This is a genomic window from Pannonibacter phragmitetus, from assembly GCF_050510895.1.
Lineage (GTDB): Bacteria > Pseudomonadota > Alphaproteobacteria > Rhizobiales > Stappiaceae > Pannonibacter > Pannonibacter phragmitetus_B.
In genome coordinates this window covers 4217192-4272653 of sequence record NZ_JBNINT010000001.1, presented here as the reverse complement: position 1 = coordinate 4272653, position 55462 = coordinate 4217192, and the positions used below count along the sequence as shown (strand labels likewise).

Here is a 55462-nt window from a genome sequence, read left to right as displayed (position 1 = left end):
GCAAAGGCATGGCGCAGCACATGCGGCGAGACCTTCTGCACATCAAGGCCGATGGCGGCAGCCAGCGCCTTCAGATCACGGGCAAAGGCCTGGCGGGTGAAATGGCCGCTCTCGCCATAGGATGGAAAAAGCCAGGGGCTGGCAGTGAAGGCGCCCGCTGCTGTGCGCAGGGCCACATAGTCCTTCATCGCCCCCTGCGCCCTTGAGCTCAGTGGAACAAGCCGTTCCTTGCCGCCCTTGCCCTTGATCTCGATGAGCCGGGCATCGCGCAGCGCCGCCTTCACCGGCAGGGCCACCAGTTCGGACACGCGCAAGCCGGTGGCATAGAGCACTTCCAGAAGCGTGTAGAGCCGTGCCGCCCTGAGGCGCCGCCCGGCAAGGGTCTGCGCATCCTCATCATCCCCGGCCTGCACCCCATCAACAGAGCTGCGCGCTGCCTCGATCAGCCGGTCCACCTCGTCTTCGGAAAGAACCTTTGGCAGGGATTGGCGGCGCTTCGGCGCACCTTGCGTGCGTGTCGGATCATCCCCTCGCATGCCTTCGGCATAAAGAAACTTGAAATACTGGCGCAGGGCCGAAAGACGCCGTGCCTGAGAGGATGCTGCAAAGCCGCGCCCCGCCAGATCGCCCAGATAGGCGGAGATATCCTCCTGCATCGCCGACTGCGGCGCGGTGGACCCAAGAAATCCGGCGAAGTCTTCCAGATCACGCCGGTAACTTTCCAGCGTGTTGAGCGCAGCCCCCGCTCGGCGGCGATCATTTCCAGAAAAGCCTCGATGCTGGCATCCATGCTGGTGCATCCTCCTGCCGGCCGTCAGCGGGCAAATCCGTCTTTTTGCACCCGCACGGTGATCTCCCGCTCGCCCGGATGGACAAAATTCGCCAGCGAGTAGACGATGCCATAGCCAGCTGCCCCCAAAAGGGCCAGAACCAGGATCAGTCGGGTCAAGGTCGGCACGGCAAAAACCTCAGAGAACCGGCAAGGAGAATCGGCAGCGGCTCGCCTTTCTTTTTGCGGCAGGCAGGCTCCCCTAGCAAGCCGCTTGTTTTTTGCCGGAATATGTTAAAAGGCGCTTCATGAACCGTTCAGGGAGGGCCAAGGTGAACGCAGCCGCATCAGGCATACAGGCGAAGGACGCACGTGCGGCCCGGATCATCGCCGCCCTTGGAAACCGCTCCATCGTGCTTGTCGGCATCATGGGCTGCGGTAAATCCAGCGTCGGGCGCCGCCTGGCCCAGCGCCTGGGCCTTGATTTCGTCGATGCCGATACCGAAATCGAGACGGCAGCCAACATGACGATCTCCGAAATTTTCGCCCTCCATGGTGAGCCCGAATTCCGGCGCGGCGAGGAAAAGGTGATCGCCCGCTTGCTGCAGCAGGGCCCGCAGGTTCTGGCCACCGGTGGCGGCGCCTTCATGAGCGAGGCGACGCGCAATGCCATCAAGGCAAACGGTGTTTCAGTCTGGCTGAGAGCCGACCTTGCCACCGTGATGGTGAGGGTCCGCAAGCGCCCGACCCGGCCGCTTCTGCAAAATGCCGATCCGGAAGGCACCATGCGGCAACTGCTGGAAAAGCGCGAACCGGTCTATGCCCTGGCCGACGCCACGGTCTGGTCCCGTGAAGTGCCGCATGAAGTGGTGATGGAAGACGTGATATCGGCTGTTGAAAGCCATCTGGACCTGCGCACAGGCGGGACGAACAGCAAAGAGGGCCAAAATGGCTGACAGACTTGAGACCACGGCAGAGCCAGTGACTGTGCCGGTGGATCTGGGCGAGCGCTCCTACGGCATTGTCATCGGCCGCGATGTGCTGGCCAGCGCCGGTGCGCGCATTGCCGCTCTCATGCCGGGTGCAAGGCTCGCCGTTATCACCGACGAAAACGTCGCCCGCACCCATCTGTCAGCCCTCTCGGCAAGCCTGAAAGCAGCCGGGCTGGAGCACACGGTCATCACCGTGCCGCCGGGCGAACAGACCAAATGCTACGCCCAGTTCGAGCGTCTGTGCGACGAGGTTCTGGCCGCACGGCTGGAACGCGGCGACGCGGTTCTCGCATTTGGCGGCGGCGTTGTGGGTGATCTGGCTGGTTTCGTTTCGGCTTCCGTGCGCCGGGGCATGACGTTCATCCAGATGCCGACCACGCTGCTGTCCCAGGTGGATTCCTCCGTCGGCGGCAAAACGGGTATCAATTCGCGCCATGGCAAGAACCTGATCGGAGCTTTCCATCAGCCCGCCCTCGTTCTGGCGGATACAGCCATTCTCGACACCCTTTCAGACCGTGAGTTCCGCGCAGGCTACGCCGAGGTCGTGAAATACGGCCTTCTGGGCGATGCTGACTTCTTCGAGTGGCTCGACCTTAACTGGAAGGGCATCTTCGACGGCACCTCCGCCCGCGAGGAAGCGGTGGCGCGCTCCTGCGCCGCCAAGGCAGCCGTTGTCGGCGCCGATGAACGGGAAAGCGGCCAGCGGGCGCTTCTGAACCTTGGCCACACCTTCGGCCATGCACTGGAATCGGCGGTGGATTATGACGGCACCCGCCTCGTTCACGGCGAAGGCGTGTCCATCGGCATGATGCTGGCGCATGAGTTCTCCGCGCGCCTCGGCCTGCTGCCGCAGGCGGATGTGGAACGGGTGGAAGCCCATCTCGTCAAGGTGGGCCTGCCCATCCGCATGCAGCAGATCCCCGGCCAGCTTCCGCCGGCAGAAACCCTGCTCGACATTATCGCACAGGACAAGAAGGTCAGCCGAGGCGCCCTGACTTTCATCCTGACACGGGGCATAGGGCAGGCCTTCGTCGAAAAGGGTGTGGACCCGGCCGCCGTACTTGAGTTCCTGAAGGAGAAACTTCAGCGATGAACGAAACGACCCTCTGGTTCACCGGCGGCTCCATCTTGTTCCTGCTCGTTCTGTCGGGGTTTTTCTCCGGCTCCGAGACAGCCCTGACGGCAGCTTCCCGCGCACGCATGCACCAGATGGAAAAGGCCGGTGACAGCCGCGCCGGGATCGTCGGCAAGCTGATTGCGGCCCGCGAGCGCCTCATCGGGGCGCTGCTGCTGGGCAACAACATCGTCAACATTCTGGCGTCCTCGCTGGCCACCAGCCTGTTCCTCAACCTATTCGGAGAGGCGGGGGTCGCGCTGGCGACGCTGGTGATGACCGTGCTCGTCGTCGTTCTTTCGGAGGTGATGCCCAAGACCTGGGCCATTTCCAACCCGGACCGTTTCGCCCTGGCTGTTTCCCGGCCGGTGCGGATCATCGTGGCCATATTTGGCCCGGTCGTGATGGGCATCGAAGTCATCGTGCGGCTGTTGATGCGGGCCATCGGCATCCGGGTGGATGACAATGCCTCGATCCTGTCTCCGCACGAGGAACTGCGCGGCGCCGTAGACCTGCAGCATCTGGAAGGCGGGCTGGTCAAGGCCGACCGCGACCGGTTGGGCGGGCTGCTGGACCTTGCCGAGCTGGAAGTCTCCGACGTTATGGTCCATCGCACCAGCATGATGGCCCTCAATGTCGACGAGGATGTCTCGAAGATCGTCGATGCAGCACTTGCTGCGCCCTACACCCGCATGCCGCTGTGGCGCGGAGAGAGCGACAACTTCGTCGGCGTGCTGCATGCCAAGGATCTGCTGCGCGCCCTGAAAGCCGCCGACGGCGACTTCGGCAAGCTGGACGTGATGAAAATCGCCACCCCGCCCTGGTTCGTGCCGGACACCACAAGCCTGCAGGACCAGCTCAACGCTTTCCTGAAGCGGAAATCCCACTTCGCCTTTGTCATCGACGAGTATGGCGAGGTGATGGGTATCGTCACGCTGGAGGACATCATCGAGGAAATCGTCGGCGAGATTGCCGATGAGCACGATGTTGAGCTGAGCGGCGTGCGCCCGCAGGCGGATGGATCCGTGATTGTGGATGGCTCGGTGCCGATCCGGGACCTCAACCGCGCCAATGACTGGGCACTGCCCGATGACGAGGCGACAACCATCGCCGGACTTGTCATCCATGAGGCGCGGATGATCCCTGAAGAACGCCAGATCTTCACCTTCCACGGCTTCCGCTTCACCGTGCTGCGGCGGGAAAAGAACCGCATCACCCGCCTGAGGGTCATGCCGCTATCGGCCAAGGACCAGCGCCCGGCGCCGCAGAAGCGCGAGACACAGACAGCCTCCGGCGGCGCGGCGAACTGAGCGCAGGTCAGCCGGCCGGCTGGCTGACCTGACGGGCGCGCGGGTCCGGTTCATCCGGCGTGCGAGCCTCGATGGCCAGCGCATGCAGCCCTTCGGCAAAGAACTCCGCAGCTGCCTCATTGATGGCGCGGTGGCGGGCCACACGGCTCATTCCGGAGAAGGCCTCGGCCACAATGCGGACGCGGAAATGGGTCTCGCCGCCCTCACGCCAGCCGCCGTGTCCCTTGTGCCGGTCTGATTCGTCCAGAACGTCCAGCGCAGAAGGAGAAAAAATCGAAGTCAGCCTTTCGGCCATGCGGGTCTTGATACTCATGGCATCCCGTGTGAGTTATGGAGTTCTGGCCCTGTGGCTCCGGCGCCTCGCCTCAGCACACAAAGCCGTTCCGATACTCATTCTTCCCCTTTAGTGTCCGGGTCAACCTTGTTCCGGGCACAAGCCCTGTCCATAATCGCTGCATGAAACTGGATTCCAAAATCTTCGACCGCATACGCGTGAAGCCGGACAGGGACCGGCTCGAAGAGGATACCTATCCCACCTGCCAGTTTCCGGGGTGCGACCGCCCCGGAACTCACCGCGCGCCGCAAGGCCGCGACCGCGAAGGCATGTTCTTCAATTTCTGCGTTGACCATGTGCGCGAGTACAACAAGTCCTACAATTATTTCACCGGCATGAGCGACGACGCGGTGCGCGCCTATCAGAAGGATTCGCTCACCGGCCACCGTCCCACGTGGAAAATGGGCGTCAACCGGCAGGCTGCGGACGGGCCGGACGGGTTCGATCCGAGGGCCACGGGCCGCCAGCGCGCCCATGCGCGGCAAAATGCCGGACATACGTCGCGCGCAAGAAAGCTACTTGCCCTTGAAAAACGGTCCTTTGATGTGCTCAATCTTCCGGGAGAGGCACGCGGAGACGAAATCAAGGCGCGCTACAAGGAATTGGTAAAGTTGCATCATCCGGATGCCAATGGCGGTGACCGGTCTTCCGAGGACCGCCTGCGGGAAATCATTCAGGCCTACAACGTCCTGAAGAAAGCCGGTTTCTGTTAGCCCGCTGTTCTGCGGGCATCCCCCAACGACCCTGACCCCGGCCCGGCCGTGGCAGCGGAGGACCGATGACTGATACGAAGACCGTGGCTGAAAACACGCCTGACACCGAAATCTCCGTCGAGGAAGTCTTCGGCTTCCAGAGCACCTTGCGCGTGCCCGCCTACAAGACGGCCAACGAATATGTGCCGGAAGCCGACCCGGACTACCTGTTCGACCGCGTGACGACGCTTGCCATTCTGGCCGGTTTTGCGCGTAACCGCCGCGTGATGGTGACCGGCTATCACGGCACCGGCAAGTCCACCCACATCGAGCAGGTCGCCGCCCGCCTCAACTGGCCTTGCGTGCGCGTCAACCTCGACAGCCACATCAGCCGTATCGACCTGATCGGCAAGGACGCCATCGTGCTGCGCGATGGCAAGCAGGTGACCGAGTTCCGCGATGGCATCCTGCCCTGGGCTTATCAGAACAACGTCGCGCTCGTGTTCGACGAGTATGACGCTGGCCGCCCGGACGTGATGTTCGTGATCCAGCGCGTGCTGGAATCCTCCGGCCGCCTGACGCTGCTCGACCAGAACCGTGTCCTGCGCCCGCACCCCTATTTCCGCCTGTTCGCCACCGCCAACACCATCGGTCTTGGCGACACGTCCGGCCTCTACCACGGCACGCAGCAGCTCAATCAGGCGCAGATGGACCGCTGGTCCATCGTCACGACCCTGAACTATCTGCCGCATGACAACGAGGTGGAAATCGTTCTGGCCAAGGCCAAGCACTTCCAGGGCGCGGAAGGCCGCAACATCGTGTCGCGCATGGTGCGCCTTGCTGACATGACCCGCAGCGCCTTCGTCAACGGCGACCTGTCCACCGTGATGAGCCCGCGTACGGTCATCACCTGGGCCGAGAACTGTGAGATTTTCGGTGATGTTGGCTTCTCCTTCCGCCTGACCTTCCTCAACAAGTGCGACGAGACCGAGCGCACACTGGTGAGCGAGTTCTATCAGCGCTGCTTCGGTGAAGAGCTGCCGGAATCTTCCGTCAACATGGTCATGAGCTGAGCCAATGGCAGGTCCGGGCAGCAACAGCGGAGCCGGGGGCAAGGGGCAGTCGCCCACCGAGCCCTTCAAGCAGGCTCTCACAGGCACCATGCGTGCCATTGCAGGCAATGCGGAGCTGGAGGTCATCTTCTCCGGTGACCGCCCGGGCCTTGCCCCCAATGCGGCGCGCCTGCCTGAGCCGGCGCGCAAGCCCGGCCTGCGGGAGCTGACGATCACCCGCGGCCTGGGTGATTCCATGGCCCTGCGCATGGCCTGCCATGACGTGAAGGTGCATCAGCGCCATGCGCCGAAAGCTCCCGATGCGCGGCAGATCTACGATGCGGTGGAGCAGGCCCGTTGCGAGGCGGTGGGTGCTGCCCGCATGCCCGGCGTTGCCAGCAATCTTGCCGCCATGCTGGATGACAAATACGTCCGCCTGGGCTCTGCCGATGTCACCAGCCGCGAGGAAGCGCCGCTGGTGGATGCCCTGTCGCTGATGATCCGCGAGCGCCTGACCGGCGCCCCGCCGCCGGCAAGCGCGGCCAAGCTTGTCGACATGTGGCGCGGCTGGATCGAGCAGAAGGCTGGCAACGATCTCGACCGTCTCGTCACACGCCTTGAAGATCAGGCTGCCTTTGCCGGACAGATGCGCAACGTGCTGAAGGCGCTCGACATGGCCGATGAGGCCGGAAACGAGAACGACGAGCACGACGACCCGGAAGAAAGCGACGACCAGGGCAACAGCGACAACGCCGAGACCGGCGGCGATGCGGAGGAAGACACCGGCGGCGAAGAGAGCCTGCCGCAGGAAACGGAGATGACCGGCGAGGAGATGGAGGCCGGAGATACCGAAGCCTCCGAATCCGATTCCATGGAAATGGATCAGGAAGACCTCGACGCGGATGCGGAAGAGCCCGGCGAGAACCAGCGCCGCGAAGCGCCTCTCAGCAACCGTCCCGTCTCCGACTACCGTGTCTATACGCCCCGCTTCGACGAGGTGGTGACGGCGGAAGACCTGTGCGATGCGGCTGAACTCGACCGCCTGCGCGCCTTCCTCGACAAGCAGCTCGTCAACCTGCAGAGCGCCGTGGCCCGGCTTGCCAACCGCTTGCAGCGCAAGCTGATGGCACAGCAAAACCGGTCCTGGGATTTCGATCTAGAGGAAGGCATCCTCGACACCGCGCGCCTGACCCGCGCGGTGACCGACCCCATGCAGCCGCTGGCTTTCAAGCAGGAGCGCGACACCAATTTCCGCGACACGGTGGTGACGCTGCTTCTGGACAATTCCGGCTCCATGCGCGGCCGTCCGATCACCGTGGCTGCTGCCTGCGCCGATATTCTGGCCCGCACGCTGGAGCGCTGCGGCGTGAAGGTGGAAATCCTCGGTTTCACCACCAAGGCCTGGAAGGGCGGCCAGTCCCGCGAGGCCTGGCTTGCCGCCGGAAAGCCCGCGCAACCCGGCCGCCTCAACGATCTGCGCCACATCATCTACAAGGCCGCAGATGCTCCCTGGCGGCGGGCCCGGCGCAACCTTGGCCTGATGATGCGCGAAGGCCTGCTGAAGGAGAACATCGACGGTGAGGCTCTGGACTGGGCACACCGCCGCCTGCTGGCGCGGACGGAAAACCGCCGCATCCTGATGATGATCTCCGATGGCGCGCCGGTGGACGATTGCACCCTGTCGGTCAATCCGGGCAACTATCTGGAGCGGCACCTGCGTTTCGTCATTGATGAGATCGAAAACCGGTCGCCCGTGGAACTGATCGCCATCGGCATCGGCCATGACGTGACGCGCTATTACTCACGCGCGGTGACCATCGTCGATGCGGAGGAACTGGCGGGCGCCATGACCAACCAGCTCGCCGACCTGTTCCAGGACACCAATGTGGGCGCTGTGCCGCAGCGCGGACGGCGCAAGCGCGCATGAAGAAGAGCTGGCTGGCGGCCTCAGCCGCCATCCTGCTGGCGCTGACGCCTGCTTCAGGCATTGGCGTGGCTTGTGCTGCACCGCTGTTGCAGGACGGGGACAGCCTGTCCATCCGCACGCGGCCCATCACACAGTTCCAGCGCGGCAGCGATGTGAACCGTTTCGGAAAGCTCACCTTTCTGGGCGGACTGGACTTATCGCTGCCTGCCAAAAAATACGGCGGCATCTCTGCCCTGATCGCACTTGAGGGTGGCAGCTCTTATCTTGCGGCCACCGACGATGCGCGCTGGATCGCCTTTGAACTTCAGCAGGACGCGAATGGCCGTCCGCTGGCCATAACGTCAGCCCGGACGGCTCAGGCACTCGACCCCAAGGGCGCGATCCTGCAGAAGACGAAGGCCTGGGACACCGAGGGCATGACCCTAGGCATCAACGGCAAGCGCACCGAACTTTTCGTCAGCGTCGAACGGGTCAACCGCATCTACCGCTTTGCCTGGCCGCTCACCTCCGGCAAGGCAAAGGCCCTGTCACAGGTGGAGACACCGGCAGGCTTCCGCAATCTGCGCGGCAACAAGGGGCCAGAGGCGCTGGCAGGCTCGGCCCTTTCCAGCCCGCTGAAGGGCGGCCTTGTGGCCGTTGGCGAGCGCAATCCGGATGCAGCGCGGGGAACCCTGCCCGGCTTCATCATCGGCGGGCCGCTGGCCGGCAGTTTCGAGATCGAGCAATCGTCCGGTTTCGACGCAACCGACGCGGAATTTCTGCCAAATGGCGATCTTCTGCTGCTGGAGCGACGCTTCAACATGAAGGACTGGATCGGCATGCGCCTGCGCCGGTTCAAGGGCAGCGAAATCCGCCCCGGCACGAAGCTGAAGGGGAAATCCTGCTGGAGTCAGGGCCATCACACGATATCGACAATATGGAAGCGCTCGCCGTCCACAAGGATGCGGGCGGCCATACGGTGCTGACACTCATGTCAGACAACAACCGCTCACTGCTTCAGCGCACGCTGCTGCTGCGGTTCAGGCTGGAAAACTGAAAATCAGCGCACGAGCGGCGCAGTACCGGTCTCTGGAGCCGCGTCCGGCATAGGCCGGATGAAGGCGAAGAGCATGCGGTAAGGCGCCAGCAGGAAGAGCGCCACGGCCAGCTTCACCGTCAGATCACCCAGCGCCCAGGAAATCCAGCGCGGCAGTTCTGCGGCAAAGATGCCAAAGAGCGGCGCGTTTTCGACAGCGAAGTCATCGTGATAGCCGAGAAGCCCGGAAAACAGCGGCGAAAACGCGATCGAGAAGAAGATCAGCGTATCAACCAGAGAACCGATGACCGACGACACGATCGGCGCCTTCCACCAGACCGCACGGCGCAGGCGGTTGAACAGCGTCACATCGAGAAGCTGGGCCACCAGAAAGGCAGATCCCGAAGCTACGGCAAGGCGGGGGTGGCAAGGATTACCGAGAGGGCAACTGCCAGCACGAAACCGGCATAGACCACCCGGCGCGCAGCCGCAGGGCCGAAGCGCCGGTTGGTGAGATCGGTAACAAGGAAAGCAGCCGGATAGGTGAAGGCACCCCAGGTCAGCAGGTCGGCCAGCTGAAGGCCGCCCACCGTTCCCTCAACAGGGAACTGGACCAGGAAATTGGAGGCCACAACGACAATCGCCATCGCAAGCACTGCGATGGCGATATCACCATTGGAAATGGCGTTTGTCTTGCTCATCCGGCAAGAGCCAAATCAGGCCGCAGCAGCGGCAGTCTGACGGCGCTTGACTTCGGCCTTGATCAGGCGTGCCTTGTTGGACAGCTCGCAGTCGGCGGCCTTCAGAAGGAAGGCATCCAGGCCACCGCGGTGCTCGACCGAGCGCAGGGCATGGGCGCTGATGCGCAGCTTGAACGTCTCACCCAGCGTGTCGCTGATGAGGGAAACGTTGCACAGGTTCGGCAGGAACCGGCGACGGGTCTTGTTGTTGGCGTGGGAAACATTGTTCCCGGACATGACGTCCTTGCCGGAAAGCTCGCAACGGCGTGCCATTGGATCACCCTTTTTACTGGCCGGGGCCGCTGGGACCCGGTACGGTTACAGCCGGTATGGAGCGGACCGCGAGGTCCGGCAACATCAAAACCGGCTCATTTCGGAAAAATCTGGCTCCCTATACTGGCCTTGGCGGTCAGCGTCAAGGCTTCACCGCCTCAGGAAAGCGAAAGCTGCAAAATCCGATGCAGGATGCCGGAAATTAACCAAGCAGTTACCATACCGCCGAACAATTGGCATCATGATGCCGTGTGCTGCGCGCCAACCGCGCCGGGGCCGCATGAGAAAGTATTCGCCAGGCAGGCAGCGACGGGGCGGCAGCTCCTGCTGGCAGAGGTTGTCACCGGGCACCTGACAAGGTGCCGAGGAGGTTCGACGTGTCGAGATATGTAGTGAGCAGAAAGGCCGGAACCTTGCCCGCCACCCTTCGTGCGCTTGCCCTTGCCTGCGCCGCCGCCCTGCCCCTTTCGATGGCGTCCGCTGACGCCAATGCCAAGACCGCCCGCATTGGCGGGCTCTATGATATCACTGTCGCAGGCCTCGTCATCGGCAAAGGCAGTATGTCCATCATTTTGCAGGGAAATGCCTATTCCGCCAAGGTCGGGCTTGAGCCTGCCGGGATCGGCAGCCTGTTCTCGACCGGGCGCGGCGGGGCTGAGGCCACCGGCTGGCTGGTGGGCGGCAAGGTGGTGCCCTCCAAATATTCCATGGCCTCACAAGCGGCCAACCGCGATTTCTACGTGCTGATGAGCCAGGGCTCCGGCAACATCCGCGAGGCGGAAGCCGCCCCGCCCTTCAAGCCGGTGCCCGACCGCATCGAAATCACCAAGAAGCACCAGCAGAATGCCATGGACCCGCTGAGCGCCGCCGTGATGCCGGTCGCCGCGGGCAAGGAAGCGCTTGGACCTGCCGCCTGCAAGCGCAAGCTCCCTGTGTTTGATGGCTGGACCCGCTTCGACATCCAGATGGAATACAAGGAGATCAAACAGGTTTCCGGCCGCGGCTATGACGGGCCTGTCGTGGTCTGTGGTGCACGCTGGAAGGCAATCGCCGGACACCGTCCGGGCAAGGAGTCCGTCAAGTTGATGGAAGAGGCCCAGATGGAAGCCTGGCTGGCTCCGATGGGGCGCAATGACGTGCTCATTCCCTACAAGATCGTCATGCCAACCGCGAGCGGCCAGATGGTTGTCGAAGCCACGAAGCTGAATATTGACGGTGCCGGCCAGGATCAGGCCGCACGTTGAAAGGCCGCAAATCCGCGCTTTTCAGAATGAACCCCGGCGGTTTTGCCGGGGATTGCTTGCACCATCTTTAACCTCCTGATACAGCCGCGCTTGACTCATGGGGTCTTGCTCTCCAGTGTCGCGCCACAACATTAGACCCGGGACACACGGCGCGCAGAAGGTCCAGCCTCCTCCGGTCAGGACTGCAGCGGCCATCAGGTAAACGGTTCATGCACAGCTATCTGGAATTTGAAAAACCCGTCGCCGATATCATCGGCAAGGCCCAGGAACTGCGTGCGCTGGCAGCGACCGGCGAAGCAGTGAACGTGGACGAGGAAGTTGGCCGCCTCGAAGCCAAGGCCAGCCAGACCCTCAACGAGCTCTATTCCAAGCTGACCCCCTGGCAGAAGACGCTGGTCGCCCGCCACCCGGACCGCCCGCATGCGGCGCATTACATTCAGGGCCTCATCGAGGATTTCACACCGCTGGCCGGTGACCGCAAGTTCTCTGAAGATCAGGCGATCATCGCCGGTTTCGGCCGCTTCCGGGGCCAGTCTGTTGCCATTCTGGCGCAGGAGAAGGGCTCGGATACGGAAACCCGCCTCAAGCACAATTTCGGCATGGCACGCCCCGAAGGCTACCGCAAGTCGGTGCGCATCATGGATCTTGCCGATCAGTTCGGCATTCCGGTGCTCTCCTTCGTCGATACCGCCGGTGCCTATCCCGGCCTTGGCGCGGAAGAGCGCGGACAGGCGGAAGCCATCGCCCGCTCCACCGACCGCTGCCTCAGCCTTGGCGTACCAAACATCGCCACCGTCATCGGTGAAGGCGGCTCGGGCGGCGCCATCGCCATTGCCGCCACCAGCAAGGTGCTGATGCTGGAACACGCGATCTACAGCGTGATCTCGCCGGAAGGCGCTGCCTCGATCCTGTGGCGTGACAGCGCCAGGGCGCAGGAAGCGGCAACGAACATGAAGATCACCGCGCAGGATCTCCTGAAGCTCGGCATCATCGATGGCATCATCGAGGAACCGGCAGGCGGCGCACACCGCGCCCGCGAGACGGCCATCGACCGCGCCGGAAAGGCCATCGATGAGGCGCTGAAATCCTTCGAGGGCATGTCCGCCGATCAGGTGCGCAAGCTGCGCCGCGACAAGTTCCTCGCCATCGGCCGCAGCCTCTGAGAACTGCGCACAAGTCGCCTTCTGAGACCGGTGCAGGGATGCCTGCGCCGGTTTTGTTTTGCCAGGCCCTTCCCTGCCCCCGTTTTCTCAACAGTGATTCATGATCCAGCCCGATGCTGCCATCTTGCGGAAGCATTGGCGGCACCTTACCCTTGTGCTGGTGATGGCTTTGCCTGCCCTCAATTAAGTGGGAGGGCAGATACTCTTTCAGGTGTGACGGCAGATGGGCGTGATTGCCTTTCCGAAAATTCCGGGCCGCAAGGTGATCCGCCTCGCAGGCGCCCTTGCTGTGGCTACGCTTCTTGCAGGCTGCCAGTCGGGGGACGACTATGTTGCCTTCGGCCCCAAGCATCTGCGCGAGGTGCGCCCAGCCATCAAGGCGAAGTTCACCGAACTGAAGATGGACGCCAAGTCCCCGATCCTGATCCGAATCTTCAAGGAAGAAAGTACGCTTGAGGTCTGGAAGCAGAACCGGGAAGGCCGCTTTGCCCTGCTGCAGACCTACGAGATCTGCAAATGGTCCGGCGAGCTTGGCCCCAAGATCAAGGAAGGCGACAGGCAGGCTCCCGAGGGCTTCTACGAGATCACGCCGGGGCTGATGAACCCGAACTCCAGCTATCACCTTGCCTTCAACACCGGCTTTCCCAATGCCTATGACCGGTCTCACAACCGCACCGGCACGGACCTGATGGTCCATGGCGCCTGCTCATCGCGTGGCTGCTATGCCATGACCGATCCGCAGATCGAGGATATCTATTCACTCGCCCGCGACAGCTTCAAGGGTGGGCAGAGGTCGTTTCAGGTCCAGGCCTTCCCCTTCCGCATGACGGCGGAGAACATGGCCCGGCACAATGACAGCCCGCACATGGACTTCTGGCGCATGCTGAAGGTGGGCTATGACCACTTCGAGGTGACGAAGCAGGCCCCGAAGATCGATGTCTGCGAAAAGCAATATGTGTTCAACGCAAAGCCGCTGATAGCCAACGTCCCCTTCCGCGCTACGGCCAAATGCCCGGCCTATGAAGTGCCGCAGGCCATCCGTGTTGCCGTGGAAGCCAAGCAGAAGAAGGATGCCGAGGCCTTTGAAGTGGCCATGGCCAACATCCGCGAAGAGGCGGAGCGCGAACAGCGGGCGAAGGAACGCGCCGCCCTGATCGCCTCCATCGTCAATCCGAAGTTCGGCAGTGATGACAAGCCGGAAGACGCTCCGCAAGACGCACCGGCGGAGCCCGGGACGGCTGAAGCGCCCGCTGATGCGCCTGCGGCCGCAGGCTCCACCGGCGGCGTTTTTGCCAGCCTGTTTGCGTCAAAACCGGCCCAGGCACCAGCAACGGCGGCGCCAGACGATGCGCAGGGAACGCCGCAAACGGCCACCGGCACGAACCCTGCCGCAGCCCCCTCCGCAGCATCGCAAGCGGCAACGGATGTGACCGCAACCGCCTTTGCCCCGGAGGCTCAGGCTGGAGAGCAGAAGCCTGGCTTCTTCAAACGCTGGCTCAGCTTCGGCAGCTCGGAAGAGGAAGACACGACACCGCCTCAGGTGGACCTGACGTCCGTCGCGACGGCTCCGAAGGTGAAGCCGTAGTCCGGCTGCACCTTACGCCCAGATGGCTATGCGATGGCCTTGGCTGTCGCGCAAGAAGTCTTTCGGGAAGGGCTCCGCCCGACCTGCCAGAATGTGCAGGGCCATGATTGCATTGACGCAGGCATCGAGAAGATCATCCGCCCCTGCCCCACGCGGCGGCTTCTGTGACAGGAACGCCGGCGAAAGCCCGTGAGCGGCCAGACAGGCGCGGCGCTCGTCCATGCCGTCCGGATTGATGCGGCTCTTGATCTTTTTCGGCAGGCTCATGGGCGCGCCGCCGTTGAGACGCCAGAAGGCCACTTCGGGATGCACCTCGAACACCCGCTCTTGCCGCTCACCGGCCAGCGCCTTGTCCAGTTCCCGAATCTTCGGAAAGAGATGAAAGGCCTGTTTCGACACCTTGCGCGGTGGCTCGGACGTTTCCTGCGCGATGCGGCAGGCTTCCCGGTAGTCCTCGCAATAGACCGCAGCACGGGAAGGAACGGAGAAGACGGAGGATTGCCGCGTGCCCAGAAGCGGGCGCACATGTCTCTCCGGTCCGCGTCCTTCCGGACCAATCCGGTCCGGAAGGCCAATGGGCATATCAACAGCAAGAACATCAAGCCAGGGCAGATGTACCAGAAGATCCGCAAACCGGGGCGTCACCAGCACTTGAGGAGGCGCCTGCAGGGCCTCCTCGAGAACAACAGCAATCCAGCCCGCCGGGCAGCCATCAACTCCGGCAACCAGTCTGGCCTGAGAAGAGGAACGCAGCCCGCTCATCGCGCGCTGGCGCTCTCCATCACACGGCGGGTGCTGACAAGCGCCATGGGGCGGCACAGAGCCTGCTGTTCGGCAGCATAAAGCAGCTCGTTAGCCTCCTGCTTCACCGTCCGGGCGACCAGCTCAAACACGGAAGCTGCGGCACGCACCAGCGCCTCATCCTCATCCATGCCTTCCAGCAAACGGGCCATGAACAGGGCCGAGAAGAAATCCCCGGTGCCGTGCGGCGGGTTTTCGATGGCCGCATGTTCGGCCGCAACAGCACCGCGCTTGCCAACGAGCAGGTTGGAGATCGAATTGCGCCGCAGGGCCGGGGCCGAGGTGACAACAACACGCTCAGGCCCGAGGTGGCGCGCAGCGGACAGTGCCTGCAGCTCGGTGTCCGTGGGCCGCCCGGTCAGCCAGGCCAGTTCATGGCGGTTAGGCGTTGAAATATCGGCCAGCGGCACCAGTTCGTCACGGATAGCTGCTGCGGTTGCTTCTGGCACGTAAAGCCCTTCGAGATCGCCGATCACCGGATCACAGAGATAGGTCACTTCGGGGCGCACCTTGCGCAGCGCCTTGACGAGACGGGCAACGGCAGAGGCCTGTTCGGGCGAGCCGAGATAACCGGTGATGACCGCCCCTATTTCGGGCAGAAAAGGGGACGCCGCCAGATCCGCGGTAATGGCGTCAAAATCCGTCATTGGCGCAACAATGCGCTGACCGCGGCCGACCAGCGGTTGCCAGGGCAGAAGGATGGTCGGCAGATACCAGACCGGAAAGCCCAGCCGCTCCAGCGCAAAAACCGCGCCGCGCCCGCCGACACTGCCGCGCACCACCTGTGACGTGATCACCAGAATGGCCGGCTTTGCGCCGCCGTCCTTCACCGCATTCAGCATTCCGGCAACTCCTGTTTCAGCACTGCGGCCGGCAGGGCAAACTCAGTCCTGCGCAGCGGAGGGCAACTCAAGCGGCTTGCCCGAGCCGTATTTCTGTTCGATGTAGCCGAGCACCATGGCTTTGAAGTCATCGGCAATGGAGGGCCCACGCAGGGTCATGACCTTTTCACCGTCGATGAAGACAGGCGCCGAGGGCGATTCGCCCGTACCCGGAAGAGAAATGCCGATATCGGCAAATTTGGACTCGCCCGGCCCGTTGACGATACAGCCCATTACCGCGACGTTGAGATTCTCAACCCCCGGATACTGTTCGCGCCAGACCGGCATCGACACACGGATATGCTCCTGAATGTCGCTCGCCAGCTCCTGGAAGACGGTGGACGTGGTGCGCCCGCAACCAGGGCAAGCCGCCACCACCGGCACGAAGGCGCGGAAACCCATCACCTGGAGCAACTCCTGCGCCACTTGCACTTCTTTGCTCCGGTCACCGCCCGGCTCCGGCGTCAGCGACACGCGGATGGTGTCACCAATGCCCTGCTGCAACAGGATGCCCATGGAGGCCGCCGAGGCGACAATGCCCTTGGTACCCATGCCTGCTTCGGTGAGACCCAGATGCAGCGCATAGTCACAGCGCGCCGCCAGATCCGCATAGACGGCGATGAGGTCCTGCACATTGCTGACCTTGGCGGACAGGATGATCTTGTTGCGTGCCATGCCGAGGCCTTCGGCCCGCTCCGCAGACAGAAGCCCGGACTGGATGATCGCCTCACGCATGACGGCAGATGCGGCAATCGGCGCAGCGCTGGCTGCATTTTCGTCCATCAGCTTCGTCAGAAGCTCCTGATCGAGCGAACCCCAATTGACGCCGATGCGCACCGGCTTGTCATATTTCTGGGCAATATCGATGATCTGCGAGAACTGGGTGTCGCGCTTGGCCTTGAAGCCGACGTTGCCCGGATTGATGCGGTATTTGGCCAGCGCCTCGGCACAGGCCGGATGGTCCGCCAGCAGTTTGTGGCCGATGTAATGGAAATCGCCGATCAGCGGCACGGTGATGCCAATGCGGTCCAGCCGCTCGCGGATGCGCGGCACGGCAGCAGCAGACTCGTCCCTGTCCACCGTGATGCGCACCAGTTCGGATCCGGCCCGCGCCAGCGCGGCGACCTGCGCCACGGTGGCATCGGCGTCCGCCGTATCCGTGTTGGTCATGGATTGCACGACAACGGGCGCATCGCCGCCCACCATCACGGAACCCACCTGCACGGCAACCGACCGGCGCCGGGGCAGGCGCATCGGGACATACTCGCTCATCGGATCAGCCAACCTCGTATTCACCCTCCGCCCGCACAGCGGACGGGCGCTTTTCATGGCCTGATTAAATTGGCTCTCACATAAGGGCAATCAAGAACCGCACGCAAGGCGCGATCCAGCACATCAGGGCAGCAGACTGTGATGCACAGCACTTGCGCCCCAGCTCCGGACCAGCCTATAGACCTGATGATTGCACTTGGCATTTCCTGCAAGCTTCGCGACCAGACTGGAGCCCCCATGTACTCGGATATTCTGCATCAGTCAGCAATCCTGATCCGCCAGAACATCAATATCGCCTTCCGCATCGCGGGTGCGTGGATGGTCATCATGCTGGTGGTGAGCGCGATAGAAGGCGCAACTGAAGGCATTCCGGGTCTGGGCATTTTCGTAACGCTGATCAATTTCGTGCTGGCGCTGGTCAGCGGCGCTTCCATCGCCAGCGGCTGGCACCGGTATGGCCTGCTGCAGGAACAGCCGAACCTCATTCATCTGCGTTTCGGTGTCTACGAGCAGCGTGTGCTCTGGCGCATGGTGCAGACGGCCCTGATCATGCTCGCGCCTATCGCAGCCATCATTCTTGCTACCATGCTGCTCAACCAGGTGGTGCCGCACGTCATGATGATTGCGCTGATTTCCGTGCTGACAGTGCTGACCATTGCGCTGATGTACCGCATCAGCTTCATCGTCCCGGCTTCCGCCGTTGGCCACCACCTTCCGGTGATGGAGGCCTTCCGCATCAGCAAGGGCTATGCCGGACCGATGTTCGTGGCGACGCTGCTTCTCAGCATCCCGGCGATCCTGGTGATGGGCCTTGCCATCACGGGCGGCTATCAGATCCTTATGGGCGGGTCTGTGGTTCTTGGCTTCGTTGTTCTGGCCGTGTTCGGCACGCTGCTGCAGATCATCACGACCACCATTGGTCTTGCTGTCGTGACTGTGGCCTACAAGAACGCCGCCGAGCGGCTCTGGGCGGAGAACCCCGACAATCCGATGTTCGCCCAGCACTGACGGAAACTGCCGGGCAGGGTATCGCCCTGCCAAAAGCTCAGGCTTTCATTACCGATTTGTCACGCAACCGCATCAGCGCAACTGCGTTGTTGCAGTGCAAGGCAGCTTCATGTGAAGCTGCTGCCTGAATTCGGTCAGGGAGCCTGAAAGTCATGCTGAAGAACAAAAATGCCGTCATCACCGGGTCTACCTCCGGCATTGGCCTTGCCTATGCACGGGCGCTGGCTGCCGAAGGCGCAAATGTGATGATCAACGGCTTTGGCGACAAGGACAAGATCGAGGCGGAGCGCAGTGGCATCGAAAAAGAGTTCGGCGTCCGCTGCATCTACTCTCCGGCCGACATGACCAAGGGCGACGAAATCGCCGCCATGATTGCCACTGCGGAAAAGGAACTCGGCAGCGTTGACATTCTGATCAACAACGCCGGCATCCAGCACGTGTCTCCGATCGAAGAGTTCCCGGTCGACAAGTGGAATGCGATCATCGCCATCAACCTGTCTTCCGCCTTCCACACCATCCGCGCTGCCCTGCCGGGCATGAAGGCCCGTGGCTGGGGCCGCATCATCAACACGGCCTCGGCTCATGCGCTGGTCGCTTCGCCCTTCAAGTCCGCCTATGTGGCCGCCAAGCACGGCATTGCCGGGCTGACCAAGACGGTTGCGCTGGAAGCGGCTGAAAAAGGCATCACTGTCAACGCCATCTGCCCGGGCTATGTCTGGACGCCGCTGGTCGAAGCCCAGATCCCCGATACAATGAAGGCGCGCAACATGACCGAGGATGAGGTCAAGCGCGAGGTGCTGCTGAAGGCCCAGCCGACCAAGGAATTTGTCACCGTGGAAGAAGTCGCAGCTGTCGCCGTCTTCCTGTGCTCGGATGCGGCAAAGTCCATCACAGGCACGCTTCTGCCCGTCGACGGCGGCTGGACCGCACAATAATGACCGCAACCCGCAAACGGAAAGCCCCGCCGCGCAAGTCAGCGCCGGGGCGCAAGGTCATCAATCTGGCCCTTCAGGGAGGCGGCGCTCACGGCGCTTTCACCTGGGGGTGCTGGACTACCTGCTGGAAGACGACCGCTTCGAGATTGACGGCATCAGCGGCACCTCTGCAGGCGCCATGAATGCTGTTGCTCTGGCCTGCGGGCTGCACGAGGGTGGAACCGAAGGCGCCAGGGAGCGCCTGCGGACCTTCTGGCAGAAGGTGAGCCAGCACGCCTATCTAAGCCCGATCCGCCGCTCGCCGCTGGACATGGCACTCGGGCAATGGAGCCTCGACTTCTCGCCGAGCTACATTGCCATGGATCTGATCTCGCGCTTTGCCTCGCCCTACGAGTTCAATCCGCTCAACATCAATCCACTGCATGAGGTGCTGAAGGAGATCATCAACTTTGACTCCGTTCGCGCCTGCGGACATGTGCGAGTGTTCGTGTCGGCCACCAATGTGCACACCGGAAAGATCAAGGTGTTCAGCGGCGACGAGCTGACGGCCGATGCGGTGATGGCCTCCGCCTGTCTGCCGCAAGTGTTCCAGGCAGTGGAGATCGACGGCGTGCCCTACTGGGACGGCGGCTACATGGGCAATCCGCCGCTCTATCCGCTGTTCTATGAAACCGGCACGCAGGACCTGCTTCTGGTGCAGATCAATCCGATCGAGCGCAAGGAGACGCCCCGAACAGCGCGTGAAATCCAGAACCGGATGAACGAAATCACCTTCAACTCCACGCTCCTGAGGGAAATGCGGTCAATCGAGTTCGTGCTCCGCCTTCTGAATGAAGGCAAGCTGAACGAAGAGGACTACAGGAAGGTCAACTTTCACCGCATTGACGGAGAAGCGCTAAAGCCGCTGCAGGCGTCCTCCAAGTCCAACGCAGAATGGGCCTTCATCGAGGAACTGTTCTCCATCGGCCGCAAGACGGCAGCTGATTGGGTGGAGCGCAACTATGATGCGGTCGGCGAACGCTCGACCGTCGATCTGCGCTCAGCGTTCGAATGATTAATAGAGATTAACCAGAATTTGCATTCTGCCATGCATAATAAAATCAATAACAAAGATAAATATCGTTAAACCAAATAAAACGAACAAAAATCAGTTTTACCGACAAAGAAAACCTTTTGGAAACCACTCCAATCATAATGTCGGGAAGCTGATTGTCAGGTTGTGCGTCGTCAGCGATTGCGGACGGAAGGAAGTGGCTCTGCGACCCGCTACTTCCTTCCGGCCCGCAGCACTTTTCCCTACATCTTTGAAACGCAGAGCCAGGCAAGACGTCTGGCAATGCAACTCTGTGCTTTCCGCCTGGCCCAGTGAGGGCTAAAAGAGGCGCGGGGGCGCAGGAGGTTGGACATGGCACTGCGATTGACATCAATACTTGCAGGAGCACTCATCCTGCCAGCCCTCGCATTGCTGCCGCAGGGCTCTGACGGTGCATTAGCCCAGCCTGCGGCCTCGCAACTCGATCAGATTACAGCACAGAATGGCTGCCCCGGCTGCGACCTGAGGCTGGAAAGCCTGCGCGCATTGAAGCTGGACATGCCGGATTTCACCGGCGTCAACCTGCGCGAGGCCGATCTGAAGGAAGCCATTCTCACCGGCGCAAAAATGTCTGGCGCAGATCTGCGGCGAACGGAGCTGGAGCGCGCAAAGCTGGACGGGGCGGACATGACCAGCAGTTCCATGCGCGGCGTGGATCTGGAAAAGGCAAGCCTGATCAAGGCACGGCTGTCCGGTTCAGATATGCGGAACGCGGACCTGAATGATGCCACGCTGACCAGCGCCAAGCTCGACAATGCGGATCTGCGCAATGCCATGCTGACCCGCAGCATTGCCATCGGAGCGAATTTCTCCGGCAGCAAGATGGATGGTGCAGATCTGGAGCGCGCCGACCTCAGCAGTGCCATGCTGGACAATGCCCGCCTGCCCTATGCCGATCTTGACCGGATCATCGCGGTGGATGCCAGCTTCCGCAATACCGATCTCAGTGGCACCCGCATCACTAGCGGCGACCTGACAGATGCAGATCTCACAGGCGCTGACCTGACAGGCGCCTTGCTGCGCAACACGAGACTACCAGGCGCAAAACTCAAGGACGTGCGAGGCCTTGACCCAAAGCGTATGATCAATCTGTGTGGTGACGCACGCACCGAGTTGCCCGACGGAATCCCCCGCTCAAGCCCTGTTCGTGAGCATCTGACGAACAAACGAAAGGGCCGCCCCCTTTGGACGGCCCTTTTTCAATCTCTGCCGGCGTGCTGGCTGGCTCAGAACGCGTCAAACGAGAAGCGGTAGGTCACACCGGTGCCAATGGCATACTGGTTGCGGCTGCCACGGTTGCGGACGATCGGGCTGCGGGCCGCATCGCCAATCAGCCGGTCATAACTGCCTTCCACATGCAGCTTCACCTGTTCCGTCAGATCGTAGCTTGCGCGCGATGCCACACCAATGCTCTTGAAGCCGCCACTGGCGCGGAACTGGTTGAGGCCGCTCGCCTGCGCTTCGGACTGCGATACACTGAAATAGGTGTCCATGTAGTCGGACGAAGCAAAGCCAAGGCGGGGACCGGCGCTGAGTTCAAGCTTCGGCATGGGCTTCATGATCAGGTCAGCTCCGATCTGACCTGTCTGCCCCGTATGGCCGTTGAACCCCTGCCGCAACTCGCCAAACACCCGGAAAGCTTCTCCCTGGAAGCCTGCACCCAGCCCTGCTTCCAGAGCCCAGTTCACCTTGCGGGTGCCATTCAGCTCGGCGGCGTCCGAGGGCTTGCGCTCGCCGATGAAATTGAAGGACGGGTAGAAATAAATGCCCGTACGCGCCTGCCCGTCGGCCACCTGCCCCAGAATCGGCAGATAAAAACGGCTGACAAAGATCAACGGTACCGGCGAAACCAGATAACTGTCCGCACCGTCATAACGCGGCTTGACCAGGGCTCCGACGCCAAGATCCAGCACATACTGATGGCCGGATCCTGCACCGGAAGAGCCATAGGAATAATCCTGGGCTGCAGCTGGAAGAGCGGCGCCAGCCAGGGCAGAAGTCAGGGCGATAAGTGTGAGCTTGCGCATCATGAGATGGGTCTGTCCTGAACGAATTACTGATTGGGACGGATTATAGGGCAAATTGCGATAAAGAGATTACCAAATCGGTAATTTTAACCCGCTGTTGTCATTTGGCATCGCCCGGCCTCTGCACTCTGTCCGCAGCGCGAAAATCCGCCCGCATTCCGCAGAGACCAGCCACCCCGAACAGCGAAAATTTCGCTAGTTCTATCCAGCGTTTTACAAGAGTTGAGGGTGCGACAGCCTGCTAAAAAAATTGATTCTAGGGCGCGTTTTCGTTACCACTTGTAAACAATTACGGCAAAAAGGCGACCGTCAGCTTATTGATGATTCCGGGGCTTGCAGGTTCATGAAAACGCTAAAAGACAACAATTTTACAAACGACTACTCAAGCTATTCACATCAGAACAGTAAGATAAACAAGAACAATTTGCGAAAAATCAACATGACCAGGCTTCTGCGGGCTTCTTTTCTTGGCACAGTTACCCTTGTAACACTTGCAGCTTTACCCGCTCTTGCCGATGGTGGCCGCGGTGGCGCATCAAATAATGGCCTGACGCCGGGAGGTGCGGGTGGCACTTCCGCAAATACTGGCGCAGGCGGAAATGGCGAAGGCGGCTCGAATCCAGGCAGCCTCGGAGGGAGCGGCGGCGGCGGCGGCGGATCCGGCGAGTCACAGGGTGTGGGTGGTGATGGCTTTTCTGCCGGAGGCGGTGCCGGGACGGGCCTCAGCGGAGCCAACGGCGGAAGTGGCGGCGGCGGCGGCGGTGGCGCTCATGGTTATACCGGAAGCGACATCACAGCGACCGCGACCGGCGGAAATGGCGGAAATGGCGGAAATGGTGTCTCCTCTAACGATGCCACAGGCGGTGGCGGCGGTGGCGCCGGTGGCTATGGCACCGTCTTCACAGGCACATCAGACTCGATCGGTTCACTCATCAACCTCACCGGCGGCAACGGCGGCAAAGGTGGCAATGGAGCCGCCGGTACGAATTCTTCGGGCGGCGGCGGCTCAGGTGGCGATGGCGGCATTGGCCTGGTCACGACGCAGCCCGCCGACCTGTCCATCTTGGGCTCCGTCACTGGCGGAAATGGCGGAAATGGGGGCGCAGGATCTGGCTCCGCCGCCGCTGGAGACGGAGGGGCTGGTGGCGCCGGCTTCGCAACGAATGAGGCTGTTACACTCATCATTTCCGGTTCAGTCATCGGCGGGCAGGGCGGCATCGGCGGGAACGGCGGCAACGCCGGCGCAGCAGGCAACGGAGGTGCTGGCGGCGCTGGCCTCTTGTTGGGCTCAACAGGAACGGTGACCATTTCCAGCTCCGGCATCGTCATTGGCGGCAGGGGAACCAATGCCGGAACGCAGCAGCTCGGAGGCACGGCAGGCTCTAATGGCGCTGGTGGCGTCGGCATCCAGGGCGCAGGTCTGACCGTCACGGTGCAAACCGGTGGTACTATCGATGGCGGGATAGGCGGCGACGGGGTCACACGGGCGAACGCGATCGAGTTCACTGGCGGCACCAACCGGCTCGTGGTCAACGCTGCCCCCAACATTGTTGGCAATGTCGTCGCCAACGGAACCTCGGACACATTCGAGGTTACGGGCTCGAGCAATGGTACGTTCAATGTCTCATTCATCGGGCCAAGCACTCAATTCAGGGGCTTCGAGGCATATGAAAAGACCGGGACGGGCTCCTGGACGTTAAACGGAACCACCAGCCAAGTTACCCCTGGACGGTGCTGGGTGGAACGCTATCGATCTCTAACGGTGCAACGTTGGGCGCTGATGCCGGAACGCTGACCCTGAACGGCGGCACACTGCGGGTGACCAGCTCGACGACCATCTCCAACCTGATGACAATCGGTTCGGGCAATGGCGCCATAAATGTGGGGACCGGAGCTTCCATCTTGCTGCAGAGCGTTCTGTCGGGGGCCGGAACACTGACCAAGTCTGGCGCAGGCAGCCTCATCCTGACGGCAGACAACAGCAGCTATACTGCCGCCATTTTGGCGTCTGGCGGCACCCTCGTTGTGCAAAATGCGCTTGGAACAAGCGATCTCACGATCGGCGCATCCGGTACGCTTGAACTGAATCAGACCGCCAGCCGCACCTTCTCCAACTTGATCTCTGGTGACGGCGCCTTGACAAAAACCGGTACCGGCACCTCCAGCCTCACGGGAGATGCTTCAGGCTTCTCCGGCGCGGCCACGGTGTCTGCTGGCGTGCTGCGCGTCGCAAACGCCTTCGGAGGCAATGTCACTGTTGCAACGTCCGGCACATTTGAGCTGGATCAGTCCTCCGACCGGACGTTTGCTTCTGTCTTCCAGGGCACGGGCGCACTGGCCAAGAGCGGGTCTGGTATTTCGATCCTCTCCGGCGTCAGCGGCGCATTTGCAGGCACCACCACCGTTTCAGGCGGCTCGCTTCTGGTCAACGGCACGCTCGGCAGCGGATCGTCCTTGCTCGAGGTTGCGTCGGGCGGCACGCTGGGCGGCACCGGCACGGTGGGCGGCGCGGCAACGGTGCAGTCCGGCGGCACGCTGTCGCCAGGCGCCAGCCCGGGCACCCTGACGGTGAACGGCAATCTGACGCTGGAGGCCGGCTCTACCACTCTGTTCGAACTGAACACCCCGAACGTGGCCGGCGGAGCCACCAACGACTTCATATCGGTTGGCGGCAACCTGACACTCGGCGGCGCGCTGCAGGCGCAAGTCGGCTCGGCTGGCTACTATAATCTCTTCGGTTACGGCGGCTCTCTTTCCGGCACCTTCGCCAGCACCAACGTGACAGGCGTCACGGGCGCGAACGTGACCATCGACACCAGCCTGGCCAATCAGGTGAACCTCTCGGTGACCACGGGTGGTGGCGGCGGCCAGTCCATCCAGTTCTGGGATGGCTCCAACACAACGGCGAACAACGCAGCCGATGGCGGAAGCGGAACTTGGGATGGCACCGCCACCAACTGGACGGCCAGCAACGGCGCCTCAAACGCGGCGTGGGGCAAATCTGTTGGCGTCTTCATGGGCACCGCCGGCACGGTGACCGTGTCCGGAACGCAAGACTTCGATACCCTGCAGTTCAAGACCACCGGCTATCAACTGACCGGCGGCACCCTGGCGCTGTCGCCAGCAAGCGGTCAGGCGGGCACGCTGAATGCTGACGCAGGCGTAACCGCGACGATTGCCTCCACCATCGCTGACGGGACAGGCACGCAGCTTTCCAAGCAAGGCTCCGGCACGGTGGTGCTTTCCGGCACCAACACCTACACCGGCGGGACGAGCGTCGGCGCGGGCACCCTGATAGGCAATACAGGCTCCATCCGGGGCAACATCGCCAACGCAGGCACTGTGGAGTTTGCACAGGCAGCAAACGGCACCTTCGCGGGCACCATTGGCGGGCTCGACGGCGTGAACGGCCAGATGGTGAAATCCGGGGCTGGCACGCTGCGGCTGACCGGCGCAAGCAGCCTGCCATGGTCGATCCAGGGAGGTTCAGTGGTCTCTACGACAACGCTCTTCACCGGCGATGTCATGGTTGCGGCTGGCACAAACCTGACCTTCGACCAGTCCTTCGACGGCACTTATGCTGGCGCTGTCAGCGGCGCTGGCGACGTGCTTTACACGGGTGGTGGACTTGTCCGGCTGACCGGCAACAATGCGGCCTATCAGGGCGAGGCAACTGTGCGCGACTTCACCCTGACGCTCGGCGGCAACACGATGGGCGGCGCACTGGTGCTGAGCAGTGGCGGGCGGCTCGCGGGCAACGGCACCGTGGGCGTCACGACAGTGACGCAGGGCGGCACGATTGCACCGGGCAATTCCATAGGCAAAGTGACGGTTGCCGGCAACCTGACCTTCCTGCCGGGCTCGACTTACGAAGTTGAGACCGACCCCGGCAGCAGCGCCGCTGACCTGATCCACGCCACGGGCACGGCGACGCTCGCCGGCAATGTACTGCACATTGGCTTCAACGGGGCCTATGCTCTGAGTTCGACCTACACCATCCTGACTGCGGACGGTGGCATTAATGGCACATTCAACGGCGTCTCTTCCACGCTCGCATTCCTGAATCCGTCTCTACTCTACGGAACAAATGCGGTGAGGCTGCAGCTCGCCCGTAACGACATCACCTTTGTCAGCCTGGCTCAGACGGAAAACCAGCGCGCAGCAGCCTCCGCGACGGAACGCCAGGGCGCAGGCAACGCTGTCTATGACGCCGTGGTCAAGCTCGATCAGTCGTCCATCCCACCGGCATACGATGCGTTGTCGGGCGAGATCCATGCCAGCCTGAAAACGGGTCTGATCGCGGATTCCCGTTTCGTACGCGATGCCGTGATTGACAGGGCACGCAGTGTTTCCACGGCCGCCTGCCTGATGCCTGAAGGTAGCGGCAGCGAGACTGCCGTCAACGGCTGTGCCACCGGCACATCTGGCTATGGCGTGGGTGTCTGGACACGCGCCTTCGGTTCGTTCGGCTCCTTCGACGGCGACGGCAATGCCTCCGGTCTCAACACCCGCACCGGGGGCGTGATGATCGGCTCAGATGCCGCAATCAGCGACGAAGCAATTGTGGGCCTGGTGGCGGGCTATCAGGCGTCCAGCTACAAGATCAACAGGCTGGCCTCCAAGGCGGAAACTTCAAGTGTTTTTGCCGGCGTCTACGGGGCTGCCACGCTGGACAGCATCAAGCTGACCGGCGGCGCATCCTATGCATGGTCCGGGATCGACACCGCGCGTACCGTCACATTCCCGGGTTACTCCGGCTATCTGACCAGTTCGGCCAACGCGAACACGGCGCAGGTCTTCGGTGAAATTGGCTATGAATTCGATGCTGGCATGGCCGTCGTCGAACCATTCGCCGGTCTGACCTACACCGCAGTTTCAACTGATGGCTATGCTGAAACCGGTGGCTCCTCCGCGCTTACGATTGCATCCAGCACCACCAATCTCACCTATTCGACCCTGGGTGTGCGGGCTGCGACGGCCCTGCCGTTCGGCGATGCCGTGTCCGCAAAGTTGACGGGTATGGCAGGCTGGCGCCATGTATATGGCTCAACGTCCCCGTCATCCCTCAACGCGTTTGCCGGTGGAACGCCCTTCAGCGTTAAAGGCACGCCCGTTGGCAAAGATGTCGCGCTGCTTAGCGCCGGATTGGAGTTCGACCTTGGAGCGAAGCCGGACATGAGCATCGAGAGCGCAAGCTTCTCTATCTCCTATGACGGCCAGTTCGGCTCCGGAACCGTCGAGAACTCCGCCAACGCCAGATTGAGGCTCAAGTTCTAGAGATGGACTGATTGGCGTCTGTCTACGCTCAAGGGATTGAATTGCCAGCGCGCAGGTGGAGAGCCGCCTGTGCGCTGGCCTCCCCGGCCGCGCATTGCCGGAACTGCGGCACAGAGATGCCATGCCGTCTGCATCCTCCGCACAGGTCTCTCATCTGGCTGTCCAGAATGGGATGGAGATGGGACCAGAAGCTTCCCGCCTGGAACACAGCCTTCACGCCAAGAAGAACACCGCCTCCCGCCAGTGCAAACCACGCAGCGGTTTTCAGACGCATGTTCCAGGAAGCTGCAACGCTTCCAAGCCAACCAGTCTGTTCTATCGGATTTAAGGAGAGAATGGAGCGGGCGATGGGATTCGAACCCACGACCCCAACCTTGGCAAGGTTGTGCTCTACCCCTGAGCTACGCCCGCATGGCGCCCGGCGAACCGGATGGGTATTCTTTAGAAGATCGCACCAGAATACCGGGGGCCGGAAACTGGAGCGGGCGATGGGATTCGAACCCACGACCCCAACCTTGGCAAGGTTGTGCTCTACCCCTGAGCTACGCCCGCATAAATCCGGTGAACCGGATGGGTAACCTCTATGACGCTGGACCAGAATGCCGGGGACCGGAAACTGGAGCGGGCGATGGGATTCGAACCCACGACCCCAACCTTGGCAAGGTTGTGCTCTACCCCTGAGCTACGCCCGCTTAAGCGCCGCAGAAAGCCAACTTGCGAAGGCCCGCCGCTGAGGTGGGCTGTATATGAACCAAGCCGCCAGCGAATGCAACAGGCTTTTTGACCCGGCTACGGCTTTTTCGGCCGCGTGGACAAGCTGTGGACAGAGGGATGCAGCACGCCCTGAACCCGCCCGCGGGAAACCTTGCCGCCCAAGACCCTCATCAGCTAGAAGCATGGAAAGAGAGAGATTTTGCGCGCCCGTGCGGTGGGCAGGAAGCGGGAGACGGCATGATGGCAACACGCAGCGAGCTGCTGGCTTTTCTGGACAGCCTTGGCCTTGAGACAAAGACCACAGATCACCGCCCGGTGTTTACAGTGGCTGAATCCGAGGACGTGCATGCCATGATCCCTGGCGCCCACACGCGCAACCTGTTCCTGAAGGACAAGAAAGGCCGCATCTTTCTGGTGGTGGTGCTGCATGACGCCACGGTGGATCTGAAGCAGATCCACACGCTGATCGGCGGACAGGGGCGCGTCTCCTTCGGCAATGCCGACCAGCTGATGGAATGCCTTGGCGTGGTCCCCGGCTCGGTCACGCCTTTTGGCCTCTACAACGACCGGGAGGCGCAACGCGTGACGCCAATCTTCGACGCGGCGATGATGCAGCACGAGGTGTTGAACTTTCACCCGCTGTCGAACGACGCCACCACCACCATTTCCCGCGAGGGGCTGCTGACCTTTGCCCGGGCCTGCGGACATGAGCCGCAGGTAGTGGCTGTGACGGAAGAGGCGAAGGCGCAGGGTTTGTAATTCCCCCGCTGCCACGCCATGTTAAAAACAAAGCGAACTCCTGACGGCTCACGCGCTAGGCTGATGAGCCGTCCTTGTGACGACAAGGGAAAACGACGATGAGCGGTGGAAACTTCAGCATGGGCGGTCAGGCCGGCGGCTCCTTTGGCGGCAGCTACGGCGGCTCGGGCTATGGCAGCCAGCAGGGCCAGAACCAGTCTCAGGCCCCGGCTCAAGCAGCAGGCGCAGACAATCTGATCTTCGATGTCACTACTCCAACCTTTGCCAAGGCCGTGCTGGAAGCCTCGCGCGCCCAGACGGTGCTGGTGGACTTCTGGGCTCCCTGGTGCGGCCCCTGCCGCCAGCTGACCCCTGCGCTGGAAGCGGCCGTCAAGGCCGCAAAGGGTGCCGTGCTTCTGGCCAAGATGAACATCGACGACTATCCGGAAGTGGCCGGCCAGCTCGGCATCCAGTCGATCCCGGCTGTGGTCGCCTTCAAGAACGGCCAGCCGGTCGATGCCTTCATGGGTGCCCAGACAGAGAGCCAGATCAAGGCTTTCATCGAGCGCGTGGCGGGCCCCGCTCCGGAGTCCCCTGTAGACGCCTATCTGGCGGAAGGCGAGACGCTGCTGGAGGCCAAGGACTACGGGCAGGCCGCGCAGATGTTCGGCGGCGTGCTGCAGATGGACGGCGCCAACACCCGTGCCCTTGCCGGTCTTGCCCGCTGCTATCTGGGCGCCGGCGATCTGGCCCGCGCCCGGCAGGCGCTGGAGATGATCCCGGAAGAAGCCCGCAAAGACACCGCAGTGATCGCAGCCTTTGCCGCGCTGGATCTGGCCGAACAGGCCGAACAGCTGGGCGATCTTGGCGGACTTCAGGCGAAGGTTGAGGCCAATCCGGACGACCATCAGGCCCGCTTTGATCTGGCCTTGGCGCTGAACGGGCGCGGCGACCATCAAGGTGCCGTCGATCAGCTCATCGGCATCATCCGCCGGGACCGCAGCTGGAACGAGGATGGCGCACGCAAGCAGCTTCTCCAGTTCTTCGAGGCCTGGGGCCCGAAGGAGCCGGCAACCAATTATGGCCGCCGCAAGCTGTCGTCAGTGCTGTTCTCCTGACCTATATGTCCTTTGGCGGGCATTTGTCCGCCAAGGGACAACAAGATACGAGGTGACACGATGAAGGCAGGAAACGCGAGCTACACGAGCATCAAGGACCTGCCCGCGACGCTGCCCGTCTTTCCGTTGCCCGGCGCCCTGCTGCTGCCGCGCACCCAGTTGCCGCTGAACATTTTCGAGCCTCGCTATCTGGCCATGGTGGACGCGGCCCTTGCCGGTCAGCGGCTCATCGGTATGGTGCAGCCATCCATCACCGATGCGCAAGACGGATCACAGCCCGCCCTGTCCCGCGTTGGCTGTGCTGGACGGATCACTTCGTTTCAGGAAAGCGGTGACGGCCGCTACCTGATCTCGCTGCAGGGCATTGCCCGCTTCCGCATTGCCGAGGAGCTTCCGGCGATGACGCCATTCCGGCAGGTGGCCTCTGACTTCTTGCCTTATCTGCCTGATCTGGAGACAGGCCGGGGCGAAAATGACGTTGACCGTGAGGGTCTGCTGCGTGCCTTCCGGGCCTATCTCGACGCCCATGACATGGAAGCGGACTGGGACAGTGTGGAACGCGCAGAAACGGAAGTACTCGTCAACGCCCTGTGCATGATGAGCCCCTATGGCCCGGCGGAAAAGCAGGCCATGCTGGAAGCTGCCGACCTGAAGACCCGTGCCGAAACGCTGGTCGCCATCACCGAGATTGACCTGGCGCGCAGCGCAGGTCATGAGGGTGGCCCGACCCTTCAATAAGCCTCGAGAGACCGGAACGCCCAGATGACGGAAACCGCAGCTTCACACAGTGCCAGACAGATCGACCGCAAGATGCTGGAGCTTCTCGTCTGCCCACTGACCAAGACCACGCTGGAATATGATGCGAATGCGCAGGAGCTGATCTCCCGCGCCGCCAAGCTGGCCTATCCGATCAAGGATGGCATCCCGATCATGCTGCCGGACGAAGCGCGCAAGATCGAAGACTGATCACGGCGCGGCGAAAAGAGCTCAACCACCACACACCGCCTCAAGCGCGGCCATCAGAGCGTTCGGTTCACCGGACACATGCAGCGTCTTGATGCGGGCAGTGGCGCCCGCCTGCAACGCCACAGCGGACTTCGGCAGGCCAAGGGTCTTGGCCATCAGGACCTCAAGCGCAGCATTGGCCGCGCCCTTCTCCGGCACGGCCCGCACACGCGCCGCCAGCACCTGGCGGCCATCGGACAGGGCGGACAGGCCATCCACCCGGTCGTGACCAGAGCGCGGCGTCAGGCGCACATCGACGCTGACCCCGCCCTTGACCGCACGCCAGGGCCGAACCGGCCCCGTCATCAGAAGACGACGGGGTAGATGTAGCGGATGATGACGTTCTGCAGCAGGAAGATCAGCAGCAGCAGCACGATGGCCGAAAGGTCCAGCCCGCCGACGGAAGGCACCACACGGCGGATCGGACGCAGCAGCGGCTCGGTCAGGGCATAGAGCGTCTGGCCAATGGTTGCCACGAACTGGTTGCTCATGTTCACCACGTTGAAGGCATAGAGCCACGAGAAGATCGCGCTGGCGATGATGACATAGGTATAGAGCTGCAGGATCAGCAGGACCACGTCCAGAAGTGCGCGCATGAATGAGTTCCGCTTTGTAATGACGTTCCGTTCTGCATGATGTAGCGGCGCACCGGTGCCGCCGCAAGGCATCATCTTGAACAGGCTTAAGTGATGGGCACTTGCTGTGCCGCAGTCTTGCAGTACAGAGCCGTGCCGCAAGAGCGGTGGAGGCGGCAGAAAGGCACGGGCAGCCGCAGCGGGCTCAGGCGCATGCCCACAAAGCTGCTCTTTGCATTGGAGGCAATGAGACGCCCCCTCGTCTGTTGCAGCAGCGGCCCTCAAGCAGGAGGAGCTCCGCTCCACCGGCGGAAAACAAGGCGCGAGGGCGTAGAACCACGTGCTTGACAGATCTTCGGAGCCCCTCCTAAATTCCGCCACCTGCTCAGGGGCCGTAGCTCAGATGGGAGAGCGCTGCAATCGCACTGCAGAGGTCAGGGGTTCGATTCCCCTCGGCTCCACCAGCCCTCTCATGAAGAGCATGTTCTCTGCTTTAGAGCGACTGAGGGTGACGCCCTCCCCCATCCGCGCTAGATACCGGTCTCTGATCCTTTCCACTGCGGGCCTCCCCTCATGACTGATGCATCTCCCTGCCCCTGCGGTTCCGGCCATTCTCTTGCACTGTGCTGCGGGCCGGTGCTGGCGCGCAAGGCTGTGGCGGGGACGGCGGAGGCGTTGATGCGGTCGCGCTATAGCGCCTATGTGATGCAGGACATTGCCTATCTGAAGGAAACGCTCTGGCCGAAATATCAGCCGGGCTTTGACGAGGCGGCCACGGCCCGCTGGGCGGCGGAGAGCCGGTGGACGGGGCTCAAGGTGCTGAAGACCACCGGCGGCGGACCGGATGACCGGGATGGAACGGTGCTGTTCGAGGCGCGTTATCTTTCGGCTGCGAAGCTGCACACCCACCGGGAACTCAGCCGTTTCCGCAAGAAAGCCGGCCGCTGGTACTATGTGGAGGCCATGGAGGAAATCTGATCTGAGTTGAGTTGAGTTGATCTGATCTGGCCTCCTCCACACCCTGCACCTGCGGAGGCAGAATGCCGCAGCACCAGAGGCCTTGACCGGAGGCCCCGGGCGCAGGACGTTCAGCAGTGATCTGAGGGAACAGACGAAGCCGGGACGCGGACCATTCTGATACCAGGTCTTCCTAAGCTGACGCATCACGCCATGGAAGGCTCAAGCACCGCATGGGCTAGCCCCACTCAAGACGGGTGAAGCGCATTGTGATCTGGTATGAACCTCTGGAGACACGCAATGACACGCAAGCCATCGCTCCCCCTGCTCGCCCTCTTCCTTCTCATCAGCGTTGGCGGCGGGCTGCTGATCGGCGCGACGAACCTGCCCGGCGAATGGTATGCCGGGCTCGCCAAACCCTCTTTCACCCCGCCCAACTGGCTCTTCGGCCCTGCGTGGACCGTGCTCTACATCCTCATCGGCATCGCCGGCTGGCGCAGCTTTAGCGCGGGCGCGCACTCCACCCTGTTCCGGCTGTGGGTGTTGCAGATGCTGCTGAACTTCGCCTGGAGCCCCACCGTTTTCACCTGGCACCGGCTGGATGCAGGGCTCGGCATCATCCTGGCACTGCTGGCCGCAATCCTTGCCTTCATCGCTGCCGGCTGGCGGCGTGACAGGCTGGCCGCCCTGCTCTTCGTGCCCTATGCCGCATGGGTCAGCTTTGCGACGGCGCTCAATCTTGCGCTGGTGCAGCTGAACTGACCCTACCTTTGGCCGGATGGACTGTCAGCTTTGCCAAGGTTATTGCACCGCAGCACGGAGGGGATAGGCTCCGCCTCCGGTTTGTGACGGGACAAGGCCATGCTTCAGCGGGCAGCAGATTTCGACAGCTTGCGGCGCCAGTTCACCTGGCAGCTGCCCGAGCGCTACAACATTGCATCTTCCACCTGCGAGGTATGGGCCGCCGCTGAACCAGACCGGCTGGCCATCCGTGAGATTGGCGAGGACGGCAAAGCTACGGACTGGAGCTATTCGGCGCTTGAGCGCACCTCCGCCAGGCTTGCCAACGCGCTTGCGGCCAAGGGCATCGCACGGGGCGACCGGGTGGCGCTGCTGCTGCCGCAATGTGCCTGGACCGCTATTGCCCATCTCGCTGTCTACCGCATGGGGGCGATTGCCGTTCCGCTGGCGGCGCTGTTCGGGCCAGAAGCCCTGCGCTACCGGCTGGGAGATTCCGGTGCGCGGGCGCTGATCACCAATGATCAGGGCCTTGCCAAGGTGCTGCCGCTCAGGGCGGATCTGCCCGGCCTTGAGCTGCTGATCACCACCGGCGCTCCGGAAAGCGGCAGCGAGAGCCTTTCTGCCTTGTGTGCAAAGGCGCGGGACAGCTTCGCAACCGTAGACTCAAGCCTCCATGATCCGGCGCTGATGATCTACACCTCCGGCACCACCGGCCAGCCCAAGGGCGTGCTGCATGGCCACCGGGTGCTGCTGGGCCATTTGCCGGGCATCGAGCTTTCCCAGGAGTTCCTCGGCCAGCCGGGCGATCTGTTGTGGACGCCAGCCGACTGGGCCTGGGCAGGCGGGCTGCTGAATGCCCTGTTCCCGGCCTTGCATCTGGGCGTGCCGGTGATTGCAAATGCGGCCCGCAAGTTTGACCCGGAAGCCGCCTTTGCGCTGATGGAGCGGGAGGGCGTGCGCAACGCCTTCATCCCGCCCACGGCCCTGAAAATGCTGCGGGCGGTGGAAAGCCCCGGCAAGCGCTTCCGCCTTGCCCTGCGCAGCATCGGCTCGGCTGGCGAGTCGCTGGGCCGTGAGGCCTATGAATGGGCGAAGGCAGAGCTGGACCTGCCAGTGAATGAGTTTTACGGCCAGACCGAATGCAACGCGGTGCTCGGCTCCTGCGCCGGGCTCGGCGTCAGCCGGGCGGGCGCCATCGGCGTTGCCATTCCCGGCCACGAGGTGGCGGTGATCGATGAGGCAGGCACTCCCCTGCCGCATGGCACGCTGGGGCAGATCGCCATCCGCAGACCCGACCCGGTGATGTTCCTCAGCTACTGGAACAAGCCAGAGGCAACAGCCGAAAAATTCATCGGCGACTGGATGACCACCGGCGATCAGGGCGAGATGGATGCCGATGGTTATGTCCACTTCACCGGGCGCGATGATGACCTCATCACCTCCGCCAGCTACCGGATCGGCCCCGGCGAAATCGAGGATTGCCTGTTGACCCATCCTGCGGTGGCGCTGGCCGCCGTTATCGGCAAGCCCGATGCGCTGCGCACGGAAATCGTCAAGGCCTATGTGGTGCTGGCCGACGGGCAAAAGCCATCACCGCAGCTCGAAGAGGCCATCCGCATCCACGTGCGCGACCGTCTCTCGGCGCACGAATACCCGCGTGAGATCGCCTTCATCAAAGAACTGCCGATGACCACCACCGGCAAGATCATCCGCCGCACCCTGCGGGATCTTGCAAGGGAAGAGGGCTGAGCCTCACCCCCGCCGCAGAACACGCCGCGCCAACGCTCTGGCGGCACGGAAGGCGAAGGCGTCCAGTCTCTGAAGACGGTACAGTGCCGCCCCCGCGACACCACGCAGCAGCACGGGATGAGCGTAGGCCATGCGCCCGCGCCACAGGGGCTCGATCATGGGGTGGCCGGGCACGGCCAGCGAATCGCCCCCAGCGGCAGAGCCGGATCGGCAAGCGTCTGCCGCATGGCATGCAGGGCGAGGTGCTGGCCAGGCGAAAAGCGGGCAAAGCCCTCATCAAAGGCAATCTTCCAGGCAAAGGCGCGGCCTCCAGCGCGAATGACAGCCAGCATCGCCAGCGGCCTGCCATCGAGCCGCATCCGGTCCAGCCGCAAGTCATCCTGCGCTGCGAGCCGTGCGGCAAATCCTTCCGCAAAGCGGCGCGTTGCCTCGCGGCTTGCCAGTGCCGTGGCGCCCCTTCCCTTCCAGCCTGACTGCTCCAGCGCCAGAAACTCTGCCATGGCAGCCTGTGCGTCAGCACCGCTCAGGCTGTCGAAAACAAGTTCACCGTCTTCCGAGAGGCGGCGTTTCAGCCGCTCCATCTCCTTGCGGCGTTTGGTGGTCAGGGCAGCGGCAAGCTGTGCCTCGCCCTCTGCCCCGCCATCATGAGAAGCCCGTTCTTCAACAGGCCCTTCCAGCCAGCGCCAGCCCTTTGCAGCCGTCTTCAGCCGCTGCGTCACGGCACCGCCCACAGGCAGGAACGGCAAGCGCAGAAGCGGTGTGCCCTTCGCAGCCGTCTCCAGAAGCAAAGCCAGCGCCTCACTTCCAGCTTCAGGATGCACCAGAGGAACGCCCAAAGGCCCATATTCTGCTGCCCACAACGTCCTTTCCCGGAGGAGGAAACCGCATCGCCGCCGGGCAACGGGAGCTGCAGCCAGCCAGCGGCCGCTCACCTTCTCCCGAACCACAGCAAGCCTCAGACCGGCAGGACCCAGATGCGCGGCATAGGGCACCAGAAAGGCCGGAGAAAAGAAGGGATTGGGGCTCAGCGCTTCCCGCACAAGCGCATCCCACTCCGGCGCATCGGCCACAGGCAGCAGCAGGCCTTCCAGTGGTGTCATTGTCTCAGCCATGCAGCTCCTCCCGGCGCAGTGCGAGAGAAAAGGCGAAAGGCGCAAAGGGCAGCACGCCAAGGCGGCTGCGGGCGATAAAGATCAGCGCCAGCGCCTCGCCGGTGATGGCAAGCGAGGTCGCCACAGCCGCGCCCATCAGGCCAAAGGATGGAATAAGCAACAGGTTCAGCCCCACATTGAGGATGAAGACGCCGGAATAGATGAACGCACAGGCCTTCTGCAGGCCGCACATGGTGAGAAGCACATCGGCGGGCCCGGCGCTGGCCCGCGCCAGCACACCAATCAGCAGCACCGCAATCAGCGGCGTACCTGCCTCGAATCCCGGCCCGAATAGCGCCAGCAGAAAGGGTGCGGCGGCGATGAGCACGCCAGCGGCTCCTACCGACGGCCAAAAGGTCCAGAATCCGGCGCGGCGCACATAGGCTTCAAAGGCTTCCCGCCCACCGGCATCATGGGAAGCCACGTGCAGGGCAGCAAAGCGGTGGGCGGATGCGGCACGCACGGCAAAATAGATGAAATGCACCAGCGCCAGCGTTTTTGAAGCAGCAAAATAAACCGCGACCTCGTCCGGGCTCTGCCAGAAGCTGACCATGACCACATCGGCGCTGGTGACGAGCTGCAGAAAGCCTTCCACCAGCAGCATGGGCAGGGAGACCGCCAGCCACAGGCGCGGCGCATGAGCACGCGGGCCGGCGGGAAGTTGCCGGCCGATCACCCGGTTCAGCCGCCGCAGTTGGTCCAGCGCCACGAGCGCGCTGGCAATGGCTCCGGCCAGCACGGCGGTGGCGGCATCCGGGATGGTTCCGGCCTGCATGGCCAGATAGAGCAGCAGCAGGATCAAAAGGGGCCGCCAAATGAAACTGGGCATCAGCCCCAGATCAGGCCGGTCATGCGCACGGGCAATGCCATCCTGCACGCCAGCCAGGGCAAAGAACGGCAGGGCCAGCGCCGCCAGGATCAAGGGGAACACGTAGGCCGGATCGAGAATGGGGCGCAGCAGCATCACCATGACTGCCACGCCCGCACCGATGACGCAGGCAGCGCCGAAAACAAGGACCCGGCTGGTAAAGAGATAGCCGCGCAGCAGCGCAAGCGCACCCTCGCCCCGGTAGAGCGGGATGAAGCGGCCGGACGAGGAGGAAAAGCCGAGGCAGGCGAAGACTGACAGGATCATCACCATGGTCCAGACGACCGAGTAGATGCCGTAGTCAAAGGCGCCCATCCAGCGGGCCATCAGCACCTGCGCCAGATAGGCAAGCGCGGCCCCTGCAACACGGATGGCCAGTGTCACCAGCGCGGCTTTGCGTGCGCCCTCGCCTGCAAGGCGCAGCCAGAGCCGCTGAAAACCCGCTGCCTGTTGCCCGGCCTTTCCGCCGCCGTCTCGCGCCTGCACCAGCTCCTGCCCCACAGCTCATCCATCCACGGCGCGATCCTGCCACGGCGGACTTAAGATTATGCCAAGGTCCGGACGCTCTATCCCGGCGTCACGCCTCCAGCCGCGCAATCACCGGAACGTGGTCGGAGGGCTTTTCCCAGCCTCTCGCCGCCCGCAGTACCTCGATGCTGCGGGCGTGCGGGGCAAGGCTCTGGGTCATCCAGACGTGGTCGAGCCGGCGGCCCTTGTCGGCAGCGGACCAGTCCTTTGCACGGTAGCTCCACCAGGTGTAGAGCTTTTCAGACATGGGCACGTGCTGGCGCATCACATCCACCCAATTGCCGCCGGTGCGGATGGCTTCCAGCAGCTCTGTTTCAACCGGCGTATGGCTGACGATCTTCAGCAGCGCCTTGTGCGACCACACGTCATGCTCATAGGGAGCGACGTTGAGATCACCCACGACAACGCCCGGACGGGACGCTTCGTCCCCGGCCAGCATTGCCTTCATCTCGGCCATGAAGTCGAGCTTGTGGCCGAACTTCTCGTTGATCGTCCGGTCCGGCTCATCGCCGCCCGCCGGTACGTAGAAGTTATGCAGACGGAACGAACCACCATTGAATGGCACACTGACAGCAATATGCCGGGCATCGCCCTTGCCGCAGAAATCCCGGCGCTCGACGGCCTCAAGCGGACGGCGCGAGGCGATGGCAACGCCGTGATAGCCCTTCTGACCGCTGATCTCCACGTGCTCATAGCCCAGCTTGCGGAAGGCGCCGAACGGGAAATTGGCATCCGGACACTTGGTTTCCTGCAGGCACAGCACATCCGGCGCATGCGTGAGAAGGAAGGTCTCGACAATCGGCATGCGCAGCCGGACGGAGTTGATGTTCCAGGTAGCAAGGGTCAGGCGGTCAGTCATGAAAAGGTCCGTGAATTGGAGCCGGGACAGGCTTTGCGGCGGGCGTTACAAATCTGAAAATGCACGTGACCCCGTGCAGCACCGCCCGTCAAGCCGGTTTAAGAGCGCAAAGACGGTGCATCACCGCCGGAGCAACCACAAATGCCCCATTCCCGCCACGATTTCTCTACGGTCCGTTAGGACTTTTCGCGCAATTTGACGCTAGGTGTTTGTAATTCGTTAACCCGGAGGAACACGTGTTCCGGCGCCCGCGCTTCCTTGCCATGCTTGCCCTCACCGCGCTCCTCTCCTCCTGTTCGGGGGTGGAGTACCGCGATCCCATGCCGCAGGACTTCCCCGTCCACGGCATCGACGTGTCCCGCTGGCAGGCGGACATCAACTGGCATGAGGTGAAGCGCGCCGGTGTCGAGTTTGCCTTCATCAAGGCAACCGAAGGCGGTGATTTTGTCGATCCGATGTTCGTGACCAACTGGTATGCGGCCAAGGAAGCTGGCGTGCCGCGCGGCGCCTATCACTTCTATTATTTCTGCCGCCCTGTTGAAGAACAGATCGCCTGGTTCATCCAGAATGTTCCGCGAGATCCGCAGGCACTGCCGCCGGTGCTGGACATGGAGTGGAACCACATCTCCAAGACCTGCCCGAAGCCGCCTCCGGCAGACAAGATCATTGCCGACGTCGGCGTGTTCCTCGACGCGGTCGAGGCCTATTACGGCAAGCGGCCAGTCGTTTACACCACCATCGACTTCCACCGGGACGTTCTGGTCGGAAAATACACCGCCCATGACTTCTGGCTGCGGTCGGTCGCCAGCCATCCGAGCTACAAGTACGACAAGCGCAACGATTGGGTCTTCTGGCAGTACACCGCGCAAGGCACCGTCAGGGGCATCAAGGGCCCTGTTGACCGCAATGCCTTCTACGGCACGCGGGCCCAATGGCAGCAGTGGCTGCGGGGTGAACTGCCGAACCGCTGAGGTGGATCAGCCGCTCAATCCGCCAGCAGGACGATTTCCTCGCGGCCTTCGCAGGTTGCGAGGGCCTGCGAGGCGGTGCGGCCGCCGCCGATCGGAGCATCGGGCCAGATTTCAGCGAGTGGCACCAGCACGAAGGCCCGCTCGCCCATGCGCGGATGGGGAATGGAGAGGTGCTCCTCCTCCACCTGTTCACCACCATAGATCAGCACATCGATATCGATGATGCGCGGGCCCCAGCGCACATCCCGCACGCGGCCAAGCTCCCGTTCGACCTCAAGGCACCGGTGCAGCAGGTCACGCGGGCTCAGCACCGTCTCAATGACGAGGCAAATGTTGCGGTAGTCATCCTGCGGGATCGGCCCCCAGGGCGGCGTGCGGTAGGCGGAGGAAACCGCAACAACGGAAATGCCCTCACTGGCATCAAGCCGGGCGATGGCTGCGGCCAGATTGGCCTTCGGGTCACCCATGTTGGAGCCAAGACCCAGCGCCGCGCGCACCGCGTTGTCAGCAAGGCTCATTCAAACGGCTTCCCTTTTCATGGCAGCAAAGATCTTCGCCGCCTCCACATGCGGGCGGACATCGTGAACGCGCAGGATCGCAGCGCCCCGTTCCAGCGACAGAAGATGTACCGCCAGCGATCCGTAAAGCCGCTCCTGCGGCTCCACATCCAGCACGGCGGCGATCATGCGCTTGCGCGAGGCTCCGCTCAGAAGCGGTAAGCCATGCTTATGCAAGGTATTGAAGCGGTTGAGGACCTGAAAGTTCTGATCCACCGTCTTGCCGAAGCCGAAACCGGGATCAAGGATCTGCTTTTCCCGCGCGACCCCGGCGCGGTCTGCCAGCTCCATCGAGCGTTCGAAGAAGCGGTCGATATCGGCGAGAATGTCGATATCCGGATCGGCGGCCTCGCGGTTGTGCATCATCACCACATGAACGCCCGCCTCTGCCACAACATCTGCCATGGCCGGGTCCTTCTGCAGCCCCCAGACGTCATTGACGATCACGGCCCCTGCGCAGCAGGCACGGCGAGCGGTTTCCGCCTTGTAGGTGTCGACGGAGACCGGACAGCCCAGCGCAACGACCGGCTCCAGTACCGGAGCAAGACGGGCCCACTCGTCTTCCAGAGAGACAGGCACAGCGCCGGGCCGCGTGCTTTCACCGCCAATGTCAATGATATCCGCACCTTCGGCAATCATCTGCCGGGCGTGGGCGATGGCAGCTTCCGCAGCAGCATGACGGCCGCCGTCTGAAAAGCTGTCCGGCGTGACATTGAGAATGCCCATCACATGCGGGCGGGCAGGACCGGCAAGGTCCGGCAGCTGATAGGCAGCCTGTGTCATTGAGGAAGCTCCCGCAAGATCGAAGGCGCTATGTCGCGCTTTGACGGGGAGAGGTCAAGCTGCAGGACGGTTGCGGCACAGAAAACGCCGCAAAGGCGCTGATCAGACTTCGCTCCCGCCATCCTTCGCATTGGCAAGCGGCGTCAATGCCAGATAGAGCCCCGCCGCCAGAAGCATCATGCCAGGCGCCACGACGATCAGCGCCAGCACAGGATCCCCTAGCCAGGCCGCCACGAGACTGCCGAGAATGCCGGTGCCGAATTGCAGAAACCCGGTGAGCGAGGACGCCGAGCCTGCAAGCTGCGGAAAGCCCTGCAGTGCAGCCGTGGTGGCCGCAGGCAGAAGGCAGGCCAGCGAGAAGGAGAACACGCCCACCGGCAGCATCACGCTGAGAAAGCCCGGCGCAAACAGGACGTGCGAGACGATGATCGCCGCGGCCGCCAGCGCCATTCCACACAGTGCAGGCGGCACCAGCTTGCCCGCATCATGCCGCCGCAGCACCCGGGAGGCGACAATGGTTGCGGCCATGAAGGATCCGGACTGCACGATCATGCCGAGGCCGAACTCGCTTGGCGTCAGCCCGACGTGATCAATCAGGACGAAAGGCAGGATTGTCGCCAGCGTGTAGATGGTGCCAATGCCAAAGCCCACCAGCAAGCTTGGCCGTAAAAACGAGGGCGTTTTCAGCAGGGTGAGATAGTTGATGACGAGCCGTGCAGGCTGAAGATTCGCTCTGTCGATATAGCGGTTGGTCTCCGTCATGAAGATCCACACCGCCGCAAGCAGCACCGCCCCGTAGACAATCATGAAATAGAAAATCTCACGCCAGCCGAAAAACTCCAGCGTCAACCCGCCGATAGTGGGCGAGATGGCAGGGCCGATGGCGAGCATCATGGCCACCGTGTTCATGATCCGCGCCGAGGTCTGCCCGGTGAACTGGTCACGGACGATGGCGCGGGACACCGAAACACCGATGGCCGCGCCAATGCCTTGCAGGGCGCGGGCGGCAATCATGCCTTCCACACTTGGCGCGAAGGCTGCCAGCAGGGTCGAGGCGAGATAGAGCAGCAGGAATGCGATCGTGACCGGACGGCGCCCGAAGGCATCGGTCAGCGGCCCGCAGATCAGCTGCGTCAGGGCGAAGCCGGTAAAATAGGCCGTCAGCGTCAGCTTGATCATCGAGCGCGTCGTCTCGAAAGCATCCGCCAGCACCGGCATGGCCGGGGTATAAAGCGCCATGGAGATCGGCCCGATGGCCACAAGCGCCGCGCCGATCAGGGCGGTGCGCCTTTCGCTCATGGGAGGTGTCACACTGTCCCGCATCTGATCCATCCGTTGTGCGGGCCCTCCCCGCCCAGGAAAAACCGAATTTTCCCGCCCAATTCTCTCTTGGCTGATCAAGTCTGGCTGGCGGCCTCTGCCAGATTGTCCCGCACCCTCGCCAGCACGCGCATGGCTGCTGCCGTCTCCTCCGGGCTCATCCCTCCGGAAATTTCAGCCCGGACCTGGCGCAAGGCTTCATCTATCTTGGCCAGTACGCCTTGCGCCGCATCGCCCAGAACAATGATCTTGGCGCGCCTGTCCTGCGGGTCGACCTCGCGGCAGATCAGGCCCGCTTGTTCCAGCCGGTCGAGATGGCCCACCAGCGTCATCGGCTCGATGCCGAGCATGCCGGCCAGCGCGGCCTGGCGCTGATCCGGCAATTGCCGCACCATGTTAAGGGTTCTCGCCTCTGCCGCCGTCAGACCGCAATCAACGCCGCTCAGCGCCGCTTCAAAGCGCTGACGGATCAACCGGCCGACGTCGGCAACGAGAAAACCCAGGGTCGGATCAGCCACCAAAAGCACCACGCAAATTTCATAAGACAGACATATAGTAAGGCTACCTTACAATTAGGGCGGCAGCTGATTTGCGTCAAGCTGCGCTGCCGCGTTGCACAAATGGCCGCCGCAGACTATACAGGGCGCGAATTTCCGCCCGTGAGCACCAGCGGGCGTCAGCCACAATTTGAAGACAAGCACTGCGGGCACCCTGCCCGCAGTGTCTTTGGAGCCCTTAATGAAGCTGCGCAATATCGCCATCATCGCCCACGTCGACCATGGCAAGACAACCCTAATCGACGTCCTTCTGAAGAAGTCGGGCTCCTTCCGCGAGAACCAGCGCACGGAAGAGCGCATGATGGACTCCAACGACCTGGAGCGTGAGCGCGGCATCACCATTCTGGCGAAGGTGACTTCGCTGGTGTGGGGCGACACCCGCATCAACATCGTGGACACCCCGGGCCATGCCGACTTCGGCGGTGAAGTCGAGCGTATCCTGCACATGGTGGACGGTGTGGTTCTGCTGGTGGACGCCGCCGAAGGCCCGATGCCGCAGACCAAGTTCGTGCTTGGCAAGGCCCTGAAGCTCGGCCTCAAGCCGATCGTCGCCATCAACAAGATCGACAAGCCGGAGCAGCGCGCCGAGGAAGTGCTGGACGAGGTGTTCGACCTCTTCGCCGCCCTCGATGCCAATGAAGAGCAGCTCGACTTCCCGGTCGTCTATGGCTCTGCCAAGCAGGAGTGGATGGCCAATGACCCGACCGGTCCGGCTGAATCCATGGGCCCGCTGTTCGACCTGATCATCAGCCACGTTCCGGCACCGACGGCAGAGGAAGGCTCCTTCCGCATGCTGGCGACCACCATCGAGAGCAACCCGTTCCTGGGCCGCATCCTGACGGGCCGCATCGTTGCAGGTGAAGCCATCCCGAACATGCCCATCAAGGCTCTGTCGCGTGAAGGCAAGGTGGTTGAAAGCGGACGCATCTCCAAGGTGCTCGCCTTCCGTGGCCTCGAGCGCCAGCCGATCGAAAAGGGCGAGGCCGGTGACATCGTCTCCATCGCAGGCCTGCAGGAGGCAACCGTTGCCGACACGCTCTGCTCCACGGACGTGAACACCCCGATCATGGCACAGCCGATCGATCCGCCGACCCTGTCCATGACCTTCTTCGTCAATGACAGCCCGCTGGCTGGCACCGAAGGTGACAAGGTGCAGTCGCGCGTCATCCGCAAGCGTCTGATGGACGAGGCGGAAGGCAACGTTGCGCTCAAGATCGAGGACACCCCGGAAGGCGACGCCTTCATCGTGTCTGGCCGTGGTGAACTTCAGCTCGCCATCCTGATCGAAAACATGCGCCGCGAAGGCTTCGAGATCTGCGTCGGCCGTCCGCGCGTGGTCTTCCAGTTCGACGAGAAGGGCAACCGCCTGGAGCCGATCGAGGAAGTCACCATCGACGTGGATGAGGAGCATTCCGGCGTCGTGGTGCAGAAGCTGTCCGAGCGCAAGGCCGAGCTGCGCGAAATGCGCCCCTCCGGCGGCGGCCGCACCCGTCTGCAGTTCCTCGCCCCCACTCGTGGCCTCATCGGCTATCAGGGCGAGCTTCTGTCCGACACCCGCGGCACGGCAATCTTCAACCGCGTGTTCCACGAATACGCTCCCTACAAGGGCGATATTCCGACCCGTCACACCGGCGTGCTGATCTCCAACGGCGACGGTGAGGCCGTGGCCTATGCCATGTTCAACCTGGAGGACCGTGGCCCGATGATGATCGAGCCGGGCGTCAAGGTGTATCAGGGCATGATCATCGGCGAGCACACCCGTGGCAACGACCTGGAAGTGAACGTGCTGAAGGGCAAGCAGCTGACCAACATCCGCGCCGCTGGCAAGGACGAAGCCGTCAAGCTGACCACCCCGATCCGCCTGTCCCTCGAAGCGGCGCTGTCCTACATCGCTGACGACGAGCTGGTGGAAGTGACACCGAAGAACATCCGCCTGCGCAAGGCCCTGCTGGACCCGAACGACCGCAAGCGCGCCGAGCGTGCGGCCGCCAAGAGCAGCTAAGCCTGACAACAGCGGCAAACATCAAAGGGCAGCCCTCACCGGCTGCCCTTTTCGTTTTTCATGACTGGGCAGGTGCTTTTCGCATCAACGATTATAGACCGCCGTGATCTTCGCAGAAGCAATCGAATTGGCGCGGATCATGAAGCCGGCCAGTGCGTTGCTGGCGTTCTCCGGCAGGTCAAGCCGTTCCACCGGCAGGGCATGAACGGTGAAGATGTAGCGGTGCACTTCGCCGGGAGGCGGGCAGGCTCCGCCAAATCCTGCTACACCGTAGTCATTGGCAAGCTCGGAGGCTTCCGCAGGCATCTTGCCTGCGCCACTTGCGCCAGCCTCAAGCGAGGTGACGGAAGCTGGAATGTTCACCGCAGTCCAGTGCCACCAGCCCGATCCGGTCGGTGCGTCCGGATCATAGGCGGTGATGGCGAAGCTCTTCGTGCCGGCTGGCGCACTGGTCCAGGACAGTTGCGGGGAAGTGTTGCCGCCTTCGCAGCCGAAACCGGCAAAGACATGTGCGGGCGCCAGTTGCGCACCTTCGGCAATGGACGTGCTCGTGAGCTTGAAATCCTGCGCGCTGGCGGCCGTCGCCATGGTGGCGGCCAGCATCAGGCCGGAAAGAGAAAGCTTGGCAAACATGATCCGGTGTCCTTTCTTGACGGTTGATCATGTGCGCAGGAGTAGCCCCGCAAAGCCCTGCCAGCTTCCGGTTCATGGTCAAAAACTATCGAAAAACGATCAATCCTCGCGCTGGCGGATCTGCCTAGGCTTGATTCCGAACCTTTTTCGAAAGGCGTCGGAAAAATGCGAAGGCGTCTGAAAGCCGCAGTCGAGGGCGATACGGGACACCGGAAGATCCGTTCCCTGCAGCAGGGAGAGACCTCTCTCCAGCCGCGCGTGCAGAAGCAGCTGGGCGAAACCGGGCCCAGACCTTGCCAGCCAGCGCCGGAACGTCGCCTCGCTCATGGCAAAATGCCGGGCTACATCGGCAAGGCGCCATGGGTGGCTGATATCGCTCTCGATCAGGCGCCGCACCTTGCTCCAGGGCTGCTCCTCATCCTTCACTGGAAGCTCCACGCCGTTGTGGCGCAGCCAGAGCAGCGGTTCCAGAAGCCTGTGCGCGCGCAGCGGCTCCGGCAGCTCCTCCCGGGAAAGCGTATCCTTGATCAGCGCAAGCATGTCTGACGGCCGGTGCGGAACCGCCCGCAGCACCTGAATGCCGGGCGCAGCATTGCGCGCCGGGTGCTCCCCGAAAACCGTATCCACCAGATCGCGGGCGATGCTGACGCCCTCGGCCCGGTAGTCTGCATCCGGAACCGGGCGGTTCTCCATGTTGACCACCGAACCTGCCGGAAAGATCATCACGTCCCCAGCCTGACCGGTGAGCTCCCCGTTCCGGGGACAAATGACCCGCTTCGAGCCGGTCTGAATGAAAAAAGGAATGTCAGCCTGAAATAAAGACCAGTGAAGGTCGCCCGCGTCGCCTGCGTGACGGGAAAGACCGACAGCCCGGCTTCGTCAATACCCGGCAGAGCTTGGGTCTGCTGCGGCACCGGCGCGATGTCCGTCATCACAGATCGTCGTCATCCGTGCCGAGGGCTTCGGCGAGAAGCGGATCATCGATGCTTTCCTCTTCCTCGTTGACGCGCACGTCCACGACGCGGGCACCGGGGAACTCGGACAGGAGCGCAGCGACAGTCGGATGCGAGCGGGCGTCGGAGAGAAGCTGGGCCTGCGTTGCCTCACGCTCCTCATGGATCGTCGGGCGGCCCTGCTCGCGGCTGACGGAAACGATCCAGCGCATGCCGGTCCATTCGGTCAGCTTGCGGCCGAATTCACCGGCAAGATCCGCACCTGCGTCCTTCGTCGGCTGGATCTCGATCCGCCCCGGCTCGAACTTCACCAGCCGCATCTGCCGCTCGATGGAGACCTTCAGCGGAATGTCGCGCCGCTCGGAGGCAAGCGCCGCGCAATCTGCCAGCGAGCGCAAGTGAACGGCGGGAGCCTGCTGGGCGGCAGGCTGCTGGACGGGCTGAGGAGACGGCTGAGCCATGGACTGGGCTGCGCCACCGGCAATGGCTGCAAGGCGCGGGGCGCCACCGCTCATCGTGGGGCCGGAGTAGCCACCCTGCCCTGCAGGACCATTCTGGCCGCCAGCCTGCGGCTGCATGCCGCCGCCCTGCATTCCGCTGCTCTGGCCACCACTTTGGCCAGAACCTTGCTGACCGCCCCCTGCGGCGCGCCGCCTGCCGGCAGAGCCGGGAAGCCACCGCTTTTCAGCAGCCTCAGCGCTTCTTCCGGATCCGGCAGATCAGCCGCATAGGCAAGGCGCACCAGCACCATGTCAGCGGCCGCCAGTGGCTTGGGCGCGGCCTGAACTTCGGAAATGCCCTTCAGCAGGATCTGCCAAGCCCGCGACAGGGCGCGCATCGACAGCTTTTCGGCAAACTCCCGCCCGCGCAGGCGCTCTGTCTCGGTGACGGAAACTTCCTCACCCGCCTTGGGCACGATCTTGAGCCGGGTCACCAGATGAGTGAAGTCGGCCAGATCCGTCAGCACGACCGCAGGGTCTCCGCCGATGGCGTATTGCCCGGCCAGCTCTTCCATCGCCTCGGCAATGCGTCCCGACATGAGATGACCGAAAAGGTCGATCACCCGCGCCCGGTCAGCAAGGCCCAGCATCTGCCGCACCTGATCCGCATCAATGTGACCGCCGCCATGGGCAATCGCCTGATCCAGCAAGGACAGACTGTCACGCGCCGAGCCTTCGCCCGCACGGGCGATCAGCGTCAGCGCATCATCGGAAATATCGATGGATTCCGCATTGGAAATGCGCCGCAGCAGGCCAACGAGCTTGGGCTGTTCGATGCGGCGCAGGTCGAACCGCTGACAGCGGGACAGCACCGTCACCGGAACTTTCCGGATTTCCGTGGTGGCGAAAATGAACTTCACATGCTCCGGCGGCTCTTCCAGCGTCTTAAGCAGGCCGTTGAAGGCCGCGTTGGAGAGCATGTGCACTTCGTCGATGATGTAGACCTTGTAGCGCGCCGAAGCGGGGCGGTAGCGCGCTGCGTCCGTGATCTCGCGAATATCGTTGATGCCGGTGTGCGAGGCGGCGTCCATCTCGATCACATCGACATGGCGGCCTTCCATGATGGCGCGGCAATGGGTGCCCTCGCGGGTGAGCTGCACCGTCGGGCGCTCCACCTCGCCGGGTATCTCATAGTTGAGGCCACGCGCCAGAATACGGGCGGTCGTCGTCTTGCCGACACCGCGCACACCGGTCAGCATCCAGGCCTGTGCAATACGCCCCGTTGCAAAGGCGTTTTCCAGCGTCTGGACCATCGGCTCCTGACCGACGAGATCGTCAAAGGTCTGGGGGCGGTACTTGCGCGCCAGCACCCGGTAGGCGCCGGACTGCTTCACTTCGCCAGAGGATGGGGCTGCAGGCACGGCAGGTGCAGGTTCAGCCGGAGCATCGCCAAACATGGAGATCGTCAGGTCATCCCGCTCATGCTCAGCAACCTGATCAAGGCTGTTGCCTCCGGGGCTGTCACCGTCCATGCCGCTCATCCAGCCCGCCTGTCCCCGTCTTGAATTCATGGAACCGGCGTCTTTGCGAAAGACAGCCGGAAGCCCCGCCGCGCCTGAGGCACGCGACGCGACGCCGTGGTGCATCTGCGCGGGGAAAAGGGTGGGAGGCTGGCACGGCGACCCGTGCCGGAACTCGTTGGGGCTGCTTCCTTCCGGACCTGACCCGGTTGGCGAGTGGCTCGTCCACCACCAACCTCCCGAGCCCCTTATATCAGAAGCACACGCCCCTTTGGCAAGGCCTCATATGCCAAAGGGGCAAACTTCATGACCGGAAAGAAATATATCCTTTCCAGACAATGACTTATAGAACGGAAACAGCTCAGTTTCCGCTGAGCGCCTCGTCGATCACGGCAATGGCCGCATCCACACCGCCGCTTTCATGCGCAATACCGAGGCGCCGCAGCCCCAGTTCCATGGCGGAAAGCGTGCCCAGAACCATCGCCGCATTCACATGGCCCATGTGGCCGATGCGGATGCCCTTGCCAGCCAGATCGCCAATGGCAATGCCGATGGTGATGCCGCAGACATCCTTGACGAAGCTGCGCAGCGGCGCCGGATCAACGCCGTTGAAACAGATGACGGACACGCTGTCCGACCGCTCTTCAGGCTTGAGAATATTCATCTCCAGCACACCCTTGCGGCCCCAGACCTCAACAGCGGCCCGCACCGCCCTTGCCAGAATGGCATGGCGGCGCCAGACGCCCTCCAGCGTTTCTTCCTCGATCAGCTCCAGTGACTTCTGGAAGGCGAAGAGCAGATGCTCCGGCGGCGTGCCGCAGTATTTCATGTAATGCTCCGGACCATCGCGGAAGGTCCAGTCCATATAGGCATTACGCAGCCCGGCGGTCTTGTGGGCGGCCAGCGCCTTCTGGCCAGCGACCACAAAGGCCAGCCCCGGAGGAGACATCAGCCCCTTCTGCGAACCGGCCATGGCGACATCCACGCCCCATTCATCCATCTCAAACGGCACGCAGCCGAGCGAGGCCATACAGTCCACCATCAGCAAGGCGCCATGCCCGCTGGCATCCATCGCTTTGCGAAGCGCCGGAATGTCGTTGAGTACGCCGGAGGCAGTATCCACCTGCACCACCAGAACGGCCTTGATTGCCCCTTCGGTATCAGCCTTCAGCCGCGCTTCCAGCGCCGCCGGATCAACGGCCTTGCGCCAGTGGCCGGGCAGGATTTCCACCTCGACGCCGATCAGCTCTGCCGCCTCGCCCCAGCCGATGGCAAAGCGGCCCGATTCGAGCACCAGCACCTTGTCGCCGCGTGACAGGGTGTTGGAAAGCGCTGCATCCCAGGTGCCGTGGCCATTGGCGATGTAGATATAGGGTTTGCCGGTGGTGCTGCGGAACATGCGGGAGATGCCCTTGAGGCAATCATCCGTCGTCTGCAGCAGCGGTCCTTCGTAGATATCGACAGCCGGGCGGTGCATGGCCCTCAGAACTTCGTCCGGCACGTTTGTCGGGCCCGGGATCATGAGGAATTCCTTGCCATACCGCAGCGTCATTTTTCTTAGCCCTGGAATTGTTGTCCTGAAGGTGGGAAGGTCAGCATAGCTGCCCGCGGAGCGAACTCAAGCGGCAACTCTGCCGCAGATTCAGGCGGGCAAACATTCATATCAGGCCGGGAAAATTGAAGTTTCTGGGGATTACGCCGTGCAAGGACAAGCTCCTCTGCGACGGGTCACGGCAGACATGGCAAAAGTTTAAGAAAGATTAAAATAAACGTCCCTGACCGTGATGCGCCACGCCTCACGGCGTTGAGGCGCACCCATCCCGGCAGGCCCATCATCCATGATTGCCGTTAAGGAACGTTCTGCACCGCTGATCCTCTGCATTGGCCATTCCGGCCTGCGGATTCCGCCGGCTATCGACAAACGCCTTTCGGCAACGGGCAGGCTGCAGGCCGACGCCTCCTGGCAAATGGACCAGCTGGTGGATTTTGCTGAAGACATTCAGGCGACGGTGATCTCAACCCCCATTTCCCGGCTTGTCGTGGATGTGGATGGCGATCCGGCAAGTTTTGGCCGCCCGTTCGAGGATGGCGCCCTGTCCATCTGCCCGGTGATGACGCTGGACGGAAAGCAGGTCTATCTGCCGAATGAAAATCCGGGCCGCTTTGAAATGGACGAGCGGCGGCGGCTCTATCATGCGCCATTCCACGATGCGCTCAGCGCCCAGATCAGGCGGTTGCGCGCCATCCATGGCCGCATCACGGTGATCAGCCTGCAATCCATGCGCAGCCGCATCAAGGGGCGCTATCCGGGCGATCTGCCGATGGTCAACATCGGCACGCTGCACGGGCGCAGCTGCCACGAGGATGTCGCCAGCCTCAGCATGACCATGCTGCATGACTTCACCGAAAAGACGTTCTCGGAAAATGACGCTGTAGGTGGCGGCTACATCGCCCAGACCTATGGCAGCCCCTCGGACGGGGTGCATGTACTGACGCTGGCGCTGGCGCTCAGGTCCTATATCCGTCACGAAAACCCGCCCTTCGAGATGGACAGGGAGCGCAGCCGGCAGACACGCATGGCTCTGCGCAACTTCTGCCAGAAGCTGATCGAGTGGGCCAACGGCAAGCGCAAGGCGCCGGCACGCGTGCTTCTGGATCACCTGCCAGACCTGTTGCAGGATTGACGCGCAACCGGCCAGATCAACCCCGAAAGGGTCCCGGCCGGAGTGACCAGCATTCAGGTGGTGGGGACCCGAATCGCAGGCCATCCGGCCGGAATAAAAACGGACAGCAGCAGCGGGCCTGCTGTCCGTGCCTGTTTCTTTTACGCAGACCTTAGAAAAAGGCCTGAAGACCGGTCTGGGCGCGGCCCAGGATGAGGGCATGCACATCATGCGTGCCTTCATAGGTGTTGACGGTCTCCAGGTTCTGCGCGTGACGCATCACGTGATATTCTTCCTGAATGCCGTTGCCGCCGTGCATGTCGCGGGCCTGACGGGCCACATCCAGCGCCTTGCCGCAGTTGTTGCGCTTGACGATGGAGATCATTTCCGGCGCCACCTTGCCTTCGTCGAACAGGCGGCCGACGCGCAGCGAACCCTGCAGGCCGAGCGCGATTTCCGTCTGCATGTCAGCAAGCTTCTTCTGGAAGAGCTGTGTCTGGGCGAGCGGGCGGCCGAACTGCTTGCGGTCCAGGCCATACTGGCGGGCACGGTGCCAGCAATCCTCGGCGGCACCCATGGCGCCCCAGGAAATGCCGTAGCGGGCGCGGTTGAGGCAGCCGAACGGCCCCTTGAGTCCGGAGACATTCGGCAGCAACGCATCTTCGGAGACTTCCACTCCGTCCATGACGATTTCGCCGGTGATGGACGCACGCAGGGAGAGCTTGCCGCCAATCTTCGGAGCAGACAGACCCTTCATGCCCTTTTCCAGCACGAAGCCACGGATGGCTCCGTCATGGGCTTCGGACTTGGCCCAAACAACAAACACATCGGCGATCGGCGAATTGGAGATCCACATCTTGGAGCCCTTGAGCCGGTAGCCGCCGTCGATCTTTTCGGCGCGGGTGCGCATGCCGGCCGGATCGGAGCCTGCATCCGGTTCGGTCAGGCCGAAGCAGCCGACGAACTCGCCGGAAGCCAGCTTGGGCAGATACTTCTTGCGCTGCTCCTCGGAGCCATAGGCATAGATCGGATACATCACCAGCGAGGACTGAACCGAGTTCATCGAGCGGTAGCCGCTGTCAACGCGCTCGATCTCGCGGGCAACAAGACCGTAGGAAACGTAGGATGCACCGGCGCAGCCGTATTCTTCCGGCAGGGTGACGCCGAGCAGGCCAAGTTCACCCATTTCGTTGAAGATCTCGCGGTCGGTCTTCTCATGGGCATAGGCTTCAAGCACACGCGGCAGCAGCTTGTCCTGCGCATAGGCGCGAGCGGTTTCCATGATGAGGATCTCGTCCTCGCTCAGCTGCTCGCGCAGCAGGAAGGGATCTTCCCAGGCAAAGGTACCGCCACCGGTGGGATCGGACTTGAGAGCTGCCATCACATTCCTCCGTCTCATGTATCAACCATCGGCACCATACCTCTACACGAGGCAAACGCCGGAATTGCGCGGACTATGCCTGCTGACAGGAGGCACGGGAAGAGATAAGTTCTCCGCAAGTCATGAGCCAACGGAATGAACTTCATGGTCAAACGCGCCTTCCTGCCGCCTGCCGATGCCCTGATCGCCTTTGAATGCGCGGCACGGCATGAAAGCTTCACCCGCGCAGCCGAGGAGCTGCATCTGACGCAGGGCGCGATTTCCAAACAGATCCGCCATCTGGAGCAGAGGCTGGGCGTGCCGCTGTTTGCCCGCGTTCGCCAGCGCGTGGTGCTGACCGATGCAGGACGGCTCTATCTTCATGAAGTCCGGGGCGCGCTGGACCAGCTGGGCGATGCCACACGGCAGGTCATGTCCTTTGCCGGCAGTGCAGACGTGCTCAATCTGGCGGTTCTTCCCACCTTCGGCACCCGCTGGCTCGCCCCGCGCCTTGCCGAGTTCCTGCGCCGGACACCGAAAGCTGCCCTCAACATTTCCATCCGCCTGCGGCCCTTCGACTTTGCCGAAGAGCCCTTCGACGGCGCGATCCACCATGGCGACCCGATCTGGGCGGGCGCCATTGTCGAGCCGCTGTTCCCGGAGGAATCCGTCGTGGTCTCCTCCCGCGCCTTCCGCGACCGGCACATGATCAGCGAGCCGCGTGATCTGCTGAAGGTGCCGCGCCTGCAGCTCTCCACGCGCCCCATGGCCTGGCGCGACTGGTTCGCCGCCATGGGGGTGGAGACGGACACGGCCTATCAGGGACCGCGCTTTGAGCAGTTCGGCATGATCGCAGAGGCGGCCGCCCATCACCTCGGCGTTGCGCTGATGCCCCGGCTTTTCATCGACGAGGAACTGGCGAGCGGCCGTCTGGTGCGCCTGTTCGGCCAGCCGCTGGACCAGAAGACCGCCTATCACTTCGTCTATCCGCAGGACCGGACCTTGCGCCCGGTGGTCGCCGCTTTCCGCGCCTGGCTGCACGAGGAAGCCCGCACCTCCCGCACCAGCCGCGAAAGCCAGCTTCCGGGCTAAGCCCTATACCTGCCGGCTGGCGGGGCTCTCAAGACTGGCGGCCGGACGCCGCTGGGCCAGCTGCCCGGCATGCTGGCCCACCAGAACGCTGCCCAGCACCAGCACCATACCGGCAATCTGCACCGCACTCAGGGTCTGGTCCAGAATGGCCCAGCCGAGGATCACCGCCATCAGCGGGCTGAGCAGGCCCAGCGGCGCGATTGCCGAAGGGCCAAGCAAGCCGATACCCCGGAACCACAGCATGTAGGTCAGGCCTGCGCCGATGAAGGTCATGTAGGCAAAACCCGCAATGTTCCAGCCCGTCAGTGGCGGCAGGGCCGGTTCCGTCAGGAGCGCTGCAGGGGCAAGCAGCAGTGCACCTGCGGCCAGCTGCCAGGCGGTCAGGGTCAGCGGGCTCACCTCCGGCTTCCAGTAGCGGGTCATGACCGTGCCCAGCGCCATGGAGACAGCCCCAGCACCTGCCGCCAGAAGACCGATGGGATCAAGCGCCGCCGTGGGCTTGAGCATCAGCATGCCGACGCCGACAACTCCGGCCACTCCTGCCAGAACGGCCAGCCAGGTCAGCCGCCCGTTGAGCAGGAAACGCGCCAGAACCAGCACGATGAGCGGCTGCATTGCACCCAGCGTTGCCGCCACACCGCCCGGCAGGCGATAGGCGCCCACATTCATCAAGGTCCAGAAGATGGAGAAGTTCAGCGCCCCCAGAACCAGCACCCGGAAGATCCAGCGCCCGCGCGGCAGCTGGCGGACGATCAGAAGCAGAAGAATGGCCGCAGGCAGCGCCCTGAGCAGAGCCAGCGTCAGAGGCCGGTCCGGCGGCAGCATTTCCGTGATGACAATATAGCTGCTGCCCCAGATGGCCGGGGCAAGCGCGGTGAGAACAAGCGTCAGGCGATGGTTCAGGCGGGAATTCATGTCAGATCCAGTGCGATGCGGCTCGGCCTCAGGTGGCCGCCGCTGGAGATCAGTGGTAATTCACGCAGCAAAGGATGATAATATGCAAGTTGGAACACTCATCCGTAACGTGAAGTGAACAATCAATGGACGGCATTCTCCGCCTCCGCCTGTTCCGCAGCATCGCCACACTTGGCAGCTTTGCTGCCGCTGCCCGCAGCCACAGCCTGTCTCCGGCCGCTGTCAGCAAGGCAATGTCGGAACTGGAGAGCGATCTTGGAGCCAGGCTCTTCCACCGCACCACCCGCCGCCTCAGTCTGACAGAGGCAGGCACGCTTTATCTCGACCAGATCCGCCGGGTTCTTGAGGATCTGGAAGAGGCGCAGCAGTCTGTTGGCAACCTCAGCTCCGAGCCGTCCGGTCTTCTGCGGGTGAGCGCCCCAATGACGTCCAGCCTTGTCCTCATCACCAGCCGTATCCCGGAATTTCTTGCACGCTACCCAAAAGTCTCACTCGACCTTGATCTGGACGACCGGCGCGTGGACCTTGTCCGGGACGGCTTCGACATGGCCCTGCGCGGCGGGCGGCGGGATGAGGACCGGGAGATGATCGTCAAGAAGCTCGGGTCGCTGCGACATGTTCTCTGCGCTTCGCCTGCCTATCTGGCCCATGCCGGTACACCGCTGGAGCCGGCAGACCTTGCCCGGCACGAGTGCATCCGTTTCACCTTGTCCGGCCACGCGGACGAATGGACCTTCCTGCGCAACGGCAAGGAGTACCGGCAACGGGTGAGCGGGCGCTACAAGGTTTCCTCCAGCCTTGCCGTCATGGATGCCCTGCGCGCAGGCTTTGGCCTCAGCCTCATTCCGCAGGCCTATGTGGCGGCGGATCTGGCAGCGGGAACGCTTGTCCGGCTGCTGCCGGAATGGGATATGAGCGAGGTGACGATCAACGCCGTCTACCCCTCACGCCGCCACATCCCGGCAAAGGTTCGCGCCTTCGCAGGCTTCATTGGCGACGTGTTGCGTGAAACCTTGCGAGATTGACCGGGCGATAAAATAGGTTACCTCTCCACACAGAAATTCCAACTGACCTCAGAAGGATCATCACCATGCCCATCGCATTCTGGTGCGTGCTCGCCGCCGCCTTCCTGCCCATCCTGTCTGTGGTCCCGGCCAAACTCACCAAAGACTTTAGCAACGCCCGCCCG

General features: G+C 62.8%; 50 protein-coding genes, 4 tRNA genes, 1 other RNA gene and 5 pseudogenes (2 of these 60 cut by a window edge). 31 read left to right on the top strand and 29 right to left on the bottom strand.

The genetic code is table 11. The annotated features are described in order from the left end of the window. Positions 1-790: pseudogene (locus ACQB61_RS20610) on the bottom strand (site-specific tyrosine recombinase XerD) (it extends 151 nt beyond the left edge of the window). 24 nt (positions 791-814) lie between these two features. Further along, positions 815-958, bottom strand: a complete 144-nt coding sequence (locus tag ACQB61_RS20605) for a hypothetical protein (protein WP_430514133.1) — start codon at positions 956-958, stop codon at positions 815-817. A gap of 119 nt (positions 959-1077) precedes the next feature. Here ACQB61_RS20605 and ACQB61_RS20600 point away from each other — a divergent pair, with 119 nt between their 5' ends. Genes ACQB61_RS20600 through ACQB61_RS20590 form a run of 3 tightly spaced genes read left to right on the top strand, consistent with a single transcriptional unit; the run spans position 1078 to position 4185 of the window. Beyond that, positions 1078-1725: a shikimate kinase gene (locus ACQB61_RS20600; protein WP_430514132.1), complete on the top strand. Its 648-nt coding sequence runs from the start codon at positions 1078-1080 to the stop codon at positions 1723-1725. After that, a complete protein-coding gene (gene aroB / locus ACQB61_RS20595; protein WP_430514131.1) occupies positions 1718-2854 on the top strand; it encodes a 3-dehydroquinate synthase in 1137 nt (378 codons plus the stop codon). The genes ACQB61_RS20600 and aroB overlap by 8 nt, the downstream gene beginning before the upstream one ends. Next, positions 2851-4185, top strand: a complete 1335-nt coding sequence (locus tag ACQB61_RS20590; protein ID WP_430514130.1) for an HlyC/CorC family transporter — start codon at positions 2851-2853, stop codon at positions 4183-4185. Before aroB ends, ACQB61_RS20590 begins: the two co-directional genes overlap by 4 nt. Positions 4186-4192: 7 nt before the next feature. Here ACQB61_RS20590 and ACQB61_RS20585 read toward each other — a convergent pair whose 3' ends face one another. Next, a complete protein-coding gene (locus ACQB61_RS20585; RefSeq protein ID WP_430514129.1) occupies positions 4193-4498 on the bottom strand; it encodes a BolA family protein in 306 nt (101 codons plus the stop codon). A 143-nt stretch (positions 4499-4641) separates the two neighbouring features. Here ACQB61_RS20585 and ACQB61_RS20580 point away from each other — a divergent pair, with 143 nt between their 5' ends. The 4 genes from ACQB61_RS20580 to ACQB61_RS20565 all read left to right on the top strand — a co-directional run bounded on the left by ACQB61_RS20580 (position 4642) and on the right by ACQB61_RS20565 (position 9155). Then, positions 4642-5232: a J domain-containing protein gene (locus tag ACQB61_RS20580; RefSeq protein WP_430514128.1), complete on the top strand. Its 591-nt coding sequence runs from the start codon at positions 4642-4644 to the stop codon at positions 5230-5232. 65 nt (positions 5233-5297) lie between these two features. Next, positions 5298-6284, top strand: coding sequence for a cobaltochelatase subunit CobS (gene cobS, locus ACQB61_RS20575; RefSeq protein WP_430514127.1), 987 nt, complete (start codon positions 5298-5300; stop codon positions 6282-6284). 4 nt (positions 6285-6288) lie between these two features. Further along, the gene (gene cobT, locus ACQB61_RS20570) at positions 6289-8190 is read left to right on the top strand and encodes a cobaltochelatase subunit CobT (protein WP_430514126.1); all 1902 of its coding nucleotides are present in this window, start codon (positions 6289-6291) and stop codon (positions 8188-8190) included. Beyond that, positions 8187-9155 (top strand): esterase-like activity of phytase family protein, encoded by a 969-nt coding sequence (locus tag ACQB61_RS20565; RefSeq protein WP_430514125.1) that lies wholly within the window; start codon positions 8187-8189, stop codon positions 9153-9155. The genes cobT and ACQB61_RS20565 overlap by 4 nt, the downstream gene beginning before the upstream one ends. A gap of 74 nt (positions 9156-9229) precedes the next feature. Here the strand turns inward: ACQB61_RS20565 and ACQB61_RS20560 are convergent. Continuing rightward, positions 9230-9906 (bottom strand): annotated as a pseudogene (locus tag ACQB61_RS20560) (VUT family protein). A gap of 15 nt (positions 9907-9921) precedes the next feature. Continuing rightward, a complete protein-coding gene (gene rpmB / locus ACQB61_RS20555; RefSeq protein WP_430514124.1) occupies positions 9922-10218 on the bottom strand; it encodes a 50S ribosomal protein L28 in 297 nt (98 codons plus the stop codon). Positions 10219-10595: 377 nt separating this feature from the next. Between rpmB and ACQB61_RS20550 the strand changes: the two genes are divergently transcribed. The 3 genes from ACQB61_RS20550 to ACQB61_RS20540 all read left to right on the top strand — a co-directional run bounded on the left by ACQB61_RS20550 (position 10596) and on the right by ACQB61_RS20540 (position 14210). Continuing rightward, positions 10596-11462, top strand: a complete 867-nt coding sequence (locus ACQB61_RS20550; protein ID WP_430514123.1) for a DUF3108 domain-containing protein — start codon at positions 10596-10598, stop codon at positions 11460-11462. Positions 11463-11671: 209 nt separating this feature from the next. Beyond that, positions 11672-12625: an acetyl-CoA carboxylase carboxyltransferase subunit alpha gene (locus tag ACQB61_RS20545; protein ID WP_430514122.1), complete on the top strand. Its 954-nt coding sequence runs from the start codon at positions 11672-11674 to the stop codon at positions 12623-12625. A gap of 223 nt (positions 12626-12848) precedes the next feature. After that, complete coding sequence (locus tag ACQB61_RS20540) at positions 12849-14210, top strand: L,D-transpeptidase family protein (protein WP_430514121.1); 1362 nt, start codon at positions 12849-12851, stop codon at positions 14208-14210. A 12-nt stretch (positions 14211-14222) separates the two neighbouring features. On the opposite strand, the gene ACQB61_RS20535 is transcribed toward ACQB61_RS20540, so the two are convergent. Genes ACQB61_RS20535 through ispG form a run of 3 tightly spaced genes read right to left on the bottom strand, consistent with a single transcriptional unit; the run spans position 14223 to position 17164 of the window. Next, positions 14223-14972 carry a DUF429 domain-containing protein gene (locus ACQB61_RS20535; protein ID WP_430514120.1) on the bottom strand — a complete coding sequence of 250 codons (750 nt, stop codon included), beginning with the start codon at positions 14970-14972 and terminating at the stop codon, positions 14223-14225. Continuing rightward, the gene (gene pdxY / locus ACQB61_RS20530; RefSeq protein ID WP_430514119.1) at positions 14969-15853 is read right to left on the bottom strand and encodes a pyridoxal kinase; all 885 of its coding nucleotides are present in this window, start codon (positions 15851-15853) and stop codon (positions 14969-14971) included. The genes ACQB61_RS20535 and pdxY overlap by 4 nt, the downstream gene beginning before the upstream one ends. A gap of 42 nt (positions 15854-15895) precedes the next feature. After that, positions 15896-17164, bottom strand: a complete 1269-nt coding sequence (ispG, locus tag ACQB61_RS20525; protein ID WP_430514118.1) for a flavodoxin-dependent (E)-4-hydroxy-3-methylbut-2-enyl-diphosphate synthase — start codon at positions 17162-17164, stop codon at positions 15896-15898. 141 nt (positions 17165-17305) lie between these two features. On the opposite strand from ispG, the gene ACQB61_RS20520 reads away from it, so the two are divergent. The 4 genes and pseudogenes from ACQB61_RS20520 (at position 17306) to ACQB61_RS20505 (ending at position 21454) form a co-directional block, all read left to right on the top strand. Then, entirely contained in the window at positions 17306-18172 is an 867-nt protein-coding gene (locus ACQB61_RS20520) for a hypothetical protein (protein WP_430514117.1), read from the top strand. Between the two features lie 152 nt (positions 18173-18324). Next, positions 18325-19107, top strand: a complete 783-nt coding sequence (locus tag ACQB61_RS20515) for a 3-hydroxybutyrate dehydrogenase (RefSeq protein ID WP_430514116.1) — start codon at positions 18325-18327, stop codon at positions 19105-19107. Beyond that, positions 19107-20161, top strand: a pseudogene (locus ACQB61_RS20510) (patatin-like phospholipase family protein). Before ACQB61_RS20515 ends, ACQB61_RS20510 begins: the two are co-directional and overlap by 1 nt. 351 nt (positions 20162-20512) lie before the next feature. Then, positions 20513-21454 carry a pentapeptide repeat-containing protein gene (locus ACQB61_RS20505; protein ID WP_430514115.1) on the top strand — a complete coding sequence of 314 codons (942 nt, stop codon included), beginning with the start codon at positions 20513-20515 and terminating at the stop codon, positions 21452-21454. Here ACQB61_RS20505 and ACQB61_RS20500 read toward each other — a convergent pair. Next, positions 21427-22230 (bottom strand): MipA/OmpV family protein, encoded by an 804-nt coding sequence (locus ACQB61_RS20500; RefSeq protein WP_430514114.1) that lies wholly within the window; start codon positions 22228-22230, stop codon positions 21427-21429. The two genes, ACQB61_RS20505 and ACQB61_RS20500, sit on opposite strands and share 28 nt — an antisense overlap. A 436-nt stretch (positions 22231-22666) precedes the next feature. Between ACQB61_RS20500 and ACQB61_RS20495 the strand changes: the two genes are divergently transcribed. After that, entirely contained in the window at positions 22667-24022 is a 1356-nt protein-coding gene (locus ACQB61_RS20495) for a hypothetical protein (RefSeq protein ID WP_430514113.1), read from the top strand. Next, positions 23998-27504 carry an autotransporter domain-containing protein gene (locus tag ACQB61_RS20490; protein ID WP_430514112.1) on the top strand — a complete coding sequence of 1169 codons (3507 nt, stop codon included), beginning with the start codon at positions 23998-24000 and terminating at the stop codon, positions 27502-27504. Before ACQB61_RS20495 ends, ACQB61_RS20490 begins: the two co-directional genes overlap by 25 nt. A 336-nt stretch (positions 27505-27840) precedes the next feature. On the opposite strand, the gene ACQB61_RS20485 is transcribed toward ACQB61_RS20490, so the two are convergent. The 3 genes from ACQB61_RS20485 to ACQB61_RS20475 form a co-directional block, all read right to left on the bottom strand. After that, positions 27841-27915: transfer RNA gene (locus ACQB61_RS20485), tRNA-Gly, on the bottom strand. A 66-nt stretch (positions 27916-27981) separates the two neighbouring features. Then, positions 27982-28056: transfer RNA gene (locus tag ACQB61_RS20480), tRNA-Gly, on the bottom strand. A gap of 65 nt (positions 28057-28121) precedes the next feature. Then, a tRNA-Gly gene (locus ACQB61_RS20475) sits at positions 28122-28196 on the bottom strand. Positions 28197-28455: 259 nt separating this feature from the next. Between ACQB61_RS20475 and ACQB61_RS20470 the strand changes: the two genes are divergently transcribed. The 4 genes from ACQB61_RS20470 to ACQB61_RS20455 all read left to right on the top strand — a co-directional run bounded on the left by ACQB61_RS20470 (position 28456) and on the right by ACQB61_RS20455 (position 31040). Beyond that, positions 28456-28977 (top strand): prolyl-tRNA synthetase associated domain-containing protein, encoded by a 522-nt coding sequence (locus ACQB61_RS20470; RefSeq protein ID WP_430514111.1) that lies wholly within the window; start codon positions 28456-28458, stop codon positions 28975-28977. A 98-nt stretch (positions 28978-29075) separates the two neighbouring features. Then, entirely contained in the window at positions 29076-30074 is a 999-nt protein-coding gene (gene trxA / locus ACQB61_RS20465; protein WP_430514110.1) for a thioredoxin, read from the top strand. Between the two features lie 60 nt (positions 30075-30134). After that, complete coding sequence (locus ACQB61_RS20460; RefSeq protein WP_430514109.1) at positions 30135-30812, top strand: LON peptidase substrate-binding domain-containing protein; 678 nt, start codon at positions 30135-30137, stop codon at positions 30810-30812. A gap of 24 nt (positions 30813-30836) precedes the next feature. After that, a complete protein-coding gene (locus ACQB61_RS20455) occupies positions 30837-31040 on the top strand; it encodes a Trm112 family protein (RefSeq protein ID WP_019965359.1) in 204 nt (67 codons plus the stop codon). A 21-nt stretch (positions 31041-31061) separates the two neighbouring features. Here the strand turns inward: ACQB61_RS20455 and ACQB61_RS20450 are convergent, their stop codons facing one another. Next, positions 31062-31385 carry a DUF167 family protein gene (locus tag ACQB61_RS20450; RefSeq protein WP_430514108.1) on the bottom strand — a complete coding sequence of 108 codons (324 nt, stop codon included), beginning with the start codon at positions 31383-31385 and terminating at the stop codon, positions 31062-31064. Then, on the bottom strand, positions 31385-31675 hold the full coding sequence (locus ACQB61_RS20445) for a YggT family protein (RefSeq protein WP_050473899.1): 291 nt from the start codon (positions 31673-31675) through the stop codon (positions 31385-31387). The genes ACQB61_RS20450 and ACQB61_RS20445 overlap by 1 nt, the downstream gene beginning before the upstream one ends. A gap of 367 nt (positions 31676-32042) precedes the next feature. Here ACQB61_RS20445 and ACQB61_RS20440 point away from each other — a divergent pair. The 5 genes and pseudogenes from ACQB61_RS20440 (at position 32043) to ACQB61_RS20420 (ending at position 35101) form a co-directional block, all read left to right on the top strand. Then, positions 32043-32118: transfer RNA gene (locus tag ACQB61_RS20440), tRNA-Ala, on the top strand. Between the two features lie 109 nt (positions 32119-32227). Then, positions 32228-32290 (top strand): annotated as a pseudogene (locus ACQB61_RS20435) (SEC-C metal-binding domain-containing protein); the annotation flags it as partial. Then, the gene (locus ACQB61_RS20430; RefSeq protein WP_430514436.1) at positions 32291-32632 is read left to right on the top strand and encodes a YchJ family protein; all 342 of its coding nucleotides are present in this window, start codon (positions 32291-32293) and stop codon (positions 32630-32632) included. A 279-nt stretch (positions 32633-32911) separates the two neighbouring features. Then, entirely contained in the window at positions 32912-33373 is a 462-nt protein-coding gene (locus ACQB61_RS20425) for a TspO/MBR family protein (RefSeq protein ID WP_430514107.1), read from the top strand. 99 nt (positions 33374-33472) lie between these two features. Continuing rightward, entirely contained in the window at positions 33473-35101 is a 1629-nt protein-coding gene (locus tag ACQB61_RS20420) for an AMP-binding protein (protein ID WP_430514106.1), read from the top strand. 3 nt (positions 35102-35104) lie between these two features. On the opposite strand, the gene ACQB61_RS20415 is transcribed toward ACQB61_RS20420, so the two are convergent. The 4 genes from ACQB61_RS20415 to xth all read right to left on the bottom strand — a co-directional run bounded on the left by ACQB61_RS20415 (position 35105) and on the right by xth (position 38507). Beyond that, positions 35105-35260 (bottom strand): hypothetical protein, encoded by a 156-nt coding sequence (locus ACQB61_RS20415; RefSeq protein WP_430514105.1) that lies wholly within the window; start codon positions 35258-35260, stop codon positions 35105-35107. Further along, on the bottom strand, positions 35257-36213 hold the full coding sequence (locus ACQB61_RS20410) for a GNAT family N-acetyltransferase (RefSeq protein ID WP_430514104.1): 957 nt from the start codon (positions 36211-36213) through the stop codon (positions 35257-35259). Before ACQB61_RS20410 ends, ACQB61_RS20415 begins: the two co-directional genes overlap by 4 nt. Then, positions 36206-37621, bottom strand: coding sequence for an oligosaccharide flippase family protein (locus tag ACQB61_RS20405; RefSeq protein ID WP_430514103.1), 1416 nt, complete (start codon positions 37619-37621; stop codon positions 36206-36208). The genes ACQB61_RS20410 and ACQB61_RS20405 overlap by 8 nt, the downstream gene beginning before the upstream one ends. A gap of 76 nt (positions 37622-37697) precedes the next feature. After that, positions 37698-38507, bottom strand: a complete 810-nt coding sequence (gene xth, locus ACQB61_RS20400; protein WP_430514102.1) for an exodeoxyribonuclease III — start codon at positions 38505-38507, stop codon at positions 37698-37700. A 236-nt stretch (positions 38508-38743) separates the two neighbouring features. Between xth and ACQB61_RS20395 the strand changes: the two genes are divergently transcribed. Then, positions 38744-39478 (top strand): glycoside hydrolase family 25 protein, encoded by a 735-nt coding sequence (locus ACQB61_RS20395; RefSeq protein WP_430514101.1) that lies wholly within the window; start codon positions 38744-38746, stop codon positions 39476-39478. 14 nt (positions 39479-39492) lie between these two features. Here ACQB61_RS20395 and folK read toward each other — a convergent pair whose 3' ends face one another. The 4 genes from folK to ACQB61_RS20375 all read right to left on the bottom strand — a co-directional run bounded on the left by folK (position 39493) and on the right by ACQB61_RS20375 (position 42656). Beyond that, positions 39493-39996 carry a 2-amino-4-hydroxy-6-hydroxymethyldihydropteridine diphosphokinase gene (gene folK, locus ACQB61_RS20390; RefSeq protein ID WP_430514100.1) on the bottom strand — a complete coding sequence of 168 codons (504 nt, stop codon included), beginning with the start codon at positions 39994-39996 and terminating at the stop codon, positions 39493-39495. Next, positions 39997-40818: a dihydropteroate synthase gene (folP, locus tag ACQB61_RS20385; RefSeq protein WP_430514099.1), complete on the bottom strand. Its 822-nt coding sequence runs from the start codon at positions 40816-40818 to the stop codon at positions 39997-39999. A gap of 102 nt (positions 40819-40920) precedes the next feature. Continuing rightward, complete coding sequence (locus ACQB61_RS20380) at positions 40921-42117, bottom strand: multidrug effflux MFS transporter (protein WP_430514098.1); 1197 nt, start codon at positions 42115-42117, stop codon at positions 40921-40923. 98 nt (positions 42118-42215) lie between these two features. Next, the gene (locus tag ACQB61_RS20375) at positions 42216-42656 is read right to left on the bottom strand and encodes a MarR family winged helix-turn-helix transcriptional regulator (protein ID WP_430514097.1); all 441 of its coding nucleotides are present in this window, start codon (positions 42654-42656) and stop codon (positions 42216-42218) included. Positions 42657-42876: 220 nt separating this feature from the next. On the opposite strand from ACQB61_RS20375, the gene typA reads away from it, so the two are divergent. After that, complete coding sequence (gene typA, locus ACQB61_RS20370; RefSeq protein WP_430514096.1) at positions 42877-44697, top strand: translational GTPase TypA; 1821 nt, start codon at positions 42877-42879, stop codon at positions 44695-44697. An 84-nt stretch (positions 44698-44781) separates the two neighbouring features. Here the strand turns inward: typA and ACQB61_RS20365 are convergent, their stop codons facing one another. The 5 genes and pseudogenes from ACQB61_RS20365 to ACQB61_RS20345 all read right to left on the bottom strand — a co-directional run bounded on the left by ACQB61_RS20365 (position 44782) and on the right by ACQB61_RS20345 (position 49795). Then, positions 44782-45330, bottom strand: coding sequence for a YbhB/YbcL family Raf kinase inhibitor-like protein (locus ACQB61_RS20365; protein WP_430514095.1), 549 nt, complete (start codon positions 45328-45330; stop codon positions 44782-44784). Positions 45331-45429: 99 nt separating this feature from the next. After that, on the bottom strand, positions 45430-46053 hold the full coding sequence (locus ACQB61_RS20360; protein WP_430514435.1) for a helix-turn-helix transcriptional regulator: 624 nt from the start codon (positions 46051-46053) through the stop codon (positions 45430-45432). Positions 46054-46261: 208 nt separating this feature from the next. After that, positions 46262-48180: pseudogene (locus ACQB61_RS20355) on the bottom strand (DNA polymerase III subunit gamma/tau). Positions 48181-48385: 205 nt separating this feature from the next. Further along, positions 48386-48483: signal recognition particle sRNA small type (ffs, locus tag ACQB61_RS20350), an RNA gene on the bottom strand. 121 nt (positions 48484-48604) lie between these two features. Continuing rightward, on the bottom strand, positions 48605-49795 hold the full coding sequence (locus ACQB61_RS20345) for a pyridoxal-phosphate-dependent aminotransferase family protein (protein WP_430514094.1): 1191 nt from the start codon (positions 49793-49795) through the stop codon (positions 48605-48607). Positions 49796-50081: 286 nt separating this feature from the next. On the opposite strand from ACQB61_RS20345, the gene ACQB61_RS20340 reads away from it, so the two are divergent. Beyond that, complete coding sequence (locus ACQB61_RS20340) at positions 50082-50927, top strand: N-formylglutamate amidohydrolase (protein ID WP_430514093.1); 846 nt, start codon at positions 50082-50084, stop codon at positions 50925-50927. Positions 50928-51078: 151 nt separating this feature from the next. Here the strand turns inward: ACQB61_RS20340 and ACQB61_RS20335 are convergent, their stop codons facing one another. Continuing rightward, positions 51079-52287 (bottom strand): acyl-CoA dehydrogenase, encoded by a 1209-nt coding sequence (locus ACQB61_RS20335; protein WP_430514092.1) that lies wholly within the window; start codon positions 52285-52287, stop codon positions 51079-51081. 135 nt (positions 52288-52422) lie between these two features. Between ACQB61_RS20335 and ACQB61_RS20330 the strand changes: the two genes are divergently transcribed. Then, positions 52423-53358, top strand: a complete 936-nt coding sequence (locus ACQB61_RS20330) for a LysR substrate-binding domain-containing protein (protein ID WP_430514091.1) — start codon at positions 52423-52425, stop codon at positions 53356-53358. Between the two features lie 3 nt (positions 53359-53361). Here ACQB61_RS20330 and ACQB61_RS20325 read toward each other — a convergent pair whose 3' ends face one another. Beyond that, positions 53362-54273, bottom strand: coding sequence for a DMT family transporter (locus ACQB61_RS20325; protein WP_430514090.1), 912 nt, complete (start codon positions 54271-54273; stop codon positions 53362-53364). A 125-nt stretch (positions 54274-54398) separates the two neighbouring features. On the opposite strand from ACQB61_RS20325, the gene ACQB61_RS20320 reads away from it, so the two are divergent. Together ACQB61_RS20320 and ACQB61_RS20315 are read left to right on the top strand one after the other, a co-directional pair. Beyond that, positions 54399-55298: a LysR substrate-binding domain-containing protein gene (locus ACQB61_RS20320; protein ID WP_430514089.1), complete on the top strand. Its 900-nt coding sequence runs from the start codon at positions 54399-54401 to the stop codon at positions 55296-55298. A 65-nt stretch (positions 55299-55363) separates the two neighbouring features. Beyond that, positions 55364-55462: the 5' portion of an MAPEG family protein gene (locus ACQB61_RS20315; RefSeq protein WP_430514088.1), read on the top strand. 324 nt of this gene lie beyond the right edge of the window; 99 of the gene's 423 nt are visible here — the first part of the coding sequence; the start codon lies at positions 55364-55366; the stop codon falls past the right edge of the window.

Coding starts and splice junctions, on each gene's coding strand:
- ACQB61_RS20600 (WP_430514132.1), top strand. CDS start 1,078: ATGAACCGTTCAGGGAGGGCCAAGGTGAACGCAGCCGCATCAGGCATA.
- aroB (WP_430514131.1), top strand. CDS start 1,718: ATGGCTGACAGACTTGAGACCACGGCAGAGCCAGTGACTGTGCCGGTG.
- ACQB61_RS20590 (WP_430514130.1), top strand. CDS start 2,851: ATGAACGAAACGACCCTCTGGTTCACCGGCGGCTCCATCTTGTTCCTG.
- ACQB61_RS20585 (WP_430514129.1), bottom strand. CDS start 4,498: ATGAGTATCAAGACCCGCATGGCCGAAAGGCTGACTTCGATTTTTTCT.
- ACQB61_RS20580 (WP_430514128.1), top strand. CDS start 4,642: ATGAAACTGGATTCCAAAATCTTCGACCGCATACGCGTGAAGCCGGAC.
- cobS (WP_430514127.1), top strand. CDS start 5,298: ATGACTGATACGAAGACCGTGGCTGAAAACACGCCTGACACCGAAATC.
- cobT (WP_430514126.1), top strand. CDS start 6,289: ATGGCAGGTCCGGGCAGCAACAGCGGAGCCGGGGGCAAGGGGCAGTCG.
- ACQB61_RS20565 (WP_430514125.1), top strand. CDS start 8,187: ATGAAGAAGAGCTGGCTGGCGGCCTCAGCCGCCATCCTGCTGGCGCTG.
- rpmB (WP_430514124.1), bottom strand. CDS start 10,218: ATGGCACGCCGTTGCGAGCTTTCCGGCAAGGACGTCATGTCCGGGAAC.
- ACQB61_RS20545 (WP_430514122.1), top strand. CDS start 11,672: ATGCACAGCTATCTGGAATTTGAAAAACCCGTCGCCGATATCATCGGC.
- ACQB61_RS20540 (WP_430514121.1), top strand. CDS start 12,849: ATGGGCGTGATTGCCTTTCCGAAAATTCCGGGCCGCAAGGTGATCCGC.
- ACQB61_RS20535 (WP_430514120.1), bottom strand. CDS start 14,972: ATGAGCGGGCTGCGTTCCTCTTCTCAGGCCAGACTGGTTGCCGGAGTT.
- pdxY (WP_430514119.1), bottom strand. CDS start 15,853: ATGCTGAATGCGGTGAAGGACGGCGGCGCAAAGCCGGCCATTCTGGTG.
- ispG (WP_430514118.1), bottom strand. CDS start 17,164: ATGAGCGAGTATGTCCCGATGCGCCTGCCCCGGCGCCGGTCGGTTGCC.
- ACQB61_RS20520 (WP_430514117.1), top strand. CDS start 17,306: ATGCACAGCACTTGCGCCCCAGCTCCGGACCAGCCTATAGACCTGATG.
- ACQB61_RS20515 (WP_430514116.1), top strand. CDS start 18,325: ATGCTGAAGAACAAAAATGCCGTCATCACCGGGTCTACCTCCGGCATT.
- ACQB61_RS20505 (WP_430514115.1), top strand. CDS start 20,513: ATGGCACTGCGATTGACATCAATACTTGCAGGAGCACTCATCCTGCCA.
- ACQB61_RS20500 (WP_430514114.1), bottom strand. CDS start 22,230: ATGATGCGCAAGCTCACACTTATCGCCCTGACTTCTGCCCTGGCTGGC.
- ACQB61_RS20495 (WP_430514113.1), top strand. CDS start 22,667: ATGACCAGGCTTCTGCGGGCTTCTTTTCTTGGCACAGTTACCCTTGTA.
- ACQB61_RS20470 (WP_430514111.1), top strand. CDS start 28,456: ATGATGGCAACACGCAGCGAGCTGCTGGCTTTTCTGGACAGCCTTGGC.
- trxA (WP_430514110.1), top strand. CDS start 29,076: ATGAGCGGTGGAAACTTCAGCATGGGCGGTCAGGCCGGCGGCTCCTTT.
- ACQB61_RS20460 (WP_430514109.1), top strand. CDS start 30,135: ATGAAGGCAGGAAACGCGAGCTACACGAGCATCAAGGACCTGCCCGCG.
- ACQB61_RS20455 (WP_019965359.1), top strand. CDS start 30,837: ATGACGGAAACCGCAGCTTCACACAGTGCCAGACAGATCGACCGCAAG.
- ACQB61_RS20450 (WP_430514108.1), bottom strand. CDS start 31,385: ATGACGGGGCCGGTTCGGCCCTGGCGTGCGGTCAAGGGCGGGGTCAGC.
- ACQB61_RS20445 (WP_050473899.1), bottom strand. CDS start 31,675: ATGCGCGCACTTCTGGACGTGGTCCTGCTGATCCTGCAGCTCTATACC.
- ACQB61_RS20425 (WP_430514107.1), top strand. CDS start 32,912: ATGACACGCAAGCCATCGCTCCCCCTGCTCGCCCTCTTCCTTCTCATC.
- ACQB61_RS20420 (WP_430514106.1), top strand. CDS start 33,473: ATGCTTCAGCGGGCAGCAGATTTCGACAGCTTGCGGCGCCAGTTCACC.
- ACQB61_RS20415 (WP_430514105.1), bottom strand. CDS start 35,260: ATGATCGAGCCCCTGTGGCGCGGGCGCATGGCCTACGCTCATCCCGTG.
- ACQB61_RS20410 (WP_430514104.1), bottom strand. CDS start 36,213: ATGGCTGAGACAATGACACCACTGGAAGGCCTGCTGCTGCCTGTGGCC.
- xth (WP_430514102.1), bottom strand. CDS start 38,507: ATGACTGACCGCCTGACCCTTGCTACCTGGAACATCAACTCCGTCCGG.
- folK (WP_430514100.1), bottom strand. CDS start 39,996: ATGAGCCTTGCTGACAACGCGGTGCGCGCGGCGCTGGGTCTTGGCTCC.
- folP (WP_430514099.1), bottom strand. CDS start 40,818: ATGACACAGGCTGCCTATCAGCTGCCGGACCTTGCCGGTCCTGCCCGC.
- ACQB61_RS20380 (WP_430514098.1), bottom strand. CDS start 42,117: ATGAGCGAAAGGCGCACCGCCCTGATCGGCGCGGCGCTTGTGGCCATC.
- typA (WP_430514096.1), top strand. CDS start 42,877: ATGAAGCTGCGCAATATCGCCATCATCGCCCACGTCGACCATGGCAAG.
- ACQB61_RS20365 (WP_430514095.1), bottom strand. CDS start 45,330: ATGTTTGCCAAGCTTTCTCTTTCCGGCCTGATGCTGGCCGCCACCATG.
- ACQB61_RS20360 (WP_430514435.1), bottom strand. CDS start 46,053: ATGATCTTTCCGGCAGGTTCGGTGGTCAACATGGAGAACCGCCCGGTT.
- ACQB61_RS20345 (WP_430514094.1), bottom strand. CDS start 49,795: ATGACGCTGCGGTATGGCAAGGAATTCCTCATGATCCCGGGCCCGACA.
- ACQB61_RS20340 (WP_430514093.1), top strand. CDS start 50,082: ATGATTGCCGTTAAGGAACGTTCTGCACCGCTGATCCTCTGCATTGGC.
- ACQB61_RS20335 (WP_430514092.1), bottom strand. CDS start 52,287: ATGGCAGCTCTCAAGTCCGATCCCACCGGTGGCGGTACCTTTGCCTGG.
- ACQB61_RS20330 (WP_430514091.1), top strand. CDS start 52,423: ATGAACTTCATGGTCAAACGCGCCTTCCTGCCGCCTGCCGATGCCCTG.
- ACQB61_RS20325 (WP_430514090.1), bottom strand. CDS start 54,273: ATGAATTCCCGCCTGAACCATCGCCTGACGCTTGTTCTCACCGCGCTT.
- ACQB61_RS20320 (WP_430514089.1), top strand. CDS start 54,399: ATGGACGGCATTCTCCGCCTCCGCCTGTTCCGCAGCATCGCCACACTT.